Consider the following 57,671-nt stretch of genomic DNA (forward strand, 5'->3'; position numbering starts at 1 on the left):
GGATGTATTTTATTGGGGGATGAAATAGACTAAGTTAAAAATGTAAACTTAGTCTATTAAAAATTTTATTTATGCGACAAAAATAAACCTTCGTCGGTTTTGCTTACTTTTAAAACACTTTTACCAGTTAGGCCTTTAAGGGTAGTATCCCACTTTTTATTGCTCCAATCTGTAAGTTTAGCCTTAACATCTGTTAATAAAACTTGTTCATCTTCTTTTACCAAGGCAAATAATTCAGTTTCTTCCGGAGATAATTCAATCTTCTTTTTCTCAGGGCGCATTTGCGGGAAGAATAATACTTCTTGAATGGTGCTTTGGTTGGTCATTAACATTACAATTCTGTCGATACCGAAACCTAAACCTGATGTTGGCGGCATACCATATTCCAAAGCACGAACAAAATCTTCATCCATTGCCATTGCCTCATCATCACCACGATCTGCAAGTGTCAATTGATCTTCAAAACGTTCTTTCTGATCGATAGGATCGTTTAATTCTGAATAAGCATTTCCGATTTCTTTACCATTGACAAAGATTTCAAAACGCTCTACTAAACCAGGAGCCGAACGATGTTTTTTAGCCAGCGGTGTCATTTCGATAGGATAATCGGTAATAAAAGTAGGTTGAATGAGATTCGCTTCTACTTTTTCACTGAAAATCTCGTCTACCAATTTACCACGGCCCATGGTAGAATCGGTTTGAATTCCCAAAGTTGCACAGGTTTGAAGCAACGCTTCTTCATCCATTGCAGAAACGTCAATTCCTGTATATTTCTGAATTGACTCGTACATGGTTAATTTCTCATACGGTCCTTCGAAATTGATATCGTTATCGCCCACTTTAACCACCGCTGAGCCGTTGGTTGCAATCGCTACTTTCTCCAAACATTCTTCAACCATAGCCATCATCCAGATATAATCTTTATAGGCTACATATATTTCCATTGAAGTAAATTCGGGGTTATGGGTACGGTCCATTCCTTCATTACGGAACATTTTACCGAATTCATAAACGCCATCGAAACCAGCAACAATTAATCTTTTTAGGTACAACTCATTTGCAATACGCAAATAAAGCGGCATATCTAGAGTATTATGATGCGTAGCAAAAGGACGAGCGGCTGCACCTCCGTGAATTGGTTGAAGAATAGGCGTTTCTACTTCCATCCAACCTTGCTCATCAAAATAGTTGCGCATCGAGTTAATTACCTTACTCCGTTTGATGAAAATTTGTTTGTAATCTGGATTAACGGTTAAATCCACGTAGCGCATTCTATAACGCAATTCCGGATTTGTAAATCCATCGTAAACATTGCCCTCATCATCTCGTTTAACGATAGGAAGGGGGCGAAGCGATTTCGCTAATACTTTAAATTCGGTAACGTGGATAGAAATTTCACCAGTTTGAGTAGTGAAAACATAGCCTTTAATTCCAATGAAATCGCCAATATCCAAAAGTTTTTTGAATACCGTATTGTATAATGTTTTGTCTTCGCCTGGGCAAAGTTCGTCTCTTTTTAAATAAACCTGAATACGGGCAGTAGAATCTTGAATTTCGGCAAAAGAAGCAGCGCCCATGATGTTACGCCCCATAATACGACCAGCCAAGCTAACCGTCTTATAAGCAGTTTTATCCTTTTCGTAGTTCTTCAATATATCAGCAGCACTTACATTTACATCATAAGATTCTGCAGGATAAGGCTCGATGCCTAACGCTCGTAATTGTTTTAGCGACTCACGTCGTAATATTTCTTGTTCTGATAATCCTATACTCATTTCAGGTATTTTTTGCAAAAGTAAGAATTTTGCAAGATGTTTAATAATAGTATTTGTCTCTCCTCAAGCAGAAAAGAATTATACTTTTTTATTGATCCTGTCGAAGTTGCTTTTAATTGAAATGGTAAAGAAATATTACGTTGCCGGTATACGCTGTTTTCGTTTGGCCTTTAATGTCAAGATTGGCTTCGATTACCACTTTTGTAATGCCTCTCAAATCAGATATTGCAATTAGTTTCGCCCTTAATTGAACTTCATCATTTACTAAAACAGGTTTGTTAAACTTAAATTTTTCAATTCCATAGTTCACTTCCATTTTAACATTTTGAATATCAGCGATTTGTTTCCATAAATAAGGAATAAGAGATAAGGTTAAATAGCCATGCGCAATAGTAGAACCGAATGGTCCTTCATCTTTAGCTTTCCGCTCGTCGCAATGAATCCACTGAAAATCCAAAGTTGCCTCAGCAAATTTTGTGATTTGTTGCTGATCTATTTTGTGCCACTGAGAGCTACCAATTTCTTTTCCTAAAAAAGATTCGTACTCTTTAAAACTATTTATTATAACCATATTCACTTCCGTCGCGTTTAAAAGAGTGATGCGGATTACATTACTCTGACAGTTGAAAGGTAGGTAATTTTTATATGATAAAAGAAATTAGATCAATCTAACGCTTTCAATCGATCACAATTAGGGTAATTAAGGAAAGTAAGTTGTAACAAGTAATTCTTTATAATTCTGCCTCAATCCCTTCTTCATACATTGCGTCGATCGCATCACTATATTTCTTTTCTACAATTCTTCGTTTAACTTTCATTGTAGGAGTAATTTCTCCCTCATCAATACTGAATGGATTGCGTTTAATTTTGAAATTCTTGATGCGTTCGAATTTGGCAAGTTCGTTCGAGATTTTCTTGATGTCTTGCTCCATCCAATCAATTATTTCCTGTTCGCGTATAAATGGATCGGCATCTTCGAAATAAGATGATTTTAGTTTAAATGTTTCTTCTAATGTTTCTCTATTTGGAATGATGATAGCGGTAATAAATTCTCGTTTATCTCCTATTAAAAATAACTGATCGATCTTCGGACTTTTCAGATAGATATTTTCTACAGGGGTTGGGTAAACGTTTTTGCCATACGCATTAACGATCATATTTTTGAGGCGATCTGTAATTTGTAAGTTGCCTTTATAAAAGCGACCGATATCACCCGTGTGGAACCACATTTCCCGATCAATTGCTTCAGCCGTTTCTGCGGGCTTATTGAAATATCCTTTCATCACGCAGTGGCCGCGAACAATTACTTCACCCTCAGCACACTCAAACTCTTCATTAAATGTATCATGGGTTTGGATGTTAATAATTTCTTTGCTTTCTACATCCTGAATGCCTACTTCAATACCTGGAATTACACGACCCACAGTGCCGTAAACCTGGCGATGGTATTCGGTAACAGACATTACCGGCGAAGTTTCGGTTAAGCCAAATCCTTCCAAAATTTTAATGCCTAAATCGCCAAAAAATTCACCTACATTTTTCGGTAGGGCAGCACCTCCTGAAATCATAAACTTCAATCTGCCACCCGTTTTCTCTTTGATTTTACTGAAAACTAATTTCTCGGCAATGGCCTTTTTGGTTGATAGAATGAATCCAGGATTTTCACCTGCCTCTTTTTTTACACGATACTTTTTACCGGTTTCTAGCGCCCAGGTAAAAATTTTAGCTTTAGTACCTCCGCCAGCTGTGCCAGATTTAATTGCTTTATCATGTATGCGCTCTAACAATCTAGGTACGCAACTCATTACTGTCGGCCTAACTTCGCCCATATTTTTCGCCAGGAGTTCTAAGCTTTGAGCAAAAGCAATTTTACAGCCTTGAGTGCAGCAGACGTGATAGGTGGCTGTGCGCTCAAACACATGCGACAGAGGTAAAAATGAAAGGAAAGTTTCAGTTTGATCGATTACCGGAATTTGTTGCAGACATACCTCCACATTTTTAACAAAATTATGGTGCGTAAGCATTACCCCTTTTGGCGTTCCTGTAGTACCAGAGGTATAAATCAAAGACGAAACATCTTCTGGTAGCACTAAACTTCTGCATTGATTTATTTCTGCTTTTTCTGCTGCTGTAATTTGATGCTTTAAGGCTAAGATATCAGAAAAAGATATAATTTCTACATCAACATCTAATGGCACTTTTACTTTCTCAAAATCTTTAAAAGCAGGGATAATATATTTTAGGTCTTTACAGTTTGAAGCAACTTTAAGTACTTTTCTATAGAGAAAATTATTTCCAACTAATATTCCTTTAATGCCAGAATCATTAATGATGTAGGCCACTTCTTGTTCTGATAGCGTTGGGTAAATAGAAACATTAATTACGCCAATTTGCTGAATGCCTTGATCATAATAGACATATTCGGGCGAGTTTTCAATCATTAATCCTAACCGATCGCCTTTCTTTATTCCTTTTTCTAAAAAGAAAGCGGAAACAGCGTCAGCTCTTTTTAAAGTATCTTCAAATGATATCTCCACCCATTCAGCACCTTGTTTATGTATTAAAAAAGTTTCTTCGGGTTTGTGAATGTTTTTTACAACATTTCTTAAAAGGGTAGGGATGGTTGAAAATTCGTTAATTAATGGCATCGCTCGTTATTTGGTAGTCAATATAATTAACAATAATAATGCTTTTTGGTTTAAAAAAGCAAATTGATGTACGCTCGCTGATATTGATTTGAATATGTTGTTCCGCAGATCAAAAAAATCTCTGAATTAAAAATTAGTTATTTCCTTAAAATCTAAGCTCAGAAATCATTTTTAATCTGCGAGATCTGCGTTACAGCGGGAGAAAATGTAAGTGACTTGCAAGCTTGATTTAAATGATGTTGATAAAGATTTATATCCCGCAGATTAAAAAGATTTACGCGGATTATAGTACTATCATCATTGCTTTAAAGAAACGAAGCAATCTCATTCTAGTCTTAAAAACAAGATTGCTTCATTAGCAATATTAAGTGCTTTAAACGCAAAAAGGTCTCAAAAAATCGAGACCTTTAAATATTATTTGTGATAAATTTTAAACGGAGAAACTCTCGCCACAACCACAACTGCGACTGGCATTTGGATTGATAAAGTTGAAACCTTTTCCATTCAATCCATCTGTAAAATCTAACTCCGTACCCGCCAGGTAAAGGAAAGATTTCATATCTAATGCGATTTTAATTCCTCTGTCTTCAAAAAACTGATCGCCTTTTTGTTCTTCGTTATCAAAATCCAGGTTATACGATAAGCCAGAACAACCGCCACCTTTTACGGAAACACGTAAGAAATAGTCAGAACCCATCTCTGAATCCTGCATTAAATGCGTGATTTTTTCTTTTGCTTTATCTGTTATAGTAATCATTTCTTTTAGCAGTTAGTATTTAGTATAAAGTAGCTAGATCAAATTCATGATCAACCTACTTTTAAATAACATTGTAGAAAGACAAATAGCGTACCAATCTAAGTACTCAATACTTTCTACTATATACTCTTCTAGTGATGTGATTTTTCCAGTACAATTGCCTCTAAACCATTTTTAACGCGGTAATCGTTAATGGCAGATTTAATTGCATCTTCTGCCAACACCGAGCAGTGAATTTTTACTGGAGGTAAAGCCAATTCTTCAACAATATCCATGTTATCGATAGACAAAGCCTCATCAATTGTCTTGCCTTTTAACCATTCTGTAGCTAAAGACGAAGATGCGATAGCCGAACCACAACCAAATGTTTTAAATTTAGCATCGGTGATTACGTTATCTTCTCCAACCTCAATTTGTAAACGCATAACGTCACCACACTCAGGTGCGCCAACCAAACCAGTTCCTACAAATTTGCTGTCTTTATTTAATGTACCTACGTTACGTGGGTTATTGTAATGGTCAATTACTTTTTCTGAATATGCCATGATTTATATTTCTTTTAATCCCTTGCGGGATGGTTTTAATTTTTGTTATACGTTTCGAGTTGCATGTTACAGGTCAGGTGTTATAAACAAGTTACTTATGCTCCCAGACTTAAAACTTAAAACTCTTAACACATTAATTTGCTTCGCAAATTAATGTTCTGCCCACTCAATTTTACTCAAGTCAATTCCTTCTTTAAACATTTCCCAAAGTGGAGAAAGTTCTCTTAAGTGATTCACTGCTTTTTGAGTAACCGCAATCGCCTGGTCAATTTCTTCTTCTGTAGTAAATCTTCCTAAGCCATAACGGATAGAAGAGTGTGCTAAATCATCAGATAAACCTAAGCTCTTTAATACATAAGATGGCTCTAAAGATGCCGAAGTACAAGCTGAACCCGAAGATACCGCTAAATCGCTCATAGCCATCATTAAACCTTCACCTTCCACATATTTAAAAGAAATGTTTGCTACATGTGGTAAACGGTGTTGTGTATTACCATTAACATAACTTTCTTCCATTTGGTTTAAAGTCGATTCTAATTTATCACGTAAACCAGATAAACGAGTTGCTTCGCTTTCCATCTCTAAACGACAAAGTTCGCATGCTTTACCCAAACCAACAATACCCGGAACGTTCAATGTACCTGAACGCATGCCACGCTCGTGGCCACCGCCATCCATTTGTGAAGTAACCTTAACTCTTGGGTTTTTTCGGCGAACGTAAAGTGCACCAACGCCTTTCGGTCCGTACATTTTATGTGCTGAAAACGCCATTAAGTCGATTCCGTCTGCATTAACATCAACTGGAATTTTACCAACTGCCTGCGTAGCATCAGTCATAAATAAAGCACCATGTTTGTGTGCAATTGCCGAAATTTCTTTAACAGGTTGGATTACGCCAATTTCGTTGTTACCGTACATAATCGATACTAAGATCGTTTCAGGAGTCATTGCAGCTTCTAATTCAGCCAAGTCAATTAAACCATCATCTTTAACGCCTAAGTATGTTACTCTTGCACCGTTTTTCTCCAGGTGTTTGCAAGTATCTAAAACGGCTTTGTGCTCTGTAACCGCAGTAATAATGTGGTTACCTTTATCTTTATACATTTCGAACACACCTTTTATCGCCAAGTTATCAGCTTCGGTTGCGCCCGATGTAAAAATTACTTCTTTTTCAGTACAGCCGATTAATTTGGCTACCTGCTCACGAGCATAATCTACTCCCTCTTCAGCCACCCATCCAAAAGCGTGATTACGGCTTGCGGCATTTCCAAATTTCTCAGTAAAGTAAGGTAGCATCGCTTCCAACACTCTAGGGTCTAAAGGTGTTGTTGCGTTATTATCTAAATATATCGGCTGTTTCATCTCTATTCTGTTAATTATGATCACAAAGATACAAAAAAACTTTTCGAACAATTATAATTAATAGCTATGACCTTATAGATAAAACACGCATTTTTACATTCACCCAACCTTTTTAAACGATGAACAAGATAGAACATATCGGTATTGCCGTAAACAACCTCAATAAATCAGTTCCACTTTACGAACTCTTATTAAATACCTCCTGTTATAAAACGGAAATTGTTGCATCAGAACACGTTAACACTGCATTTCTAAAAGCAGGTGAAAATAAAGTTGAACTTTTAGAAGCAACTTCCGACGATAGCGCAATAGCGAAATTTTTGCAGAAAAAAGGAGAGGGGATTCACCATATTGCCTTTGCGGTTGATGACATTATCGAAGAAATGGAGCGACTAAAAGCCAATGGTTTTACACTGCTTAACGACGTCCCAAAAAAGGGCGCCGATAATAAAATGGTATGTTTCGTACATCCAAAAGATACTAATGGAGTTTTAATAGAACTTTGCCAGGAAATTAAATGGGTTTAGAAAGATAGCTGATGTTAATTGAAAATAGGAAATGGATAAGGTTGAAGAATGCCTACGAAGTTGTTTTATTTGAAAATGAATGGTTCTGATTTTATCGCTTACGGCAGCCCTGCTAACCACTATAGTCCCGATGAAGAATCGGGAGCTACCGCTTTTATCAGGTTTAATTAACGTCATGCAGTAATTCTAACCCAACAAATAACCAAACTAAGCCTAAAATCTTTCAATCCCAAAAATCTTGTTCCATGTCGCTAATTAAAATTATCAATAAAGATTTTGATCTTCCTGATGAACTTTCCGAAAGCCAACTTCGGGAAACATTGGTGAATGCATTTGCTTACTTAGTAGATAATGACTTTCCTAAACTCGTTCAAATTTTATATAAAGCAGATGTTGATCAGTACAAGTTGAAAGAATTGTTAGAAAATGTCGAGGGAAAAAGTTCAGCAGAGGTAATTGCAGATGCCTATATCGCCAGGCAAATGGCAAAAATTGAAACCTGGAAAAAATATAGTAAGTAGTTGCCGACAAATTTATTATCGTCTAATTATTTGTATTTTAATACCTTTAAGTAATGAGTTGCCGTTTCCTGATCATCTTACTGTTTCCTGTTTTCGTTTTTGCTCAAAGAAATTCGAATTCCGAACTTGAGAAGAACGATCAGGATTTCGTTTTAAAAGCATTTAACAATGCTGATAATTACATGAATTCGGATCATTATGATTCGGCACAGTTATGGTTAAATAAAATTTATTTAAAAGTTAGCTATCGCAAACCATCTCTTTTTTCTTATTTCTTAACTTCCCGGCAAGCAGAAGTATACTATTACAATAATCTGCATGAACTAGGCTTGCAAGAAGCTTTTAAGAGCGAAAACATCGCATCGATATTAAAAGACAGCATCCTTATGGCCGATGCTTGCAACTTTATCGGCTTGTTTTATATGAATAACAATAAGCTAAACAATGCAGTTAAATATTTTAAACGGGCACTAAATTTTGCTCATCAACCTCCATATCCATCAAAGTATATCGATCTATCGAAACCTCACCATGTTTATGGCAATTTGGCCGAGGCATTTGAAAAGCTTAAAAAGCTGGATAGTGCAGTTTATTACAGTCGAGAATCACTCAAAGAGGCAAAAGAAATAAGTGCTAAACGAGGTATCGCCACAGCCTATCTAAATTTAGGTAGTGCTTTCATTCAAAAGAATTCCAATGATAGTGCAAGTAAATACTTTGATTTAACACGTATTGCAGCAATGAATGGGCAAGATTTCGATGTCGAGTTGAATAGTTACAGTGGTTTAGCGAGTTGTGCAGCGAGAACGAATGAAAAAATAATAGCCTTCAATCATTTGAAAACAGGATTCTCTTTGCTCAAAAGATATCCTCAATTAAATGATTTTTATGCGCTTATGTTTTTAGAGACTGCAATTAAAGTTTACAAACAATATAATAGTCAGGCAGATTTAATTAATACCCTCGAACTTAAAAATCAAATACAAACGGCTACTTACGCCCGAAATAACACACAAATACAAACTCTTTTATTAACAGGGTTAAAAAATGAAAAACTCATTTTCAATTTAGAACTAGCTAAAGTCGAAAATAAGCAGAGTTTGGCCAATACCAGAGTTTATGTATTGTTGTTAACCTTACTTTCTATCATTATTGCCTTTATTGCTTATCGGTACTATGCAATGCAGCGTTTGCGCCTGGCAAATTTGAGAAGCAAAATCAGTCAAGATTTACACGATGAAGTGGGTGCTACCTTAAGTGGAATAGCCATGTACAGCTACATTACAAAAGAACAGATTAAAAACGAGGAGCATGTCGCCGTTAACAATTCTCTCGATATTATTAAAGACAATGCAGGCGAAATGGTCTCAAAACTTAACGATATTGTTTGGGCTGTTAATCCACATGATGATAACCTTCGTTCGCTTTTAGAAAGACTAAAAGATTTCGCCGCTCAATTGGTGGCGGTAAAAGAAATTGAGCTAAATTTTAATATTCCAGAATCGCTTGGCGTTTTAAAGTTATCAATGGAACAAAGAAAGAATATCTATTTAATATGTAAAGAAGGTATCAACAATGCCGTGAAATATAGCGTCTGTAAGCATATTATAGTGGAAGTTTATCATCAAAATAAAATGATTAATATTCAATTAAAAGATGATGGGAATGGTTTTTTACCTGATGAAGCTCGGAAAGGAAATGGACTAACAAATATGAGAAATAGAGCAAAAGAAATCAATGCTGTTCTAAATATCTATAGTCATATTGGGTTGGGTACAGAGATTAATTTAAGTTGCAAAATCACCTAATGGGGGATACGTTTATAATATATAACTGCTCATATTTATGCCTGAACCTGAAGTTGTGGAAATCAAGATAGCGATATTCGAAGACAATAAACTCATTCGTGAGGCATTACAGACTATTATAAACGGGACGCCAGGCTTTATTTGCACGGGCACATTCCCTAACGCAAACCAAATTGAAGCGGATATACGCTTTAGTCGGCCAGATGTGGTACTAATGGATATTGAAATGCCTGGAAAGACAGGCATTGAAGCCACTAAAATAATCACAGCACAATTTCCAGAAGTAAAAGTGCTAATTCAAACTGTTTTTAATGATAATGATAAGATATTCAATGCACTTTGCGCTGGGGCTTCAGGCTACATTTTAAAAACTGATTCACCTTCAAAGCAGCTTCAGGCTATTGAGGAGGTCTATAATGGTGGCGCTTCCATGTCTTCAGCAATTGCCCAAAAGGTGATGCAATTTTTTGTGCGTAAGAACGTCATTCTGGTGCAGCCACAAGAAACCGACTTTGATTTAAGTGCCCGTGAAAAGGAAATTCTCTTATTGATGACGGAAGGAAATCACTACCGTAGCATCGCTGATAAAGCTTTTATCAGTTATGAAACAGTTCGAACCCATGTTAAACATATCTATAAAAAATTGCATGTAGCTTCAAGATCCGAAGCGATTTTAAAGGCTAAACAACAGGGATTGTTTTAGTAAAATCACTCATTGGGGTATTTCCAGGCGATAATTTATGCTTCAATTTTGATTAACAAATCAGAATTAAACATAAATTAAGAAAACATGAAAACAATTACGAAAAGCCTAAAGTGGTTATTAATTATTTTTCTTATCACAGCCGTTGTGGCCTGTAAAAAGAAAGAGCGTGATGATGCAGTTGAAACTATCAACAAGGAAGAAATGAAGCGTAAAATTGCAGACATTATTCCAGTGCAGTACCAGGATACCCTCACCAAACTGGGTATTTCACTTAATCAGGAAACGACACCACCGATGCTTGAAGGAGCTTATGCGTTTAAGCCTCTTCGGCTATTGAAAAGTAACCGTACACAAGATGTCGCCAATATGTCGTTTGTTGATGGCTCAGTTAAATTTTTCGCACAAGACAGCGAGAATAACATCAAGCTAATTGGCAAATCTTTATTAAATAGTGCAGATACAAGTTTGGTTACGGCAATAAGTGGCAATGGAAACAATTTTACAGTTTACGGAAAGGTTAAATCTGTTCGTGGTAGCGATTCTGCTATATTTGGAATAATTATCTCTGGTGAGAAAGATGGAACACAACTCAGAAATATTCGCTATGGCTTAATTAATATTGATAACTCAAAAGGGGGAACAACATTTATTAAACAAGGTGAGGCGAGGGTAGTTTTTGATACAGATCAAGTTTCGCCATCGATTTCGGTGTTTTAAAATATTTCTTGAAGTCTCTTGTAAATCAAAAATAAAATTAGGATATTTGCATCCTCTAAAATAGAGGTTAGAAAAGACTAATAGAAATTATCATAAGCGTTGTTGCCAGCAAATTGCAAGAATGTTCTTGATGCTTTCACACAAATAACTTAAAATAATATTCAAATGAAAAAAGATTTGCACCCTACAAGCTACAGACCAGTTGTTTTCAAAGATATGTCTAACGAATATGCTTTCTTAACAAAATCTTGTGTAGATACTAAAGAAACTATTAAATGGGAAGATGGTAATGAGTATCCTCTTTATAAATTAGAGATCTCTCATACTTCACACCCTTTTTATACTGGTAAAATGAAATTGGTTGATACTGCAGGACGTATCGATAAATTCAAAAACCGTTACGCTAAGAAATAATTTTAGCTGTAAAAAGCATTTTTTAAAGTCCCTTTGCCAAAAGCATCGGGACTTTTTTTATTTTTGTTGCTTATGACAATCAATTTATTTGATGATGCTTGCTGGGCGTCTCTCCGTCCGCTTACGTTTACCAGGCCCGTTGCTGATTTGCGAATTGGTATTTTAACAATTGCAGAAAAATGGGCGAAATACTTAAATGCCGACTTCGGTTTCCAAACTCAAGAATATCTTTCTATAAAATATGCAGTCAAGAAAAACGCTAGTCTTTTTATAAACGGCTCAATTTGTCCTGATCAAAATTTGCTCGATGCAATTTCAGGACTTAAAGAAGGAGAATTGCTCGTAGCCAAAGGTGTTATTATTGCTTTCAACTGCAATGAAGAACTGACTTATAAGCAAGCTGAACAGCAATTAAAGCCCATAAATTATGAGTTTGAGTTCGTTAAAATAACTTATCCGGAGAATATTTTCGCAAATAATCCAGCTGAAATTAGAAAAGATTTCGAATTATTAACCAAAGGACGTACTTCTGCAAAAATCAGCAATACGAATCAATTGTTGGGCGATGATATCTTTTTTGAAGAAGGTGCGAAAGCCGAATGCAGCGTTTTAAATACTGGCTACGGACCAATTTATGTTGGGAAAAATGCTGAGATTTGGGAAGGCAGTTTAATACGGGGATCTTTTGCGCTTTGCGAAAATTCATCAATTAAAATGGGGGCGAAGATTTATTCAGGTACTACCATTGGGCCAAATAGCCGTGCAGGTGGCGAAATTAATAATTCGGTAATTTGGGGCAATTCTGCGAAAGGACATGATGGATATTTGGGCAACTCGGTACTTGGTGAATGGGTTAACATTGGTGCCGATACCAATAACTCGAATTTGAAGAACAATTATGCCGAAGTAAAGCTTTACGATTACGAAACTAAAAAAATGCGTAATACCAATTTACAGTTCTGTGGCTTAATTATGGCCGATCATGCTAAATCGGGCATTAACACGATGTTTAATACAGGCAGTATTGTAGGCGTAAGCGCAAATATTTTTGGTGGTGGCTTGCCTCCAAATCATATTCCAGATTTTAGCTGGGGCGGTGCAGATGGCTTTTTGGATTACAAACTGAATAAAATGTTCGAAACAACGGAGAAAGTATTCGCAAGAAAAAATATTATTTTCGACGATACAGAAAAAGATATCCTAACAAAGGTTTTTGAATTAACAGCTCCTCACAGATACTTTTAATATTTAACCATGATTTCAATAGAAATCATGAAATTAACAAAATAAAACACAATGAGAAAACAAATAGTAGCCGGTAACTGGAAAATGAATTTAGATTATAATGAAGGTATTTCGTTATTCAGTGAGATTGTAAATATGATTAAGGATGAACGTAAGGGTAATCAATTAGCTGTTATTTGTGCTCCTTTTATTCATTTAAATAGTTTGGCCAAGTTGGGTGGAAATGATGTTAAAATAGGAGCTCAAAACATTCACGATAAAGAAAGCGGCGCTTACACAGGCGAAATTTCTGCAAAGATGATCAAATCTGTTGGCGTGGAGTATGTAATTTTAGGTCACTCAGAGCGCAGACAATATCAGGCTGAAAGTGATGAGCTCTTGGCTGCAAAAACCAAAACTGCTTTGGCTCATGGATTAACACCAATTTTCTGCATCGGCGAAACATTAGACGAACGTGAAAACGGAAGCTATTATGAAGTATTGAAGAAGCAATTAGTTGAAGGTGTTTTCAGTTTAAGCAATACTAATTTTTCCAAAATCGTAATTGCTTACGAACCAGTTTGGGCGATTGGTACAGGTTTAACCGCTTCGCCAGAACAAGCACAAGATATTCACGCATTCATCCGTTCTGAAATAGAGGCTAACTATGGTTTCAATATTGCAGATGATACTACAATTCTTTACGGCGGTAGTTGTAATCCAGGCAATGCGGCAAGTTTATTCGCTCAAAAAGATATTGATGGTGGTTTAATTGGTGGCGCATCATTAAAATCTCGTGATTTCACAGATATTATTAAAGCATTAAATAGCTAAATGCAATACGTAAAAGCAATATTTAAATTCGAAAATATCGAAGACTTTCAGCAGGATCTACTCATCAGTGATCTTGCTGATTTAGGTTTCGATACATTTGAGGATAGTGAGAATGGGTTCACTGCTTTTGTAATGAAAGATAATTTCAGTGAGCAGGCATTGAAAGATTTGCTTGCTCATTATACCGATGATTTTGCAACAAATTATACTTTGGAAGATGTTGCCGATGAAAACTGGAATGCCGAGTGGGAAAAGAATTTCAATCCGTTGATTATTGATGATGTATGTTACGTGAGAGCAACTTTTCATGAGCCGCAACCATCTTATCCTTATGAGATTGTGATCGATCCGAAAATGTCTTTCGGAACAGGTCACCATCAAACTACATCAATGATGATGCAGTATATTCTAGCCGCAGATTTAAAAGATAAAACTGTTTTAGATATGGGTTGTGGAACCGCAATCCTCGCAATTCTTGCCGCTAAACTTGGTGCAAAGAATTTGGTAGCGATAGATTATGATAACGTATGTTACGAAAGTGCCATCGAAAATGCGGCGTTAAATAACATCTCCAATCTAAAAGCGCTTTGTGGAAGTAAAGAAGCTATTCCAAACGAAGAATATGATGTGATTTTTGCCAACATCAACAGGAATATTTTGCTTGATCAAATTCATCGTTATGCAGAGGTGCTAAAGTCAGGTGGAAAAATCTTTTTCAGTGGTTTTTATTTAGATCCCGATTTAGGAATGATCACTGCCGAGTGTGCTAAATATGGTATTCAATACCTCGATCACAAACAAAATGGTGATTGGGTTGCTGCCCAGTTTGAGAAAAAATAAATGGAGCAAAGAGCAAGGATAAAAGAGCAAAGAATAAAATAACAAAGCTAAAATGGTTAACATTAGGCTACTAAACCTTTAATCATTGCTCTTTTATCTTTAATCGAAAAAAAATATGCGTATACATTTTATTGCAATTGGCGGAAGTGCAATGCACAACCTGGCCATTACACTTCATAAAAAAGGTTATCAAATTTCAGGTTCTGATGATGTGATTTTTGAACCAGCAAAATCTCGTTTGGAAAAATATGGTTTATTGCCGGCACAAATGGGATGGGATGAAAATCGTATTTCTACTGATCTTGAAGCCGTTATTTTGGGTATGCATGCTCGTATTGACAATCCTGAGCTAATTAAAGCGCAAGAACTGGGTATTAAAATTTATTCTTATCCAGAATACGTTTATGAGCAAAGTAAAAACAAATTGCGTGTAGTAATTGGCGGCAGTCATGGTAAAACTACCATCACAAGTATGATTTTACATGTGCTCAATCATTACAATCGTGATTTTGATTATTTGGTTGGGGCACAACTCGCTGGTTTCGAAACCATGGTAAAAATTACAGATGCGGCACCAGTTATGATTATCGAAGGCGATGAGTATTTATCGTCACCGATTGATAGAAGGCCAAAATTTCATCTTTACAAAGCAAATGTAGCAGTGATCAGTGGCATCGCCTGGGATCATATCAATGTTTTTCCTACTTATGCAGATTATACTTTGCAGTTCGATAAGTTTATCGATACCATAGAGGAAAATGGGACACTGATATATTGTGAAGCAGACCAAGATTTAAATGAAATTGCTTTAAAATCAAAAGCAAAGATTCACAAGGTAGGTTATGCAATTCCTGAACACGACATTAAAAATGGTATAACCTACTTATTGCCAGAGAGAACTGCTTTAAAAATATTTGGCGACCATAACCTAATGAATTTAAATGCAGCTAAATTAGTTTGTGAGCAGTTAGATATAAGTCAAAAAGATTTTGATACTGCAATTGCCTCATTTACCGGCGCTGCAAAGCGTCTAGAAGTAATCTCAGCTGATGACTCTACCAACGTTTATAAGGATTTTGCCCATTCTCCATCTAAACTGAAAGCTACGATTGAGGCTGTTAAAGCACAGTTTACAGATCGAAAGCTGATCGCTTGTATCGAATTGCACACTTTTAGCAGCTTGAATAAGGATTTTTTAAAGGAATACGCTGGCGCAATGGACAAAGCTGATGAAGCAATCGTATTTATCGATCTTAAAAGTTTTGAGCAAAAAAGAATGGAGCCATTTTCAGAAGAAGATGTTCAACAGGCTTTTGCTAATCCGAAGCTAAAATTCTTTAACGATGCAGCTCAATTGAAAGCCTATTTGTTAAGCTTGAACTATAAGAATGCAAATCTTTTAATGATGAGTTCTGGAAACTATGCAGGCTTTGATTTGCCTGAATTAGCTGCGGCTTTACCAAAATAATAATTAATCTTTAAATGAAGGTTCTAGGAGATCGTATTAGGCAGAGTAGGGTAGCACTAGGTTTAAATCAAGCTGAAGCTGCGAAGATGCTTAATATTTCTACACCCGCATTTTGTAAAATAGAAACCGGACAAACAGATTTGAATATCTCACGTTTATTGCAAATTTCTAAAGTATTTGAGGTATCAATAATTAAATTAATAACCGGAGAAAAGGAGTCATCAAATTCATCGGAAGATTTAATTGAACTTAAAGAACAACTTCTGGAAAAAGATGAAGAGATCAATAAACTTAGAAAGAAGGTTATTGATCTTTATGATAAATTGGGAATTTAATCACGTCATTGCGAGGCACGAAGCAATCCTACAACGATCGCTATATAATTCAACCCTAAGCATTAAGGTTGCTTCGTGCCTCGCATTGACGATTGCTTTATTACTTGCGCAGTATTCTCTTATCTTCCTAAAACACTTTCCTCATCGTTAAATGCTTCTTACCAAATGTAGCGCCAGTAGCTTTATGTATGGCAATCATTTGCTCGTTAAAATCGCCAACCCAACTCAATTCCAGTTCTTTGTATTGATTTTTTGGCAACACATATTCACCTAGCCTGATAAAGAGAACCGATTCTAAGCCATGTTTCTGGAATTTTGGTTTTGTACCCATTACAATTGCTCTCATACGTGTAACACCCACCCATCGGCGATAAGCAAATTTAAGCTTCTCTAATAAACCAAGCTTTCCATTAAAACCTTTAATCATCTGGTTAGCATCAGGAATTAAAACCACAAATGAAGCAGGCTCACCATTAAAATAAGCAAATTGAATCAAATGCTCATCCATAATGGGTTCCATACTTTTAAAGCTTTCTTCGAGAGTTTCCTTTTTTATCGGAACGAAGTTTTCGAAATCCTGCCAGCCATCATTGTAAATTTCCATCAAATCCGCAATGTATTTTTCAGCGTTTGCTTTGCTAAAATATTCGAAAGTGTAGCCAGGCTTGTTCCTTACCCAATTGGCTATCTTGGTAAATCGCTCTGGAAAAGGAATGGTTAAATTGATATGGTTGGTTAACTGTTCATATTCGGTTACGAATCCGTAAGCATCAAAAAAATTCTGGTAGTATGGAAAATTGTAATTCATTCCAAATGATGGAGGAGTGAAACCTTCCACTAACAAACCCCAAAATGAATCATTTTCGCCAAAGTTGATGGGGCCATCCATTGCTTTCATTCCATTTTCGATAAGCCATTCCTTTGCGGTATCAAAGAGTAAAAAAGCAGCATTTTCATCTTCAATGCATTCAAAAAAGCCCATTCCGCCGGTTGGTTGATCGTAATTAAATGCTTTTTTTTCGTTAATAAAAGCAGCAACCCGACCAATTAAATTTCCCGCATCATCTTTTAAAACCCAACGGTTACATTTTCCATGACTGAAAAAATTATTCTTCTCTGGGTTAAAAACATTTTCAACTTCACTATCTAAAGGACAAATGAAGTTTTTATCGTTTTTATACAGGATTTTTGGAACCGTTAAGAAGTCTTTTTTTAGTGATGAATTGCTTACTGATATAATTTGCATGGGCAGATTTTAAAATTAAAAAGCACCCAGCCTAATGGCAGGATGCTTTTTCAAATATATAGTTTTTTAATGATTAGTAATCGTCATCATCATCGTCGAAGTTGTCGAAATTATCAAGGTCATCCAATGGCAAATCAAAATCGTCTTCATCTTCATCTTGAGGGTTTTTTCTCGTGGTTTGAATATCGTCATCTTCAAGATCATCGTCTTCATCTACCTGTTTTTTGGTAGTCGGCTTAGTAGGGAGTTTCTTTGGCGCTTTCATATCACAAAAATAAAAATTGCTTTTCTACTTTAAAAATACAAAAAAACTTTTTCTAATAACAACCTGAAAACAAATAAATTAATTTCTGCTATTCTGCATTTTCACCTACCGTATTTTCCTCCTTCGTAATATCTTTTAGCTGTGGAAGCTGGTTTAAATTGTTTAAACCAAAATAATCCATAAAAATATTGCTAGTGCTGTAAAGAATAGGTCTGCCTGGAGTTTCGGCTTTACCATCAATACTTATAAGTTCTTTTTCCAGCAATCGCTGAACAGAATAATCAGAATTTACACCTCTAATTTGTTCAATTTCTAATTTAGTAATCGGCTGGCGGTATGCGATAATGGCTAAGGTTTCCATAGCAGCCTGACTCAGCTTTTTCTTTGAGCGATGCAATTGAAGTTGATTTACCGTTTCATGGTAATCCTTTTTTGTTAGAAACTGATATCCGTTATTCAGGTTTACCAATTCGATTGCGAAATCATCATGTTTATACTTTTCTTGAATAAGATCTAAGCTTTCAAAAATTTGTGTTTCAATAAACTCTGCTTCGAAAACCGCATTTAAAGCTAAGATGATTTCTTGAACGCTAATGCTTTGAACAGAAGAGAATATGAGCGCTTCTATGTGCCTGGTAATATTGGTTTGGAACATATACAAAAATATAATTTTTGGACATAAAAAAAGCGGTCTCGCTTTTTAAAAACAAGACCGCTTTCAACACACAAATGAAACCTGAATTAAGATATAGTTTTAGGTTAGGTTATTAAATATCTATATCAATTCTATAAGAACGTTTTGATAAACACTATCGTTTATTTCTAACACAAGTTTAAGGCTAAACGAGATTCGGTGTAAGTTCTATTTAGTGAGTGGTATTAATAATTGAGTAAACGGTAAAAAATCTATTTTAACGGTATAGATATAGATACGATTGTACCATTTGTGCCCTTTTGTTTAACACTGAGGTGTATAGGTTTTGCTGCAATCTGTCCTAACAAATGCAATCTTTCTTTGGTAAGCTGCATGCCTTTGCTAATGTGCGTTTCCTTTTTCTCCTTCAAAGAATTGTCAATACCAACACCATCATCAATTATTTCGATGTTTAAATACTCTGGAACATCAATTTTAATATTGATTTGTATTTCGCCACCCGTTTCTTTCGGCATAATGCCATGCCAAATTGCATTTTCTACGTAAGGCTGTAATAACATCGATGGGATTAAAGTTTCTTCCTTATCTATTTGATCATCAATTGAAAAGGAGTATTGTAACTTATCTCCGAATCTATTTTTCTCGAGCTTTAAATACAAATTCAAATATTCAAGTTCTTCTTCCAGAGAGATATAGCTTTTGGTACAAATTTCCAGGTTTTTTCTTATTAACCGAGCAAACCCAGTTAATACCCGATTAGCTGATGCTGTGTTCTGCGTATTAATATAATGCTGTATAGAATTCATCACATTGAATACAAAATGTGGATTCATCATTGCCTGTAAAGCCTGCTGCTCTAACATTAACACCTTGTTTTTTAGCAAAAGCTGCTCTTGTTCCTTATCCTTTTGTTTTCTGGTGATGTACACCGCAACTTTGTAAAAAATGTAGGCCACCAAAAGGATTAAGATGGATAAAAACCATAAGCTTTGCCAAAAATGTTTGGTAATGGTAAATGAAATTTTTGCGGATGGTCCCCAATTTCCGTTTTGGCTTTTGGCCGAAACTTCGAAATTATATTCTCCGGATTGAAGCGATGAAAAATCTAAACGGCGGGTTCTGGTTTCTACCCAGGCAGAATTTTCACTTAGCCGATAACGATAAGTAATGTCACTGGTGGTAAAATCTACTGCGCTAAAAGTGAATAGGATGGTATTATTTCCTGTTTCGAAGGTGAAGTTTTTTTGATTTACGGGCAATCTATCCTTGTCTTTGATGATAGAGGTTACATAAACCTTCGGTAAATTTCTGCTGATGTTTTTATTGTTGTACTTAAAAAGAATCAGCCCTTTATTGGTAGCGAAATAGGCCGTGCTGTCATCAATAAATAAACTGTTGATATCATCACTTAATAAATCTTTTCCATAATCGAAATTGGCAACGCTAAGTTTTTGCGGATAATTGGCAATTTTATTAACGCCCTTGTTGGTGAGCACCCATATCTCGTTATTTTTAACGAATATTTTAGTACAGATATTATTGGTTAAGCCATCTTTTTGAGTGATCTGTTTTACAATTTGGTCATTTTTGTAAAAAAGCAATCCATATCCGTCTGTAGCCAAAATCAATGTCCCATCAGCTAATTGTTGAATATCATTTATTCTTTTAGTGAGTAAGGTGTGTTTTTCAAAATGCTTAATGAGTTTTCCGTTTACAAACTGAGATAAACCATTAATATTTGAAAACCACAAATTACCTGTCCGATCGTAAAACACATGGTAAGAGCGATCTTTAAAGAAATCTTCCTTCTCTCGATATTTCAGGGAATTGAATTCAAAGTTGTTTATTCTGTCAGATAAAAAAACAACCCCAGAAGAAAGTGCCAGGGCTAAACGATTGCTCTTTTCATCAACGCTAAAATGTTTAATTACAAACATGGAATTATTAGCTTCCTTTAAATAGTTTACTTCATTTGTGGTGCTGTAGATATTTTTGAAAACACCCATTCCATAATCTGAAGAAAAATATATCGATTGATTTTTTGGGTCGAAGTTTAGTTGCTTTATGGTTTTGTATTTCTTAAAATCATCTAATCCAATTTCATTTACCTGATAGTTATCGATAGTCAAAACATCAATAACAGCATCATCCGTCCCTAGCCAAAGTCTGTTTTTACCATCTTTGGTAATGCTTTTAATGACATTACTGCTCAAACCCGATTCTGCATCAATAATCGATAAACGATTGCTTGCATTGGGTAACATATAAATTCCAACATTGGTGGCAAACCACATATTCTTGTTGCTATCTTTTATTACCTGGTTTACAGGAATATCCTGAAGATACTGAACTGTTTTTCCATTTTTATCTAACGCAAACGAACCATTCGCATTGGCAATCCAAACTTCTTTAGCTGCGCTATCATAGTAGAAATAACCAGACATGTTTTTTATCAGGTTTTGGGGAATGGAAATTAAGCTATTGATATTCCCTTTGCTCAATTCTCTTAGCCCACTTTTATCCAGATAAATTAACGACTTTGATTTAGTGTTGGTCGCTGTCATGTAAGAAAGCGGCTGAACATTAGATTTCAAGATCGAAAAAGTAGTGCCATTAAATTTCTGAACACTTAAATCGCTATACGAATAGATGTCGCCATTTTCGTCTTCGTGAATAAACGCGTTGATGAATTTATCTTTCGGATTTGGCGAAACATATTTTCTAATTCGTTTTCCATCCCAACAAACAATTAAATTTGAGTTTGTACCTAACCAAATTCTTCCTTGCTTATCCATCAAAAAAGAAACAATAACAGTGTTTAGGCTAAGTCGCTTTAATAATTGACTGTTATCCTGGTTATAAAATTTGCCGTCTTGCAGATAACTTAATTGCCCATTTAATGCAAAAAACCAAATTCTTCCAAATTGATCTTCTTTCATTTGAAGGATTTGCGTGTCGGGCAAACCATCTTCAATGGTAAAATTTTGAAAGTTTGTACCATCGAAACGGCTGATTCCATTATCGGTTGCTATCCAGATAAAGCCCTTTTGATCTTGCAAAATATAATAACAATTGTTGCTAGCTAAACCATTTTTAGAGGTATAATGTGGCAGATAGGTCATTTGTGCCACAGCATTTGATTCTTTGATCAACAAGAAAATCAGAAGTAAAAAGGTAATTGAAAAACCTTTCCTAAAGATAAGAAATAAAGCCTTTGAGACTAGATTAGATGCTATTTTAGTTGATTTAGTGATCACTTCCAGCTTTTGTAAATGATTTTATCTTATCAAAAAAATCGCTCGCCCTTCTTCTGGAGATATTAATACTTTCGCCATTTTTTAAAAAAACCTGCAAACCATTTTTCGAATTGTATTCTTTTAAGTGATTTAAATTGATAATGTTCGATTTATGGACCCTAACAAATTGTTCGGTTGGTAACAATTCTTCGAATTCTCTCAATACCTTCGAAACAGTAATTTTTTCTTGATTGCTTAAATGAACGATAGAATAATTGCTATCGGCCTCAATGTAAATAATATCATCTACATCTATCATTTTAAAGCCCTGCCCATAAGGGAGGGTAAGTTTTCTAATGTCCGATCTGGAAGTTAAGGTAGAAGCCAGATTATTAATTCGTTCATCATTTTCATTTCGATTTTTAAAAAGCTTAATGTGTTGCGATACCTTATCAACGGCAGTCTTAAGTTCGTCGATATCTATAGGCTTTAACAAATAATCAAGGGCATTCGCCTTAATAGCTTTTAAAGCATACTGATCGTATGCGGTAGTAAAAATAACAGCAGCATTTTGCTTTTGTGCAGCGGGTATTAAATCGAAACCGTTGCCACCTGGCATGGCGATATCGAGAAAAATGAGATCGATATTATGACTTGCCAAAATATCCTGTGCTTCGGCTACAGATCTGGCTATCCCGGTAATTTCTACCTCGGCACAATTTTGCTGAAGCAAAAAAAACAGTGAAGAACGTGCAAACTCCTCATCATCAACAATAATGGCTTTTAGTACTGTCATAATTATAGGTTTGTGAATGTATCAAAATCGATCAATAAAAAAAAATGTAAAAACAAAAAACCGAGGATAGAATTGTCACGTATGTATCATCAACGAATTTAAAAAACCCTAAACATAGTCACTATGAAAAACAATGAACTAGAAACAAAAAGTGAACTTCAAGAGGAAAGTTTATTAAAAAGCACTGTTGGTAGGAGAGGTTTCCTTCAATATGCTGGTGCAAGTGCAGCAGCCTTAGCTTTAGTAGCTGCTGGCTGTAGAAAAGACCGTAACTACACCGATCCTGTAGCAGGTGTAACCCTTGATTTTAAAGATGATTTTGGTGTATTAAATTATGCTTACGCTTTAGAGCAATTAGAGGCTGCGTTTTACATCCAGGTTGCTAACTCAAATCCATCAGGTTTTACTGCAGCACAGAAAGCATATTTTCAAGATGTACAATTCCATGAAATTGCACACAGAGAATTCTTTAAAAAAGCATTAAGTACAGCGGCAATTGGTAGTTTAGAAGTAAACTTCTCAGCAGTAGATTTTACAAGTGGTGCTAGCGTTTTAGCTACAGCAAAAACATTTGAAGATTTAGGCGTAGCAGCATATAACGGTGCTGGAGTAAGATTAAAAGATACTGGTTTCTTGGTAATCGCTGGTCAGATTGTTTCGGTTGAAGCTCGCCACGCGGCATACGTAAGAGATCAGATTTCTAACGGTACGTTTGCTGATTTAGGTACATTAACCGCATTCGGCGCTGTAGATGCAAACGGATTAGATGGAGCATTAACTCCAGATAAAGTATTGCCATTAGCTGCTCCATTCATTAAAACAAAAATTAACGTTATCAACCTATAATCTTAAACTCAGAAATCATGAATATCATAAATATATTAGACGAAATTGAAAAAGTTGATGGAGAGATCTATGAAAGATTAAATCCACGTAGAGCAGCAATGAAGAGTTTCTTCAACGTTGGAAAGAAAATTTCTTTGGCAGCTTTACCATTGGCTTTAGGTTCTATGTTTCAAAAAGCTTATGGTCAATCGAACCCAGCAAATGTTACAGAAGTATTAAACTTTGCTTTGGCTTTAGAGCATTTAGAATATAATTTTTATAACAGAGCTTTGTTAAGCACAGGGTTAATCCCAGCAGGTGCTGCAACAGGAGCAATCACTACTATTCGTGCTCATGAGTTAGCTCACGTAAACTTATTGAGAAGTGCTATTACAGGGGCTGGAGGTACGCCTATCGCCTTAACAGAAGCTAACTTTGATTTTACAGCTGGAAATACTTTCGGTGATGTTTTCACAAATTATGGAACATTCTTAAAAGTTGCCACAGCTTTCGAAGATACAGGTGTAAGAGCTTACAAAGGTCAGGCGCCGGTTTTGAAAGGTATGCCAGTGTTAACAACTGCATTACAAATTCACTCAGTAGAGGCTCGTCACGCTTCTCACTTACGCCAGATGACAGCAGCGTTTTTAAATGTTCCGTTGAAACCATGGGTAGGTTTAGGTGCTAACGGTGTCTCAAACGATACTGGTGTTCCTCAAGTAGATCCGGTTTATGCTCGTGAAAATAACACAGTTCAAGCTAACATCGAAATTACAGGTATTAATGGAACTGCTGTTACTAGAGCTGCAGCAGCAGAATCTTTCGATGAGTTTTTAACAGGTGCTGAAGTTAAAACAATTGCAAACTTGTTCCTTAGAACAGGTTCGAAATTAACCTAAGCCAAAATAGAATTTACATTATTGATTAGGTAATGTTTAGTTTAAGGTAGGGAGGCAGAACTGAGTTCTGTTTCCCTTTATTTTTGATCAGGATTCTTGAGGATTTAAGGATGATAAGATCAAAGTCTTCCTCAAATTTTAAATTGGAAAATCAGGGTTCTGTTTTTCCAATTTAAGTTAGTCCTGCTTTGCATTACAATCTTTTTGGCTGTCCTTCGCTGCGCTCAGAGTACAACAAAAAAGGATTTCCATTCCAATCAGGTTTAAAAAACTCTCGTCAGTACGCTTCCACTTAACCTGTTCAGCATGGAGCAAAATAAAAGCCTCCATTTTTATGAAAGCTTTGTTTGTCATTTAAGTAAATTTGGTATTTGATTGCATAGTTCACTATTCAATCTATAAAATCAATTTGCTTTAGTTTCCTAAAGTCTAGCTTCGCAATTACTGATCTAAAAACCATTCAATAATCTTCACATTCACTAATTTATCCTAATAAGTGATTACCTGTTCTTCCAAATGTTCTGGTAAATCGCGGTAATTATATTTTTGTCCTCGTAATTGCGGTTCAAAGCCTGCAGCCTTTATTGATTGTTGAATACCATTTGCCGTAAAACGATGCGGTGCACCAGCAGCAGAAACTACATTTTCTTCAATCATAATTGAACCAAAGTCGTTTGCGCCGGCATGTAAACAAAGTTGTGCAGTTGCTTTACCCACTGTTAACCAGCTTGCCTGAATATTTTTAACGTTTGGCAACATGATTCTGCTTAAAGCAATCATCCGGATATATTCATCGGCAGTTACATTATTGCTTATGCCACGTAAACGTTTCAATAAAGTTCCATCATCCTGGAATGGCCATGGAATGAATGCCAGAAAACCATTGGCATCAGCAGGTTTTTCACTCTGTACCTGGCGAATCCAAACCAAATGTTCAAAGCGCTCTTCAATGGTTTCGACATGTCCGAACATCATCGTTGCCGATGTGGTTATATCCAACTGATGGCAAGCCCTCATCACATCAAGCCATTCCTGGCCACCGCATTTTCCTTTAGAAATTAACCTGCGTACACGGTCGTTTAAAATTTCCGCACCAGCACCCGGCAATGAATCCATGCCAGCATCTTTTAAGGTTTGCAAAACCTCGGTATGCGAAATCCCTTCTAATTTTGCAACATGTGCAATCTCAGGCGGGCCCAATGCATGAAGTTTTAAATCAGGGTATAATTCTTTTAACTTTCTGAAAAGATCAGCGTAAAAGGCCAGGCCCAAATCGGGGTGATGCCCACCTTGCAAAAGCAGTTGATCGCCACCTAAACGGAAAGTTTCCTCAATCTTGACTTTATATGTTTCAATGTCAGTAATGTAGCTCTCCTCATGGCCAGGTCGGCGAAAGAAATTACAGAATTTACAATTAGCAATACACACATTAGTAGTATTTACATTTCGGTCTATTTGCCAGGTAACTTTACCACTCGGAACTTGAATTTTTCTTAGCTCATTTGCTACAAACATCAACGATGCAGTATCTGCATTGTGGTATAAAAAAACACCTTCCTCTTGGCTTAAAAAATCAAAATGCAAGGCCCTTTGCAGTAAATCGGCTGTATTCATAGCACAAAGATAGTCAAAAGTCCTAAGTCGAAAGTCGAAAGTCGTCAGTCTTTAGTCAAAGATTTTAAGGTCGAAATAAACTATCGTTAATCCCTTTAACATTATGTCTTCCATCTTACATTTTCCATCTTACATTTTACCCTAAAAGTATATCTTTACGATTCTAAAAAATTATATGGTAGATTTTAATCGTTTTACACTTGCTAATGGGTTAAAGGTTTTGGTTCATGAAGATCCAACAACTCCAATGGCAGTTCTAAATATTTTATATGATGTTGGCGCTCGTGATGAAAGTCCGGAAAAAACTGGTTTCGCACACTTATTTGAGCATTTGATGTTCGGCGGTTCTATCAATATTCCGAATTATGATGAGCCTTTGCAAAGAGTAGGAGGTGAAAATAATGCTTTCACCAGTAACGACATTACCAATTATTACATCACTTTGCCGGCTGAAAATATTGAAACAGCTTTTTGGCTGGAAAGCGACCGTATGTTAAGCCTGGCTTTTTCAGAAAAGAGCTTAGATACACAGCGTAACGTAGTGAGTGAGGAGTTTAAACAGCGTTATTTAAATCAGCCTTATGGCGATGTTTGGTTAAAACTTCGTCCACTGGCTTATAAAAAACATTCGTACCGTTGGGCAACGATTGGAAAGGATCTTTCGCACATCGAAAATGCTACGATGGAAGACGTTAAGGCATTTTTTAAGAAACATTATACGCCACAGAACGCCATTTTAGTAGTAGGTGGAAATGTGAAAACCGAAGATGTTAAAAAACTGGCTGAAAAATGGTTTGAGCCCATCCCGGCAGGAGAAAAATACGAGCGTGATCTAGTTCAGGAAGATCCTCAAATCGAAGAAAGAACTGAAACTGTTAAAGCCAATGTGCCTTTGAATGCTATCTACATGGGTTTTAAAATGCCTGGTCGTTTAGATCCAGATTATTATGCTTTCGATTTGTTATCAGATATTATGTCTAGAGGGCAATCTTCACGATTGTACAATAGCTTATTAAAAGAGCAAAAGTTATTCAGCGATATCAATGCTTATATATCAAGCAGTCTTGATCCTGGCTTATTTGTTGTGGAAGGGAAATTGGTGGAAGGCATCACAACTGAACAGGCAGAACAGGCAATTTGGAAAGAGCTCGATCAGTTGAAGGCAGAACTGGTAACTGATAACGAACTTACTAAAGTGAAAAATAAGGTCGAATCTGTTCTTGTATTTTCAGAGATGAGTTTATTGGATAAAGCGATGAATCTTGCTTACTATGAACTGCTTGGCGATGCAGCTTTATTGAATAAAGAAGCTGGCGAATTCTTAAAAGTTACTGCTGAAGATATCCAACGTATTTCAAATAATACCTTCAAAAAAGAATCATCATCTACCTTGTACTATTTAACTGAAAATAATGCTTAACAGACAACAGGCGCCTGATTTTAAGCAGGTATCAACCATAAATATTATCCAGCCACAGCAGAAAAAGCTGCAGAATGATGTTCCCGTTTACATCGTATATTCGGGCGAGCAAGATTTAGTACGTATTGAATTCATATTTAACAATGTGAATTGGAATGTGGAAAAACCATTGCAGGCTATTGCTGTAAGTGCAATGTTGAATAACGGAACCAGCAAACTTTCATCAAAAGAAATAGCCGAACAAATTGATTTTTATGGCGCATTTTTCCAAACCGAATATGCTCAGGATCAATCTACGGTAACACTTTATACCTTAAACAAGCACTTGGCTTCGGTTCTTCCAATCGTTAAAGATGTATTGAGTGATAGTCAATTTCCACAAAAGGAACTTGACATTTATATTCAAAACCAAAAGCAAAAAATGCAGGTAAACTTGCAGAAGAACGATATTTTATCTCGGAAGGAATTTGCTCATGCCTTATTTGGAGACACTGCTTATGGTGTCGATATCCAGGCAAAACATTACGACGAGCTGAAAAGGGATGATCTGGTTGAATACTTTAAAGCGGCATATACGCCAAATAATTGTACGATAGTGGTATCAGGAAAGTTTGATGAAGCGAGTTTCGACTTGCTGAACCAACAATTTGGAAATAACTGGGATAAAAGTGATTCAATTACGAATAAATTAACATTTGCAAACTCAATTAATCAATCGGTTTACCGGGAAAGACCTGAAGCTATACAGTCGGCCATTCGGATTGGTAAAATAGCAGTTAACCGTACGCATGAAGATTTCCCTGGGTTGCAGATTTTAAACACAGTTTTGGGTGGGTATTTTGGTTCTCGTTTAATGAACAACATTAGGGAAGATAAGGGTTATACCTATGGCATCGGATCAGGAATATCATCTTTACAGGATGCCGGGTACTTTTTCATCGCGACAGAAGTTGGCGCTGAGGTTTGTGCAGATGCATTGGTGGAAATTTATAAAGAGATAGATTTGCTAAAAAATGAGTTAATTGGCGAAGAGGAACTCGATTTAGTGAAAAACTATATGCTGGGCTCCATGCTGGGTAGTTTAGAGAATATTTTTTCTCATGCTGATAAGTTTAAGAATATCTACTTTTTCGGTTTAGATTACGATTATTATGATCGCTACATCGCGAAAGTAAAAAGTATAACTGCCGAAGAAATAAAAGATTTAGCCAACAAATATTTGAACACCAGCGAGTTTACAGAGGTAGTAATCGGGAAGAAATAGTTATTAAAAAAGGAAGTCAGGCTTGTTACCTGACTTTCTTTTTTTATCGATATTGACAAAGGTAGGCGGTTTGAACAAGTGTTTTAACAGAAAATGACGAGTTGGCCGGAACAGTGAAATGCGAACCTTTCTCAAAAGTTTTCCATTCCATTTCGTGGGGTAAATGTACAGTTAATGTTCCCTCAATAACATACATTACTTCTAACTGTGCGGTTCCAAATGTATATTCACCAGCGTTGATTACTCCAACGGTTAATTTTCCTTCTCCGGTTTCATAACCTAAAGATTTTACATTTCCTTCAAAATAGGTGTTTTCTGTTATCATATCTGGGGCTTTAGAATAATATGCAATTATAACAAAGCAATTGAACAAACTGTAAATCTCCAAAAAAATTTCATTTGTCACCCCAGCTCAATATTTACCAATTTCTATATTTGCCCTTTGATTTTCCTGGCTTTTTTGTATCTTTGCCTGGCAAATAATAAATCGTAATTTATTTGCTATGCAACTCGACTCCACAAAATTTATTGCTACAGGTTTGACTTATGACGACGTACTTTTGGTACCCGCATATTCAGAAATTCTGCCTCGTGATGTTAATACAGCCACTTTCTTAACCAAAAAAATTAAGCTTAACGTTCCATTGATTTCTGCAGCCATGGATACGGTCACAGAAGCTGAGCTTGCCATTGCCATTGCGCAAAATGGGGGGATTGGTATGTTGCACAAAAACATGACGATCGACAGACAAGCGGAAGAGGTGAGAAAAGTTAAAAGATCGGAAAGCGGAATGATTCAGGATCCGGTTACCTTATTGGAAACTGCGGTAGTTGCTGATGCTTTCAAGATCATGAAAGAACATAAAATTGGTGGCATTCCGGTAGTAAGTAGCGATAATAAACTAGTAGGCATTATTACCAATCGCGATTTACGCTTTCAAAAAGACATGGCAAGACCAATTGCCGAGGTAATGACCAAAGAAAATCTAATTACTGCTCCGGAAGGAACAAATTTAGTTCAAGCGGAAGAAATTCTTCAAAATTACAAGATTGAAAAATTACCTGTTGTTTCGAAAGATGGCTACTTAAGTGGATTAATTACTTTTAAAGATATTTCTAAAGTTAAGAACTATCCTGCTGCTTGTAAAGATGATCGCGGCCGCTTACGTGTTGGTGCTGCAGTTGGCGTAACAGCCGATACCTTACAACGTGTTGATGCATTGGTTCACGCAGGCGTTGATGTGATCACAATTGATACGGCTCACGGCCACTCTAAAGGTGTAGTGGATAAATTAAAAGAAGTTAAAGCAAAATATCCAGATTTACAGGTGATCGTTGGTAACATTGCAACGGGTGCTGCCGCTAAATTCTTAGCTGATGCTGGTGCTGATGCTGTTAAAGTTGGTATTGGTCCGGGTTCTATTTGTACCACCAGAATTATTGCCGGTGTTGGTGTTCCGCAATTATACGCGGTTTATGAATGTGCTAAAGCATTAAAAGGTACAGGTGTTCCGGTTATCGCTGATGGAGGTATTAAACACACAGGTGATATTGCCAAAGCCATTGCGTCTGGCGCAAGTACGGTAATGGCGGGTTCTTTATTCGCGGGAGTAGAAGAATCGCCAGGTGAAACCATTATTTATGAAGGACGTAAGTTTAAATCTTACCGTGGAATGGGTTCTATCGAAGCAATGGAACAAGGTTCGAAAGATCGTTATTTCCAGGATGTAGAAGATGATATTAAAAAACTCGTTCCTGAAGGAATTGTTGGTCGAGTACCATTTAAAGGAACTTTAGCCGAAGTGATGTATCAATACATCGGCGGTTTACGTGCCAGTATGGGTTACTGTGGTGCAGCAAGTATCGAAGCTTTACAAGAAGCACAATTTGTTCAAATTACGGCAGCAGGTATGCGTGAAAGTCACCCGCATGATATCACGATTACTAAGGAAGCACCGAATTATACGAGGTAATTTTTAGTTCGGAGTCTTTAGTCCGGAGTCGGAAGTCAAGAATCCACAGACATAATACAAAGCAGGGCGTCGTTTATGATAGCCCTGCTTTTTTTTGGTGCTTATATGAAAATTATTAGTCATTGCGAGGGTTAATTTTTCATAAAAACATATTTGCGTCAACAGGATTAGTTTGTTGGTTGCTTAGTTTTTTCGCACATTCCGTCATTTCGAAATGCGCCCTTCGCGATTGAGAAATCTTTCTTCGGGATGAATTTGTTAAATGAAATTGGCACAGCCATGAAAAACGGCTTCGCTTCGCGGTTAAGAAATCTTTCTTATTAAAATGCCTTTTACAATAGCTGTGCACATTTTACAAGAACGGTCGTTATTGCGAAGCCGAGCTTGTGCGAGGTGAAGCATCTTTATTAGCTAAATAGATTGCTTGTCCCGATTTTTCGGGAAAGCAATCTTAAAGCACTAAATATTAAGATTAAGTGCAGATTTTTGATAACATCGGCTTATTTGAATTTAATTTTCTAACCGAAATAATCGAAATTAATATTCCAAAACCAAGGAAGAAAAAGCTTTGATCTAATGGGCATTCAACCATTGTGAAAGTTCCAATTATTCCTGGCGTGGTACTGTTTCCCGGACAATTACCATTACCAACTAAATTTCCATTACAAACTTCGCAGGGAAGTCCCGATGTTGGAGCCCATGAACAATAATTATTTGATAATGAAACACCTGAATTTTTGTCGTAGATAGTTTTAGGAACATTCGTATATACAATATTGCGAGATTCAATTAAGCAACCAGCAGCTGATCCTTGAGCAAAGCAATAATTATTTGCAAATGCTAATATAATTATCAAAAAAAATAATAAACTAAATTTTCCCACAATTTAAATGATTTGTGGGATGCGAAAAACAATAGGATTTGACTTTCTAAATATACAAGATTTTAAACGCTTTGTGAAAAATCCTCCTGCTTAAATAAATAAACAAAATAAAATTTGGCAAATACTTTTTTTTAATATATTTGTCGACTAAATCTATAGGATTTATATATTTTAATATGAAGCAAGCAAAAAACGTCAAATGTAGTTGTTGTTATAGCCACCAAACCATCACATTCAACTATTTCCGAAAGGATAACTAAAAGATAAAATCTAACCCAAAACACATTAATACAATCATGAAACGAAGTTTACTATTCATTTTTTCTTTAATACTTTCAGCCTCTGCTGTACTCGCTCAAAATACAGTAAAAGGAATTGTAAAAGGGGGCAACGGTACTACAATACCTGGAGCTACTATCACCGTACGTGGTACTAAAATTGCCACGGTTACAGATACAAATGGTGCTTTTACGATCGATGCCAAACAACAACCTCCATTTTACATCCGGGTAAGCTATGTGGGTTACAAGCCTCAGGATTTTCAGGTTTTGCAGCTGCAGGAAACGCCAATTGAGCTGATTTTGGTTGAAGATACCCAGCTTGACGAAATCGTAGTAACCTCCAGACGGCGCTCGGAAGTTTTACAGGATGTGCCGATTCCAATTACCGTTATTGGCGGTCAGGCAGCAGAAAATGCTGGTGCTTTCAACGTCAACCGCTTAAAAGAGTTGGTTCCATCAGTTCAATTGTATGCCTCAAATGCCCGTAATACCACATTAAATATTCGTGGTTTAGGTTCAACTTTTGGCTTAACTAACGATGGTATCGACCCCGGTGTAGGCTTTTATGTTGATGGTGTTTACCATGCCCGACCAGCTGCAACCTCAACCGATTTTCTTGACATTGAACAAATTGAAGTAATCCGCGGTCCGCAGGGAACGCTCTTTGGAAAGAACACCACTGCTGGCGCTTTTAATATTACCACAACAAAACCCACACAAACCCCAACAGCTAAAGTAGAAATGAGTGTGGGTAATTATAATTTTATCCAGGCCAAAACATCAGTTTCCGGTGGTGTGGCAAAAAATCTTGCTGCAAAAATCTCCATTTCTGGAACGCAACGCGATGGTACCATTTGGAATTCCAGGGAAGAACGCCGTTACAGCGGACAAAATAACCTCGGTTTTAAAGGGCAGCTTTACTTTACGCCATCAGATCGGTTGAAAATTCTTTTAAGTGGAGATGTGAGCGTTCAGCATCCGGCAGGCTATCCATTGGTAATTGTTGGTGTTACGCCAACCGAAAGAAGTGCTTACCGTCAGTACGCCCGAATAGTTTCTGATTTGGGCTACCAACAACCTAAAATAGATCCATTTTCAAGAGAAATCAATACCAATACGCCATGGAGACATAATCAATCAATAGGTGGAATCTCCTTAAACGTAGATTATAAAATTGGCGGCGGAACCTTAACTTCCACCACAGCATGGAGATTCTGGAACTGGGATCCAACAAACGATAGAGATTTTTCTGAATTATCAGCCTTGACAAAATCACAAGGAAATTCGCGTCACGATCAGTATTCACAAGAAATTAGATATGCCGGTAACATCAGCGAAAAACTAAGTGGAGTGGTTGGCGTATTTTTATTGGGTCAAAACTTACAGGGGTTGGGCCAAACAGAAGAAGTTGGCAAAGACCAATGGAGATTTGTACAAACTGCCAGTACAGGCGCACAGGCACTCTATTCTACACCTGGATTGTTAGATGGTTTTGGAATCAGAACAAACTCCACCATCAAATCGTTAAGTGCAGCGGTTTTCGGTCAGGTGGATTGGGAAGTGCTTAAAAATCTGCATGTTTTACCAGGCCTTAGGTTTACTTATGATAAAAAAGATGTTGATTATGACAGAAACACTTACGGTGGTTTGCAAACAACTGATGCCGCTTTGTTATCGCTGAAATCAGCAGTTTACAGCAATCAGCAATTTAATACCAGTACCAATAACAACAATTTGTCTGGAAATATTACAGTTTCCTATCGTCCTACACCAAAATTAAATGTTTACGGAACTTTTTCTACCGCTTATAAACCAGTTGGGGTAAATGTGGGTGGCTTGCCAACAGCTTCCAACGGTCAGGCCGATTTGAGTTTGGCAGTTGTTAAACCTGAATATGTAGAACACTACGAACTGGGTCTGAAAACAAAGCCATTTAAAGGTGCAATTTTAAATGTAACCGCTTTCAACACCGATATAAAAGATTATCAAACCAATGTCCAATCACCGCAGTTAGGCGTAAACAGAGGATATTTAGCGAATGCTGAAAAGGTAAATGTTAAGGGTTTGGAGATTGATGGAACCTATCAGTTAGAGCGATTTTTAACTTTAAACGCTGCATTGGCGTACCTGGATGGTAAATATGTAAGTTTCACTAATGCGCCACTACCTTTAGAAGAAACCGGCCACACCGAAACTATAAATGGTGTTGCTACACAGGTTGCATTTAAAGATGCATCTGGTGGCAGGTTGCCAGGAATCTCCAAATGGAATGTTTCTGGTGGTGCAGAATTGAGTACGCCAGGTAATTTGGCTACCAAACCTGGTCGCTATTTTATTGCTGGAGATGCAAGCTACCGCTCCACTTATTCTTCAAATCCAACACCTTCAAGTGTGTTAAATGTTCAGGGATATTCATTGCTTAATGCCAGGTTAGGGTTTAGATCAGAAAAGTTTTCTGTTTTTGTGTGGAGCAGAAACATTGCCAATATAAACTATTTCGAGCAATTGCAGGCTGCGGCAGGTAACTCTGGTTTATACGCTGGGGTGCTCGGCGACCCAAGAACTTATGGCGCAACCTTTCGTTATAGCTTTTAACGTTCTCTGTTATATTTGGTTGAAGGCGTCGGCATTGTCCGGCGCTTTTTTTTGTTTTGGAGAGCAGGCTTTGGTACTATTCGGTTACGGCAATCCTGCTGTACGTTCAATCTTTTTGTGATTGCTGTCATACTGAGGTACGAAGTATCCCTGCTTGCAGCAGGCAAGTGTTTCATCGGTTGCAGATGCTTCGTGCCTCAGCATGACAGAAAATTCAGGGTTGCTGCTAACAAAAAGTATTTCACTTCCATCAGGTCTATTTTACGTTGGTCAGTGTTCCTTTTGCCAGCCAAAGTGCCTAAACCTTATAAAGCGGAAAGCCCACAGCCCCGATTTTTTTTCGGGGCGAGGACTTGAAGTGATAGAAGGGCAAACTTTAAAATAAACTTCTGCAACTGCTTTCCAAATCTTTTAAAAAATGAATGTTAACCATCTTGTGCAGAATTAAAATTTACAGAAAGCCGATAAAATCTTAACTTCGAAAAATTTTAATCCAAATGAATAAGCTTAAAGCAGTTTGCGTGTATTGTGGCTCAAACTTTAATGGCGATCCGGAATTGCGGAATGCGATAAAACAACTGGCGGATGTTTTGGTGAAACAAGACATTAAGATGGTTTACGGTGGTGGGAGCGTAGGCGTAATGGGTGTAATAGCAGATGATGTGTTACAATCAGGTGGTTCGGTTACTGGAGTTATTCCTCAATTTTTGATGGATAAAGAAGTTGGACATAAAGGCGTAACGGAAATGATTATCACCGAAAATATGCATCAGCGTAAACAAAAAATGGCTGATTTAAGTGATGGATTTATCATTTTACCAGGTGGATTTGGTACGCTTGAAGAATTTTTTGAAGTTTTAACCTGGTTACAGCTAGGCTTGCACAATAAACCCATTGGCGTTTTAAATGTAGGTGGTTTTTACGATCCATTATTTGCGCAAATGGAAATGATGGTGAAAAGCAGATTTTTAAAACCAGCAAACCGTGATTTGGTTTTTAACGAAGCAGATGCAGAAACTTTGGTTAATAAAATGGACGAGTTTTCTGCTATTCCGGATGAAGTTTGGTTTAAAGACAGAAACTTAACTTAAGAAGATTATAACATACATTAAACAATTTTGAACCGCTCTCGCTAAAACGCAGGGCTAAAATATTTTCCAATGCAGATCATTACTTCACACGCAGAGTTTGAACAACATTTAGGTAAAGAGCTTGGTGTATCATCTTGGCATACCATTACTCAGGACCAAATTAACAAGTTTGCCGATGCTACTTTAGATTATCAATGGATTCATACTGATGAGGAGAAAGCAAAAAACGAAGGTCCGTTTGGAGGTACCATTGCACATGGATATTTAACACTTTCATTAATCCCATTTCTATGGAAAGAGATTGTTGATATTCAAAATTTAAAAATGGAAATTAACTATGGCATCGAAAGTTTGAAATTTGCACAACCTGTATTGGTGAACAGTAAAATCCGGTTAAAAGCTAAATTAGCTTCAATTGTAAATTTGCGAGGAGTTACAAAAGTGCATATGGGAATAGAGATGGAAATAGAAGGGCAAAAAAAACCTGCTTTTACTGGCGAAGTTGTTTTCTTATATCATTTTATCGGTTAAAGAATATTAGTTATACAAAGGATAAGTTAGAAAGCTTATCCTTTTTTGTTTTTTATCTGCGTTCTGAGTACTAATATTTTATAGCTGTTTTATTGCTGTTAGTTCAAATTACCTTTCGACCAAAATTTTATGGCTTTGTTAGAAATAAATAAAAGCTATAAGTTATTTAATTGGCCTGTATAATTTTAAATCTAAATCCATAAATTGGTTTTTGCTGTTTTGAATATAGATATAGGATTTTTTCCTATTTGTATTAATTATTTCAATAGAGGCAATAATGTTTGGATTGTGGGAATACTCATCCTTATTGTAATTGTAGTCTAAATGTTCTGAGCTAGCATAAACTAAAAAATCGAAATCATTTTTTATTGATGGTTTTATTTTCCACTTCATGGTAGTTAAGTCCATTAATCCTTTCTGTTTCCCAATTTCTAAAATTGCATAACCAAATTCTTGAGCGTAGTATTCCCATGTTGAAGAGTTATTAAAAGTTTCATTCAATCTTTGTCCGCTTAAAAGCGACCTGAAAATATATTCATTTTCATTTGTGCTAACCCAAAACCATACATCCTTTTCATTGTTGTAACTCTGCTTTTTTGTTGGATATCCTTTTAATTTTTCAAAATTTTTAATTGCTACCCCGTGTTGATTTATCACGGAGTAATATTGGCCTGTATCCTCATTAAAATAGGTAATTGCATAATTTTCACCATTAGCTTTAAAAATATCTATAATTCGTGGTTCACTTTTTTGTTCATTGTAAAATTTCGGATTAAAGTAGGTTAAACTTCCTTTATCATCTACTTCGAAACCCGAAATTTCTGGTTTAATAAATTTTTTAAATGCTGGCTTTACTTGGTTTGGTGCCATCGCCATTGTTGGGATATAAACACTTTTTTCTAAATTTAAAATGCGGTACTCAATTCCACTACCATAAATTTTTCCATTACAGCCATCTTCACCTTTTTGCTCAAAACTATAGCTGAAATTAATATGTGGATGGAAAAAATATGCTTCATTCATTATGGGCGCAGTTAAAATTTTCTTAGTCGTTCTATGAAAATAACCCCAACGGCCTTCTTTTTTATCCATATACGGAATTAAATCTTTAGAATTGTATTTTTTTATTTTATCAACTAAAAGTGTTTGAACCTTTTCTTCGCAAGAAAAAGTTTGTGCGTTTGCATATAAGCAAAAAAGTAAAAAAGCTGAAGTAAAAAGATTTTTCATCAAATGTATATAAGTAAATTATCTAGGATGAAAATTTAGGCTTAGCCAAATAGGGAAGGCGAACTTTACTGAAAATATAGACGAAAATAGCAAAATTTATTTCATTTTAGAATAGCATTCGTAATGCTAATTCATTAATCAGATTTGATTTTCGTCTAGTTATCAGCAATTAAATGATAATAAAAAGTATTTTTTTTTTGAAATTTATAAGGTCTGTAGCTATATCCATTCTGGTATTTGTAATTATTGTATTTCGGGTAAATTTTAAAATTGCCTTACTTTTTACATCTGACTTTAGTTTCAATCTTTCTTAAATTTCTTTTTGATCAATCCACCTAGAGATTCACCTTCTAAATCTTCCAAGGTACTCAGTTCGAGTTCTAGTGCTTTTGTACTGATCTGAATTTCGATTAAAGAAATAATCAGCGATATCATGAAGAATATCAAGCTTAAAGCAAAAAGAATTTCTGCAACAATATTCCATTCGAGATAAATAAAGAACATGCAAAAAAGGCAAAGACAAAAACTTAAAACGCCAAAAGCCTGCATGTTTTTAATAAGCTTTAACCGGTAGCGCAAATTTTTGATTTGGTTTTGCAAACCGATATTTTTCTCACTTTCTTCGTATTTTGCTTTTAAACTTCTCACCAGGGCAGCCAGTGCTAAAAAGCGATTGGTATAGGCCAACATGATTAAGCTAATGGCAGGAAATAATAATGCCGGGATATTTACGGTGAGTTCCATTTATTGAGATTTATCCAAAAATATTATTTTAATTGGATATCTGTTTGTTTAACCGCAAAGGACACAAGGTTTTTCGCGAAGAACACAAGCCCAATTGCCAAAGGCCATTGTTTCCCTTTCTTAAAGGAGAGGGATTGCTACACCAGAACAATTATTACTGACTTTGATAGGGTGAGGTTTTATATTTCCCTTCGCCTATTTCTCTATTCTTTTTTTTCTGTTTGTTTGACCGCAAAGGGCACAAGTTTTCGCAAAGAACACAAGCCCAATTGCTACAGGCCATTGTTTCCCTCTCTTCAAGGAGAGGGATTGCTACACCAGAACAATTACTACTAACTTTGATAGGGTGAGGTTTTATATTTCGAGGTCAATATTTTCTTCGTACCATTCTATGCCTTCTTTGCGTACTCGGTATTTAATATTCGCCCCTATAGACTAGAAACCATTTCAGTCTTCTCTATATTTCTGAAAATAAATTTAAATTGCCACCATGGATATCGAATTCAACAAAAACGAGGATGTAAATAAACAGCTGGTTTACGAGCTTAAAACCAAACTCAAAAAGATTTATCAAGGTGGTGGCGAAAAAAACGCGGCTAAACAAAAAGAGAAAGGGAAGTTATTGGCCCGGGAGCGCATTGCTTATCTTATTGATAAAGATTCTGATTTCCTGGAAATTGGTGCCTTCACCGCTGATGGAATGTATCAAGAGCAAGGCGGTTGTCCATCTGCAGGGGTTGTTTGTGGTATTGGTTATGTGAGCGGTCGCCAATGTATGATTGTTGCTAACGATGCCACGGTGAAAGCCGGCGCCTGGTTTCCGATGACAGCTAAAAAAAATCTTCGGGCTCAGGAAATTGCCATGGAAAATCGTTTGCCTGTAATTTATTTAGTTGATAGTGCGGGTGTGTATTTGCCCATGCAAGATGAAATTTTTCCTGATAAAGAACACTTCGGCAGAATGTTCCGAAATAATGCAATGATGTCGGCCGAAGGGATTGTACAAATCTCCGCCATTATGGGCGCTTGTGTTGCCGGTGGTGCATACCTACCTATTATGAGTGATGAAGCCATGATTGTTGATAAAACAGGATCGGTATTTTTGGCCGGATCTTATTTGGTTAAATCTGCGATAGGAGAAGAAGTCGACAATGAAACCTTAGGCGGTGCGACCACACACTGCGAAATTTCTGGGGTTACGGATTACAAACATCCCAATGATCAGGCCTGTTTGGATAGTATCCGAAACATCATGAGCATGTTGGGTGCACTTCAAAATGCCGGTTTCGATAGGATTAAGCCTGCTAAACCGAAAGCCAAAGAAGAAGAGTTGTACGGGATTATTCCTGAAAACAGAGATAAACAATATGAGATAATGGATATCATCAACCGTTTGGTTGATGATTCTGAATTTGAGGAATATAAGCAGGGCTACGGACAAAGTATCGTTTGTGGTTTGGGCCGTATCGATGGTTGGGCAGTTGGAATAGTGGCCAATCAGCGCAAGGTTGTTAAATCTAAAAAGGGAGAGATGCAGTTTGGGGGCGTAATTTATTCTGACAGTGCAGATAAGGCAAGCCGCTTTATCATGAATTGTAACCAAAAGAAAATTCCATTGGTGTTTTTACAGGATGTAACCGGTTTCATGGTTGGCAGTCGATCAGAGCATGGCGGAATTATCAAAGACGGTGCTAAAATGGTAAATGCAGTGGCCAATTCAGTTGTGCCAAAATTCACTATCGTAATGGGAAATTCTTATGGAGCTGGCAATTATGCTATGTGTGGAAAAGCCTACGATCCAAGATTAATTTATGCCTGGCCGACGGCCAAAATTGCGGTAATGGGCGGTGCACAGGCGGCTAAAACGTTGTTGCAAATTCAAGAGGCTTCGTTAAAAGCAAAAGGAGAAGTGATAACGCCAGAACGAGAAGCGGAGATGTTGAAAGAAATTACTGACAAATATGATAGTCAGACTACGCCATATTATGCAGCATCCCGACTTTGGGTAGATGGGATTATCGATCCTTTAGAAACCAGGAAAGTGATATCAATGGGCATTGAAGCTGCAAATCAGTCGCCAATAACCAAGCGTTTTAATGTTGGTGTGATCCAAACATAATATTCGTATGGTATGATATTTGGTGAGGATAAAGGAAATTAATCCAACCAAATATGAAAAATCTAAGGAAGATTGCCTGGCTATTTGTGCTTACGTTTTTATGTACAATGCCTCTAATTTCGCAAGCACAGACGACCAATAAGGAAACATCGGAAACGATAAATGTTGTCGGTAGCGGTATCACCAAAACAGTTGAAGCTACAGGAAATGAAAATATCAATATTTCCGGTAGTGATATCAATGTAACCATCATTGGGGCATGTAATACCATTACGGTTACTGGTGCAGCCATCAAAGTAAGGGCGCAAAGTGTAAGAACCATTAGGGTTCAAGGTGCAGATTCGGGCGTGGCATATAAATCAAGTCCAAATAAAAATGGAAAGGCAATTTCAAGTGTAACCGGGGCTGATGCTTACGTCACTAAAATTAAATAGCAAAATTAAGATTAGGCATTTGAATGATTAAAAGTTCAAATGCTTAATTTTAATTTATGAAAACCCTTTATTTCTTTCTCTTTTTTGTGCTGCTTCAAAGCAAAATCCTGGCACAAGTTTCAAATCAAATCCACCAGGAAGCCATCGTAATTGATACCCATGGTGATATTCTCTTCAATCAAATTAAATCAGGAATTGATATTGGTAAACTCCAGTCGAAAGGGAATTTCGATCTTATCCGTGCAAAAGACGGTGGTTTGGATGTTCAGTTTTTTTCTATTTGGTGTGATGAAACCGGGGGTTATGCACTCGCTAATCAAGAGTTAGATTCTCTTTACAGTTTAATTAAAAGATATCCAGAGAAAATTCAGTTGGTTAATACCGCCACTGATTTAGAAGCATCGGTGAAGCAACAAAAAATGGCTGCGATGATTGGTGTGGAAGGCGGACACATGATTGAAAACCGTTTAGATTATATCGATAGCCTGGCCAAACGTGGAATGGCTTATTTAACCTTAACATGGAACAATAGTACGCCATGGGCAAGCTCAGCAGCCGAAGAAACTTCTGGAAAAGTGAAACCAAAAAATGCTGGCTTGAATGCTTTTGGCAAGCAAGTGGTGAAAAGACTAAATAAACTAGGGGTAATGGTTGACCTATCTCACGTTGGCGAAAAAACTTTTTATGATGCCATCGAAGCCAGTTCCAGACCTGTAATTGTTTCCCACAGTTGTGCCTACAGTTTGAATCCTGTTCCACGAAATTTGAAAGATGAACAAATTAAGGCTGTCGGAAAAAATAAAGGCGTGATCTGCATTAATTTCTACAGCGGATTTTTAGATTCTACATTTAATAAAAACCAAAAGCTATTGTTAGCAAAATACGATCAGGAATTAAAAATTCTTTCCGCTAAATATGGAAGGAGCAGTGCTATCGATACGCTAATTTCGAACCATGGGGCTGATGCCGAAGCAATCCGGCCGCCAATTGCTTTAGTGGTGAAACACATCAACCATATTGTGAAACTAATTGGAGTAGATCATGTGGGTTTAGGTGCTGATTTTGATGGGGCAGAATCCTTTCCTTCAAGGATGAATAGTGTTGCTGACTATCCTAAAATTACTGCAGAGCTGATTAAAAATGGTTATTCGGAAAGTGAAATTAAGAAAATCCTTGGTGGAAATGTGATTCGATTAATTAGGGAGAACAAGGGAAGTTAGTTGAACGAACATCTTACATATGTGGGAAATTTCGTATCTTTAAATCATATTTTAATGAAAAATATTAAGGATGAATTACGAAATATCATTGTCGGCGATGGATCAGTTAGCGAAACAAGCCAACTCAAAAAAACGCAAAATTTCCTTAGAAGATATGCGCAGACAGGCTTCAGAGCTAAAAAACAAAAGTATCTCAAAAGTGAAGAAGAAATCAGATTAATTGATTTCGCTATTAAAGAAAATCTCATCTATTCGAACGAAATTTCAGAAGATGAATTCATAAGCGCCGGAGCTGAACAAAGAGTTTATAGATATGACGACTGCAATGTCGTTAAACTGAACGACTCTGTTTTTTATGAACATTGGTTAGATTACTTCAACAGTTTACTTATTCACAATTATTTCTTTCAAGCGACAGCTTACAATTTTTTAGGTTTTAAATTAATAAATGAAAAGCTTTTCGCAGTAGTAAAGCAAGAATTTATAATTGCGAACGAACTTACAAACTTAACATCTGTTAAAAAATTTCTTTTATTCAATAATTTCGTAAATAACAGAAATCACGATTATATCAATAAAGATTTAGGAATTATTTTCGAAGATTTACACGATGAAAATGTGCTCTCGAATAATGGAATAGTATATTTTATCGATACAATTTTTTATCTCCAAGATAATTTTTATGAGGGGTGAAACATGGTATTTTCAATGTTAATAAGTAAACTATGTTGACAATGCGCATTTGCTAACGATTATTTAATGCGTTAAATTTGCATTACAATTAATGAATTTCAAACACACCATATAATGTCACAAGAAAACGAACACGTTCAGTGTTTAATTATAGGTTCTGGTCCGGCAGGATATACAGCAGCGATTTACGCAGCTAGAGCAGATTTAAAACCAATTATGTATACCGGTATGCAAGCCGGCGGTCAATTAACGCAAACCACTGATGTAGAAAACTTCCCTGGCTATCCGCAAGGAATTATGGGGCCAGAAATGATGGAAGATTTTCGCAAGCAGGCGGAGCGTTTCGGTACTGATATCCGTTTCGGTTATGTAAGTTCTGTTGATTTTTCTTCTGCTCCACACAAGGTCGTAATTGATGAAATCAAAACCATCACTGCCGATACCGTAATTATTGCTACAGGTGCAACTGCAAAATGGTTGGGTTTACCAAGCGAGCAACAATATAATGGATTTGGAGTTTCAGCTTGTGCCGTTTGCGATGGTTTCTTTTTCAAAGGCCAGGATGTTGCAATTGTAGGCGCCGGAGATACGGCTGCTGAAGAAGCTACATACTTAGCTAAACTTTGTAAAACTGTCCATTTATTGGTGCGTCGCGATGAGTTTAGAGCTTCAAAAACAATGGTGAGTCGTGTTTTAGCAACTCCAAATATCGTAGTACATTATAATACCGAAACACAAGAGATTTTGGGTAATGGTAAAAATGTAACCGCTGTAAAAGTGCTTAATAATCAAACCAGCGTAACTTCAGAAATTCCAGTTGAAGGTTTCTTCGTGGCCATTGGGCACAAACCAAATACCGATATTTTTAAAGGCCAGTTGGAAATGGACGAGACAGGTTATTTATTAACTAAACCAGGTTCTACATTAACGAATATTGAAGGTGTTTTCGCTTGTGGCGATGTTCAGGATATGTATTATCGCCAGGCAGTAACCGCTGCGGGTTCAGGCTGTATGGCTGCCCTAGATGCTGAGCGTTATCTTGCTGCTAAAGAACATCCGGTTGAGGCATAACCTCACTTGACAATATTTTAAATCTCCTCAACTTTTTGAGGAGATTTTTTTTGTCTTAAATTTCGCAAAACAAACGTTTGATTAAGAGTGTAACAAAAAAGTGAGCTATACATTCTTTTCGTAATCTATATCTTAGGTAAGATTTAATAAACTATTTTTCTAAACCAAAACCAATCATGAACAAAGCATTATCGATTTTTATTGGAGTATTAATCAGCACAAGTGCATTTGCGCAGGGCGATCCAAACCTCGGGATAATTCCTGCACCCGTATCCATTACCCGAGCGAGTGGTAATTTCATCCTCGACAAAACAACTTTATTAATTAATCAAAGTGTCGATGGCGCAAAATCGGCCGATTTATTAAATGCCTTCATTGTAAACAAAGCTGGTTTCGCATTGCGAGAAAGTAAATTGCCTCAACCAAACCAAAAAAGTATTTTGCTAACATCAGCTGGTGCAGATAAACTGCCAGCAGAAGGATATACAATCAAGGTCAGCCCAACTCAGATTGTAATTACAGGAAAAGGTGCGGGTTTATTTTACGGGGTAGAGTCTGCCATGCAAATGATACCAGAGAAAATTGGAGACAAAATAACTATTCCGGCGGTGATGATCAATGATTATCCTCGTTTTGGTTATCGTGGCGCAATGCTGGATGTTTGCCGCCACTATTTTCCAGTTTCATTTATCAAAAAATACATCGATCAGTTGGCTTACTATAAAATAAACACTTTTCACTGGCATTTAACTGATGATCAGGGATGGCGGTTGGAAATTAAAAAATATCCAAAGCTTACTCAGATCGGTTCTACCAGACCTGGTACAATCATTGGCAATTATCCTGGCAATGGCAATTATTTGACCGAAGTAAAGGGTTTTTACACACAAGATGAAGCTAAAGATATTGTAAAATATGCCGCAGAGCGGTACATCACCGTGATACCAGAAATTGAATTGCCTGGCCATGCATCAGCAGCAATAGCGGCTTATCCAGAATTAAGTACATTTCCTAACCGTGATACATTTATAAGTGATAAAACACCTTGGGCAGGAGCAAGAAAAGGAAAGTTAGTTCAGCAAACCTGGGGAGTTTTTGATGATATTTTCACTCCAACAGATAATACGTTTACCTTTTTAGAAAATGTGCTGGATGAGGTAATTGCAATTTTCCCTTCTAAATATATCCACATTGGAGGAGATGAAGCGCCGAAAACGTATTGGAAAGAATCGCCATTTTGCCAGGCTTTGATGAAAGAAAAAGGCTTGAAAGATGAACATGAATTACAAAGCTATTTCATTCAAAGGATTGAAAAACATGTAAATGGCAAAGGACGTTCGATTATTGGCTGGGATGAAATTTTAGAGGGTGGTTTAGCGCCAAATGCAACGGTTATGAGTTGGAGAGGTGAAGCAGGGGGAATTGCAGCTGCTCAACAAAATCACGATGTAATTATGACTCCAGGTTCCATGGGGCTATACATCGACCATAAACAATCAAATTCTCCTGACGAACCTGTTACCATCGGTGGTTTTGCACCTTACCAAAAAATTTATGCTTACGATCCGATTCCGAAAGTTTTAACAGCCGATCAGCGAAAATACATTAAAGGAGTGCAGGCTAACATGTGGACTGAATACATCAAAACGCCTGAGAAAGCAGAAAACCATGCTTTTCCACGTTTATTAGCGCTATCTGAAATTGCCTGGAGCCCAGTTGAACGCAAGGACTTAAAGAATTTTTCGGAGGAACGTTTACCGAAGCATTTAGCTCGTTTAGATAAAATGAATATCAACCTTTGGGTGCCAACACCAATCGGTCAAAGTGATAAACCTTTAACAGGCGGCGATTTTACAATTGATTTAAAAGTTCCGATTACTGGCGGAAAAATTTACTATTCATTAGACGGGTCAAGACCGTCAGAAAATGCATTTTTGTACACTTCGCCAATTAAAGTAACTGTTCCACAAGGCGAAAAACGGGTTTTAACAACAATAGTTGTTGCGCCGAGCGGAAAAAGAAGTGTTACTACAAAAACAATTTTAGATAATGGCGCTCCAGCTGAAAAAACTGAAGCAAAGAAATAAGAATCTGCGAATTGATAAAGGGTTAAAATTTTAAAACATATCATTATAGAAGCCTTTAAAGCAGCATCTCTCGCTATTTGCAGAGATGCTGCTTTGTTTTGATATGCTATTTAGTAAATTGCGAAATGCAGGAAAATCGCAAATTCTCAGTAATAGATAGAATTAAAAGCTTTAAATATGCTTTTAATGGATTGCGGTTATTTTTTATTAATGATCATAATGGCAGAATTCATCTATTTGCAGCGTTAATCGCTATTGGCTTATCGTTTTACCTACAGCTTTCTGCATCGGAGTGGATCGCAATTTTGGCTGTCATTACTTCGGTAATTGTAGCCGAAATAATCAATGCATCGATAGAAAAATTAGCCAATGTTGTTTCTCCAGAATATCATCCTAAAATTAAAGTTGTTAAAGATTTAGCCGCTGCCGCGGTGTTAATGGCTGCTTTGTTGGCAGTTGTTGTGGGATTAATCATCTTCCTCCCAAAATTATCGCGAATCATTGGCTAGGGTAGCAGCTCGAGATTCGGCCATTTTATCTTCAATAATTTTATCCCAACGTGCCTGCATTTTATGATTGCTTCCGTGTTCGGTTTCCTCATCATAATTGCGCTGCATGGTGTCGAAATAATTGCTTAGTTCATTCGCTAACTGAGAAATCTGAGCCTTATAATTTTTAATTGAATAGTTTCTGTTTTTTAGAACACGCTCCGCCTCCGAAAGTAAAATATATTGGATGTTCACATGTCCTTGTTCATGGTGAAGCAAGCTGGCACTCACATTCGGATCTTTAATTTTATCCCATTTTACCCATGAGCGGTCTTTATCGATGCTTATTTCATTTTTAAGGTTGATAGCCACTCGATTTCTATAGATGGTAGATTCGTAACTGTACTTCCATGTCATTGCCGTTAATGCAAAAAAGGGTGAACGCGTATCAGGCTTTCCTTTAAAATAAGTTTCCCAATCCAGCTGAACGGGCTGAGTAAAATCTTGCTTAAAACCGAAAGTAAACGGCAGTACGAGTGTAAGCAGTAAAATTGCAAGAGGTGTTTTCATCACAAAATTGGATTGAAAAAACCGTGCCTAAAATTTTATGGCATTGAAATTTGTGCACTTATTCTTTCAAATTTTTCAATTAGTAGAGATATACGCTCCTTTTCGCGTTTTATAACCGCATTTCTAAGGATTGTAGAGCAGAACAGAATCCACAGAAATGTGAAGCTAACCGCTACAATCGTCATGGTGATACTTAAGTGTGCAAGTATCTCGATGAAATAGAAAATTAGTCCAAGTGAAAGTGCTACAGTATAAAACCAATAAAGGGAATTGTATAGCTTATACCGATTTAACTGGTATACTCTTAAATCACTGAGATATTCATTTGGGTGACGGGTGTAATCGCTTTTTGAAATCAAACGATGATCCCGGTATAGAATTAAGATATATACACCTATCGCTAGCAAAGTGATGCTAATTCCGACATGTGTGGTCCACGATTCGAAATGAAAGAACACCCATAAAACAGCGATTGCAATAAATGATGCAAGCATGCCAAGGATATTTAAAGCAGACTTTAACTTCAAACCATTCACTTCTTTCTTTACTTGCTGTAACATTTCATCAGCAGAAACCTTAACTTCTACATCGTGTTTTTGCCACAACTCTTGTATTTGATCAAACGCTTGCATACTGGTTATATAGTTCTGTTAATTTTTGTTTAATACGATGAATTTTAACCCTCAAATTTCCCTCACTTATTCCTGAGATGTCGGCAATTTCGTGGTATGGAAGCTCATCAAGCACCATGGTAATAATTAAACGGTCGTTTTCTTCAAGCTTCGATATACATTTATAAAGCAGGGCTACCTGTTCATTTTTTTCTGAAAACTCTTCAATTTTGTTTTCGATAATGTTATCTGTCAACTCGTCTTTTGCCTGCCTTTTTTCCGATCTGAGATAGGTAAGGCAAGTGTTGACGGCAATTCTATAAATCCAGGTTGATATTAATGATTTGTTTCTAAACTTGTCCAGATTCTGCCAAACCTTTAAAAAGGTTTCCTGTAAAAGATCATTAGCAGCATCGGTATCGCCCGTGTAACCATAACATAAATGGAAGATCTTTTTGGAATTCGAATCGAAGATTTCTTTAAATAGCTTGTCTTTTTGTTCCATTTATGGGTTTGTAGGTGTTTTTTAGATGGAGGTTAGCGTTTTTTGTTACAGCGAAATTAGAAAATTAAATAATTTTTAAACACCCTGGCGATCAAAATTTGTTAGCCACAGTAAATATCGTAGTTTTACCAAATTAACAGAGCCACAAACTTTTTATATTCATGAAGAAAAACAAACTCACGCTGTTCATTTTTATAGCGCTGATTGCCGGAGTTGCATTAGGCTATATTCTGAACGTTAATTCGATTGATGTTTACAATCAGAAAATCCTAAACGCCGATGCGCAGGTAAAAAGCATAGAGGTAGCCATTAAAAAAGCTACCGATACAACATCTGCAACTTTTACCCAGCTTAAAGCCGAAAGAAAAGCGAATGCTCAAATTAAAAAGGAGAATGAAGATATCCGGGAAAAGAAGCTTGAGTATTTTACGCTTTTGAGTGATATTTTTCTTCGCTTGATAAAAATGATTGTGGCGCCCTTGGTTTTTACAACTTTGGTGGTTGGTGTGGCTAAAGTTGGCGATATTAAAGCCGTAGGCCGGATTGGCGGTAAAACTTTAGGGTGGTTCATGGCGATGTCGCTAATGTCTTTAGTACTTGGATTAATTCTAGTCAACCTGTTCGAACCTGGAAAACACATGCAGTTAACCTTGCCAGATCAAATGGTAAATACCGGGATCCAGAAGGCTGCGATGAGCGTAAAAGATTTTATCGCCCACGTTTTTCCTAAAAGTATTGCCGAATCTATGGCCACCAATGAGATTCTTCAAATCGTTGTATTTTCTTTGTTTTTTGGTGTAGCCACAGCTGCCATTGGCGACTTAGGCCAGGTAGTAATTAAAGCGTTCGACGCCATTGCTCATGTGATTTTGAAAATGACAGGTTATGTGATGAACTTTGCTCCATTAGCAGTTTTTGGTGCGATGACAGCCATAGTAGCCAAGCAAGGACTAAATGTGCTTAATACCTACGCAATTTTTATTGGAGAGTTTTACCTGGGTTTAGGTATTTTATGGGCAATGCTGATTTTTATCGGCTTCTTAATCCTTAAAAAACGAGTTTTCAAGCTAGTAAGCGATATGAAAGAGCCGGCAATTTTGGCTTTCAGTACAGCCAGTAGCGAGGCTGCTTACCCCAAAACCATGATGTTGCTGGAACGTTTCGGCTGCAAAGATAAGATTGTGAGTTTCGTATTGCCGTTGGGCTATTCATTCAATTTGGACGGCTCCATGATGTACATGACTTTTGCATCGCTATTTATAGCGCAAGCTTATGGCATTCATTTAGGTTTCGAACAGCAAATTTCAATGTTATTGATTTTAATGTTAACCAGTAAAGGCATTGCGGGTGTACCGAGAGCTTCATTGGTAGTAATTGCAGGAACCATCGCCAGCTTCAATATTCCTGAGGCAGGTTTAGCGCTACTGATTGGTATCGATCCGCTATTGGATATGGGCCGCTCGGCAACTAATGTTGTTGGTAACAGTATCGCAACTGCAGTAGTAAGTAAGTGGGAAGGGGAGTTGAAAGATTCGTAATTTTAAGTTCGAATCATCCAGCTGAAGTTTTTAGTTTAGTATGTATTTAATAAATGATTTTAGGATGTTTCGATGTTCACTAAATTTTTTAAACTTTGCATCGTTTTGGATTCACTCGAAATTTGATAGTCCAATAATTCAGTCATTCAAAATTCAATAATTAACTCAAGTGTCAAGTAGAGGAAAAAAAATATTCTTAGCCATTACCATCATCGTACCGATGATTATTTACTGCTATATCTATTACAAGCCCATTATTCAGAATGCACCATTTCGCAAGGCTGATTTTGTTTCCATGCAATTTAGCTACGGATTAAAAGATACCTTAGAAAATAAGTATGATTCCAAAACGGGTGTTTATCAATATGTAAACAATAGAGACTCGGTGATTACCAAGAAAGTTTTCTTAAAAAGCGACGATATTTTGTACATGCATAGAAAGGCGAATGAGATTGGTCTTTGGAATTTTCCTGATACGATTGGCCAAAAAAGTGCTAAATCGAAAGCAGTTCCACGTTACGATATCACCTTCAATTACAAAGAAAAATCGAAACATGTAGTGATATATGGCGATTTTGATGGAAACCCAAAGTTGTTGGATGCTGCCGTTCAAATGCGTAAAGTTATTCAGGAAACTTTAAACCAGGCAGAGATAAGATCTGGAAAGTAGTTTCATCACCAAAAATATTCAAAGGCTTAATTGTGAACCTAATGTGTAGGTTTTCAATTAAGTCTTTTCTTTTAGGATGATTTCGTTAAGATTTTTTCTTTTTTTTTAACGACCTTTTCCTGATAGGTGCTTTTTGAAAATGAATGTTTAGCTTTGCTTGGAAGAACGCAGTCCCGCTTTACGTTATAAGCACCGCTGAATAGCGGAGGCTTTCACTTCAATCGGGTTTATAAACAAAGGCATGTTTTCTATAGCAGCGCATTTAATAAAATTGTTGTAAAGTTTGTGGGGACGGAACAACAGTTTGAAATACCGGCCTGCGTAAAATAAACCTGATGGTAATGAAAAGCCCGAAGCGCAGCGAGGACTTGTAATAAACAGCAGGGCAGGAGTAACCTAATATATTCAGATTTTGCTTTCCAAAATCGAGTTAAAAACATAACACAATTCGATCTTAAAATCTGGTAATCCTATAAATCTTGGTTCCGAAGGATTATAGTTAAAAATATTTTCGATATGTGTTTGTGTGTTAATTGAATTTGTTCTATATTTGCACCTCGTTAAATAAAAATTAAAAAACTAATATTTAAACAATGTACGCAATAGTAAATATAGCAGGGCAGCAATTTAAAGTTGCTAAAGACCAGCACCTTTTTGTACACAGATTGCAAGGAGATGAAGGCGCTAGTATTGAATTTGATAATGTATTGTTGGTTGATAATGGTGGTGCAATCACTGTAGGAGCTCCTGCGGTTAAAGGTGCTAAAGTTTCAGCTACTATCGTATCTCATTTAAAAGGTGATAAAGTAATCGTTTTCCACAAAAAACGTAGAAAAGGTTACAAAAAGAAAAATGGTCACCGCCAGTTTTTCACAAAGATTCAGATTTCTGATATCACGTTATAATTCATTAGTTAACCAATAATTCGCTTTTAGCGAGTTAAAAAATATAAAATCATGGCACACAAAAAAGGAGCCGGTAGTTCGAAAAACGGACGTGAATCGCATAGTAAGCGTTTAGGTATTAAAATTTTCGGTGGTCAGTTAGCTATCGCTGGAAACATTTTAGTACGTCAACGTGGTACAAAACACCATCCAGATAAAAATGTTGGTTTAGGAAAAGACCATACATTATTCGCTTTGATTGATGGTACTGTAGTTTTCAGAAAGAAACAAGATAACAAATCTTATGTATCTGTTCTTCCTATCTCTGATGCTGAAATCGAAGAAGCATTAACTAAAAAACCAGCTGTTAAAAAAGAAGCTGCTGCTGTAGAAGTTCCTGCTGAAGCTGCTGCTAAAAAAGCACCTGCTAAAAAAGTTAAAAAAGACGAAGCTACTGAAGAAGCTGCTGTTGCAGAATAATTAGTATCAACTGATATTTGAAGAGTCCTGATGAAAATCAGGACTTTTTCTGTTTATGGGAAAATGGATAACTTATTATCTGCTATAAGCACCGTTCGATCAAATACATCAGCTATGAAGCAAAAGTATTAACGAAGATTAGTGCTATCATCAAAAAGAGGCAGTATTACAAATTCAGTATGCCTTATGGAATTTAATTTTGTTGTGTTGTCATGCTGCCATTGACGTTTTTATTTTCCGTCATTGCGAAATCGATTTTTCATCGATTGAAGCAATCTCATTTGATAACACACTAACAAGAATGACATTGCTTCGTACCTCGCCTGCCTGCCGCAGGCAGACAATGACGACCGTTCTTAACGTCATTTATATTAATTTTTATGAAATAAATTAACCCTCAGCTTGACTGGGCATCTTATTACATAAAAGAGCATTTCTGTCTTCTATTTGCATTACGATTCCCGTTTTCACGGGAATGACGATTTATGAAGTGTTATTTTCTCTATTTAAATATAAAATTATTTTGCAATAAGCTCTTTTTAAATGAGGCGTTATATGTATTAGTATTCTCTAGCCATTAGCTGATTAGTTAATGTGAGCAGATTGTTTTTTTGCTCAGTGCTCACATTAATTTGCTCAAAAAAGTTTAATGCCTTATCCAGGTAGTTATTCATCGTTTCTTTAGCGATATTTTGAATGTCCAAAGTATTGTAAACTGAAGTCACTGTTGCGACTTTTTCCTTGATATCGAAATCTTTATAACCCGTCCAGGTATCTAAAGACTCCTTGATGTCGCCTTCTGCCAGTTCAAATGCTTTTAGTAGTAAGAATGTCTTCTTGTTTGCTATGATATCGCCACCAACCTGCTTTCCAAACTTTTCAGGATCAGCATAAACATCCAGAATATCATCCTGTAATTGAAAAGCAATTCCGATGTTTTCTCCAAACTGGTAAATCAAATCAGCATCTTTTTCTGAAGCCCCTGCGATGATCGCACCTAACTTTAAAGCGCCACCCAACAGAACTGCCGTTTTTAACCTGATCATATTGATGTATTCTTCAATACTTACATCATCACGGCTTTCAAATTCCATATCGAGTTGCTGTCCTTCGCAAACACCTTGAGCCGTTGAGTTGAAGGTATCTAGAACATCTTTCAGGAAGATTGGATTAACCTTGGCTAGGTTTTTATTTGCCTCAACCATCATCACATCTCCACTTAAAATAGCCGTATTGGTGCTCCATTTCTCGTGTACGGTTGCTTTACCCCGGCGCAGAGGTGCATTATCCATTATGTCATCATGCACCAAAGTAAAGTTGTGAAAAACTTCAATTGCCATGGCTGCATGGATGGAGTCGTGAGCATCCTTACCAAATAGTTCGGTTGCCATTAAAACCAGAAGTGGCCTAACGCGTTTTCCGCCCAGGTTAATGATATAAGTAATCGGATCGTAAAGCTGTTTAGGCTGATCAGGAAACTTTAAATTTTTTATTGCTGTATCTAAGATTTGTTGTAGTTGTTCTGTTGTATGCATCTTTTACGTAAACACGGTGTCTTTTGGCACGAATGTCTTAAATTTTTAATCAGGAATAAGGGTGAAATCTATTTGGCGTTTAGAAAGGTCGACTTTCTTTACCCGAATCATCACTTCATCACCAAGTTGATATTTTTTCTTTTTTCTTTGGCCAACAATGCAATAATTTTTTTCATCGAGTACATAAAAATCGTCAGAAATATCACGCAAACGAATCATTCCCTCACATTTATTTTCTTCGATCTCAACATACATACCCCATTCGGTCACTCCAGAAATAATCCCTTTGTATTCAGTACCAATGTTATTTTCGAGGTATTCTGCTTGTTTGTATTTAATTGATGCTCTTTCTGCATCAGCGGCACGTTTTTCCATTGCAGAAGAATGAGCACATGCTACCTCATAAAATTCTGCATCAGCAGATTTACCCCCATCTAAATAGGTTTGGAGCAGCCTGTGTGCCATTACATCGGGGTAACGACGAATTGGCGAAGTAAAGTGGGTGTAGTATTCGAAGGCCAAGCCGTAATGACTCGTCTTTTTAGTCGAATAAATTGCTTTAGCCATTGACCGGATGGCCAGTGATGTTAATATATTCTGTTCTTTCTTGCCTTCTACATCAGCCATTAAATGGTTCAGTGATTTGGCTATTTCCTTATCTGATTTAGTATTGATTTTATAACCGAAACGGGAAGCAAATGTAGCGAAAGAAGTAAGATTTTCCATGTTTGGTGAATCATGAACCCGGTAAACGAAAGTTAGTTTCTTCTCGCCCTTTTGCTTTTTCGCCACAAATTCTGCCACCTTGCGGTTGGCCAGAAGCATATAATCTTCAATTAACTTGTGTGCATCTTTCCGCTCTTTTACATAAACTCCGATTGGTTTGCCAGATTCATCAAGCTTAAACTTTACTTCGGTACTTTCGAAACTGATGGCACCATTTTTAAATTTGCGATCACGCAAAATATAAGCGAGCTCATTAAGTTTTAGAATTTCTGTGGCGTAATCACCAGCTTTATTTTCTATTACTTCCTGCGCCTCTTCATAGCTAAAACGTCTATCAGAATGAATGATCGTTCGTCCGTACCATTCAGCTTGAATATTGGCCTGCTCATCAAGTTCAAACACTGCAGCAAAACACAATTTATCTTCATTTGGACGAAGCGAGCACACACCATTACTTAAACGTTCTGGCAACATTGGGATTACGCGATCTACCAAATATACCGATGTTGCACGACTGTAAGCTTCTTTATCTAAATCGGTTCCCTGAATAACATAATGAGAAACATCAGCAATATGAACCCCGATTTCATGGTTTCCATTCGGAAGTTTCTGATAGGAAATGGCGTCATCGAAATCTTTAGCATCTGCAGGATCGATGGTGAAAGTAAGTATATTTCTAAAATCTTTACGCTTTGCAATTTCATCCGCAGGAATTTCTTCAGGGATTGCATTAGCCTCTTTTTCTACCTGTGGTGGAAATTCTAAAGGAAAACCATACTGAGCCAAAATGGCGTTCATTTCGGTATTGTTTTCACCCTGGTTTCCTAATACATGTTTTACAATACCAATAGGATTCTTAGCGCTTTCGGGCCAATCTGATAGGGTTACCAAAACCCGTTGACCGTTTTTTGCATCCAACGTATCAGCCAATGGTACGAAAATGTCATGCATCATCTTTTTATCATCAGCAATAACAAATGCAAATCGATCGGATATTTTAATTACACCCGTAAAATCTGACTTGGCTCGTTTGAGGATTTCTACTACCTCCCCTTCATTTTTTCGTCCACTTTTCTTGGCAAAAACATAGGCTTTGACGGTATCGCCATGCAACGCATTTTTCAATTTTCTAGGAGCTACGAAGACGTCTTTCTCAAATTCATCCTCCGGAACGATATAGGCAGAACCATCAGCGGTCATATCAACAGTTCCGATTATAAAATTCTGAAGATCTTTAAGCTTGAATTTCCCTTTTTCTGGTTCAAGGAAAATACCGGCGCCTTTGCCTTCTTTTAATATTTCCAGGATGGTTTCTCGTGATTCCTGATCATTCAGATTTAATTTAGCTGAAACCTGTTTATAGTTAAGAACCTGATTGTTGTTTTTTTCAAATACATCACTAACCAATTGATTTAGAACCAATTTTATATTTGCCGATTTCTTCTTTGCCATACGCTAAAACTGAATTTACCGAAGATACAGAAAAGATATAAACGATGGTTAATGTGTGGTGTAAAATGGATGACGAATGACGTAAATAAACACGAAATTTAAGACAGTTTAGGTGGGATTAATAAGGTTACGGTATAGCCGTTATTTATCTCACATCATTACATTTTCCATCAAGAGCCGAGGCAAATGCATTAAGATAATTTTGTCTTGGCCAGACAGGCCTTCCACTTTTTCTTGATAAAAAGTGGAGCAAAAATCAAGGCTTGCCATTATTTTGGTAAAAATTCGTCAAACCACAATGAAAATAATTTGAGGCCTCCCTCTGCTTTTATGCCACCACACGGCTGAAAATTATTTTGGACACTGCAGTTTGAACGGTTTTGAAAGTGGTTTCAACGTTTTTTTCTCAAAATAATGGCTAGGCCAATGCGCTTTTGGCTGTTGCAGAGCTATTATTTAAGTACCTCAATAGCTAACGCTCAGTTGTAATACGTTTGCCCCCGCATCAAGAGCCCGGTATCGCCTCAATTAACTTTTTGGTGTAAGCTGCTTTTGGTGCATAGAAAATTTGTTCCGGAAAACCTTCTTCTTCAATTTTACCTTTATTCATTACTAAAATACGATCTGATATATGTTTCACCACCGCTAAATCATGTGAAATGAAAATGTATGTCAGACCGAATTCGCGTTGAAGGTCTCTAATTAAGTTCAGTACCTGCGCTTGTACAGAAACATCCAATGCCGAAACGGATTCATCACAAATAATGAATTTCGGTTCTAAAGCCAAAGCTCTGGCAATGACCACCCGCTGCCGCTGCCCGCCGCTAAATTCATGGGGATAACGGTTAAAATGCTCCTCTTTTAAACCTACCTTGTTCAATAGTTCCAGCACTTTTTGCTTTCTTTCTGCATCATTTTTGTATAAACGATGTACTTGCAGGGGCTCTAAAATTGATTGGCCAATGCTAAGTTTCGGGTTTAAGGAGGCATAAGGATCCTGAAAAATAATCTGAATATCTTTTCTTAATTTCCTCAATTCAGATCTGCTGATGTTTGTGATATCTTGACCGTTGAACACGATACTTCCTGATGTAGGTTGAATCAATCGTAAAATTGTTCTGCCAAGAGTTGTTTTACCACAACCAGATTCGCCGACCAAGCCTAAAGTTTCTCCGGGAAAAACCTCAAAATTAATCTGATCTACTGCTTTCACGTAATCGGTAGTTTTTCCAAATAGACCATTGTGGATCGGATACCAGGTGCAAAGTTCTTTAACCTGAAGCAAAGGTTTTTTAGCGTAAAGTGATGCTCTACGTGAGGCAATTTCTTCTTCCGTTAACTGGTTAGAGGCATTCAAGTGTGCATTTGCGTCGGCAATTTTTCCTGTTAAAAAATCGGCTACAACTGGCAGTTTCTTCAATTGCAGGCTAGGAGAGGGGCGACAAGCTAGCAAGCCTTTCGTGTAGGGATGTTGAGGATTTTCAAATATTGACTTTGCAGGCCCTTGCTCTACAATTTCGCCTTTGTACATTACAGCAACCTCATCGGCGATTTCATTTACCACACCTAAGTCATGCGAGATAAAAATCATGGCCATGTGCCGTTCTTCTTTCAGCTTTAAAAGCAGTTGCAGAATGGTTTTTTGAACCGTAACATCGAGGGCAGTGGTAGGTTCATCAGCAATTAAAAGTTTTGGGTTGCAGCTTAAAGCCATCGCAATCATCACCCGTTGTTTTTGTCCACCAGAAATTTGATGCGGATAACTATCAAATATTTTTTCTGGTCGCGGCAATTGAACCTCGTTAAAAAGGTCAATGGTTTTTTCTTTCGCAATTTGTTTATCAACCTTTTGGTGAAGTATTATGGCTTCTGCCACTTGCTCGCCACAGGTAAAAACAGGATTCAACGAAGTCATTGGTTCCTGGAAGATCATCGAAATCTGATTTCCCCTTATCTGACGGATTTCATTTGAACTTAAGTTGAGCAAACTAGTGTTTTCAAAATCAATATCGCCGGTAATTTTAGCTGAGCGTTCGTCGTGCAAACGCATAATGGAAAAAGAAGTTACGGATTTTCCCGATCCAGATTCTCCAACAATACCCAAAACAGTTCCTTTTTTAACGTTAAAACTGATTGTTTTAACTGCTTTAAACCAGGTTTTTTCTTCTTGATTGTAGAAGTCGATATTTAGATTTTCAACGTTTAGCATCAGGATACAATGGTAATGTTTTCTGCTGAAATAATATCCATTCCTTTGAATTTTAGTAACACTTGAGCAGTAGTCACTACATCTTTTTGGCAATAGGTTACAATTCTATCCAAATTTTGCTCTTCATAATAAACCTGCCTAACCTGGCTTCCATCCATGTCGTCTTTTGGCGTTGGAATATTCAAAATTGCCGCTAATAAATTTAACGAAGTAAAGTGTTTATGATCGCCAAACTTCCACATCTCCATGGTATCCAGGTGGTTAATTTCCCAGGGTTTCTTGCCAGAAATATCTAGTTGAGTTGGAATTTCTAAGCCGTTGATCAGCAGTCGTCTGCAGATATAAGGATA

54 protein-coding genes (1 of these 54 only partly in view) are annotated in these 57,671 nt (G+C 36.8%); 30 read left to right on the forward strand and 24 right to left on the reverse strand.

Going from position 1 to position 57,671, the window contains the following annotated elements; translation table 11 throughout:
- Positions 1–65 precede the first annotated feature (65 nt).
- From lysS to ACZZZC_RS10235, 6 genes are all read right to left on the reverse strand, one after another.
- Positions 66–1,775, reverse strand: a complete 1,710-nt coding sequence (lysS, locus tag ACZZZC_RS10210; protein WP_463487113.1) for a lysine--tRNA ligase — start codon at positions 1,773–1,775, stop codon at positions 66–68.
- Between the two features lie 112 nt (positions 1,776–1,887).
- Positions 1,888–2,346, reverse strand: a complete 459-nt coding sequence (locus tag ACZZZC_RS10215; protein ID WP_463486309.1) for a MaoC family dehydratase — start codon at positions 2,344–2,346, stop codon at positions 1,888–1,890.
- A 160-nt stretch (positions 2,347–2,506) separates the two neighbouring features.
- On the reverse strand, positions 2,507–4,423 hold the full coding sequence (locus ACZZZC_RS10220; protein WP_463485851.1) for an AMP-dependent synthetase/ligase: 1,917 nt from the start codon (positions 4,421–4,423) through the stop codon (positions 2,507–2,509).
- Between the two features lie 430 nt (positions 4,424–4,853).
- Positions 4,854–5,180, reverse strand: coding sequence for a HesB/IscA family protein (locus ACZZZC_RS10225; RefSeq protein WP_025142623.1), 327 nt, complete (start codon positions 5,178–5,180; stop codon positions 4,854–4,856).
- 131 nt (positions 5,181–5,311) lie between these two features.
- Positions 5,312–5,725, reverse strand: a complete 414-nt coding sequence (gene iscU, locus ACZZZC_RS10230) for a Fe-S cluster assembly scaffold IscU (protein ID WP_025142622.1) — start codon at positions 5,723–5,725, stop codon at positions 5,312–5,314.
- A gap of 150 nt (positions 5,726–5,875) precedes the next feature.
- Positions 5,876–7,087: an IscS subfamily cysteine desulfurase gene (locus ACZZZC_RS10235; RefSeq protein WP_463485852.1), complete on the reverse strand. Its 1,212-nt coding sequence runs from the start codon at positions 7,085–7,087 to the stop codon at positions 5,876–5,878.
- A gap of 119 nt (positions 7,088–7,206) precedes the next feature.
- On the opposite strand from ACZZZC_RS10235, the gene mce reads away from it, so the two are divergent.
- From mce to ACZZZC_RS10290, 11 genes are all read left to right on the forward strand, one after another.
- Positions 7,207–7,614: a methylmalonyl-CoA epimerase gene (gene mce, locus ACZZZC_RS10240; RefSeq protein ID WP_463485853.1), complete on the forward strand. Its 408-nt coding sequence runs from the start codon at positions 7,207–7,209 to the stop codon at positions 7,612–7,614.
- Positions 7,615–7,859: 245 nt separating this feature from the next.
- Positions 7,860–8,135: a hypothetical protein gene (locus tag ACZZZC_RS10245; RefSeq protein WP_463485854.1), complete on the forward strand. Its 276-nt coding sequence runs from the start codon at positions 7,860–7,862 to the stop codon at positions 8,133–8,135.
- A gap of 53 nt (positions 8,136–8,188) precedes the next feature.
- Entirely contained in the window at positions 8,189–9,943 is a 1,755-nt protein-coding gene (locus tag ACZZZC_RS10250) for a tetratricopeptide repeat-containing sensor histidine kinase (protein ID WP_463485855.1), read from the forward strand.
- A 37-nt stretch (positions 9,944–9,980) separates the two neighbouring features.
- Positions 9,981–10,646, forward strand: a complete 666-nt coding sequence (locus tag ACZZZC_RS10255; protein WP_463485856.1) for a response regulator — start codon at positions 9,981–9,983, stop codon at positions 10,644–10,646.
- Between the two features lie 87 nt (positions 10,647–10,733).
- Positions 10,734–11,366: a hypothetical protein gene (locus ACZZZC_RS10260; protein WP_463485857.1), complete on the forward strand. Its 633-nt coding sequence runs from the start codon at positions 10,734–10,736 to the stop codon at positions 11,364–11,366.
- Positions 11,367–11,531: 165 nt separating this feature from the next.
- A complete protein-coding gene (locus ACZZZC_RS10265) occupies positions 11,532–11,780 on the forward strand; it encodes a type B 50S ribosomal protein L31 (protein ID WP_025142617.1) in 249 nt (82 codons plus the stop codon).
- A 72-nt stretch (positions 11,781–11,852) separates the two neighbouring features.
- Positions 11,853–13,025 carry a putative sugar nucleotidyl transferase gene (locus ACZZZC_RS10270; RefSeq protein WP_463485858.1) on the forward strand — a complete coding sequence of 391 codons (1,173 nt, stop codon included), beginning with the start codon at positions 11,853–11,855 and terminating at the stop codon, positions 13,023–13,025.
- A gap of 51 nt (positions 13,026–13,076) precedes the next feature.
- Entirely contained in the window at positions 13,077–13,838 is a 762-nt protein-coding gene (gene tpiA / locus ACZZZC_RS10275; protein WP_463487114.1) for a triose-phosphate isomerase, read from the forward strand.
- A complete protein-coding gene (gene prmA / locus ACZZZC_RS10280; protein ID WP_463485860.1) occupies positions 13,839–14,678 on the forward strand; it encodes a 50S ribosomal protein L11 methyltransferase in 840 nt (279 codons plus the stop codon).
- A gap of 115 nt (positions 14,679–14,793) precedes the next feature.
- Positions 14,794–16,146 carry a UDP-N-acetylmuramate--L-alanine ligase gene (locus ACZZZC_RS10285; RefSeq protein WP_463485861.1) on the forward strand — a complete coding sequence of 451 codons (1,353 nt, stop codon included), beginning with the start codon at positions 14,794–14,796 and terminating at the stop codon, positions 16,144–16,146.
- 14 nt (positions 16,147–16,160) lie between these two features.
- Positions 16,161–16,481 (forward strand): helix-turn-helix domain-containing protein, encoded by a 321-nt coding sequence (locus ACZZZC_RS10290; protein ID WP_463485862.1) that lies wholly within the window; start codon positions 16,161–16,163, stop codon positions 16,479–16,481.
- 127 nt (positions 16,482–16,608) lie between these two features.
- Here the strand turns inward: ACZZZC_RS10290 and ACZZZC_RS10295 are convergent, their stop codons facing one another.
- The 5 genes from ACZZZC_RS10295 to ACZZZC_RS10315 form a co-directional block, all read right to left on the reverse strand.
- Positions 16,609–17,727 carry a GNAT family N-acetyltransferase gene (locus ACZZZC_RS10295; RefSeq protein WP_463485863.1) on the reverse strand — a complete coding sequence of 373 codons (1,119 nt, stop codon included), beginning with the start codon at positions 17,725–17,727 and terminating at the stop codon, positions 16,609–16,611.
- Positions 17,728–17,800: 73 nt separating this feature from the next.
- Positions 17,801–17,992, reverse strand: coding sequence for a hypothetical protein (locus tag ACZZZC_RS10300; RefSeq protein ID WP_463487115.1), 192 nt, complete (start codon positions 17,990–17,992; stop codon positions 17,801–17,803).
- A gap of 88 nt (positions 17,993–18,080) precedes the next feature.
- Positions 18,081–18,647, reverse strand: coding sequence for an SMC-Scp complex subunit ScpB (scpB, locus tag ACZZZC_RS10305; RefSeq protein ID WP_463485865.1), 567 nt, complete (start codon positions 18,645–18,647; stop codon positions 18,081–18,083).
- Positions 18,648–18,898: 251 nt separating this feature from the next.
- The gene (locus ACZZZC_RS10310) at positions 18,899–21,799 is read right to left on the reverse strand and encodes a sensor histidine kinase (protein ID WP_463487116.1); all 2,901 of its coding nucleotides are present in this window, start codon (positions 21,797–21,799) and stop codon (positions 18,899–18,901) included.
- Positions 21,800–21,893: 94 nt separating this feature from the next.
- Positions 21,894–22,679, reverse strand: a complete 786-nt coding sequence (locus tag ACZZZC_RS10315) for a LytR/AlgR family response regulator transcription factor (protein ID WP_463485867.1) — start codon at positions 22,677–22,679, stop codon at positions 21,894–21,896.
- Between the two features lie 123 nt (positions 22,680–22,802).
- Between ACZZZC_RS10315 and ACZZZC_RS10320 the strand changes: the two genes are divergently transcribed.
- Together ACZZZC_RS10320 and ACZZZC_RS10325 are read left to right on the forward strand one after the other, a co-directional pair.
- Positions 22,803–23,525: a ferritin-like domain-containing protein gene (locus tag ACZZZC_RS10320; RefSeq protein WP_265800293.1), complete on the forward strand. Its 723-nt coding sequence runs from the start codon at positions 22,803–22,805 to the stop codon at positions 23,523–23,525.
- Positions 23,526–23,542: 17 nt separating this feature from the next.
- Positions 23,543–24,403, forward strand: a complete 861-nt coding sequence (locus tag ACZZZC_RS10325; RefSeq protein WP_463485868.1) for a ferritin-like domain-containing protein — start codon at positions 23,543–23,545, stop codon at positions 24,401–24,403.
- Between the two features lie 177 nt (positions 24,404–24,580).
- Here ACZZZC_RS10325 and ACZZZC_RS10330 read toward each other — a convergent pair whose 3' ends face one another.
- Both ACZZZC_RS10330 and mqnC read right to left on the reverse strand, forming a co-directional pair.
- Positions 24,581–24,757, reverse strand: a complete 177-nt coding sequence (locus tag ACZZZC_RS10330) for a hypothetical protein (protein ID WP_463485869.1) — start codon at positions 24,755–24,757, stop codon at positions 24,581–24,583.
- Positions 24,758–24,892: 135 nt separating this feature from the next.
- The gene (mqnC, locus tag ACZZZC_RS10335; protein ID WP_056850285.1) at positions 24,893–26,017 is read right to left on the reverse strand and encodes a cyclic dehypoxanthinyl futalosine synthase; all 1,125 of its coding nucleotides are present in this window, start codon (positions 26,015–26,017) and stop codon (positions 24,893–24,895) included.
- A 175-nt stretch (positions 26,018–26,192) separates the two neighbouring features.
- Between mqnC and ACZZZC_RS10340 the strand changes: the two genes are divergently transcribed.
- Both ACZZZC_RS10340 and ACZZZC_RS10345 read left to right on the forward strand, forming a co-directional pair.
- Positions 26,193–27,437, forward strand: a complete 1,245-nt coding sequence (locus ACZZZC_RS10340) for a M16 family metallopeptidase (RefSeq protein WP_463485871.1) — start codon at positions 26,193–26,195, stop codon at positions 27,435–27,437.
- Positions 27,430–28,701, forward strand: a complete 1,272-nt coding sequence (locus ACZZZC_RS10345; protein ID WP_463485872.1) for a M16 family metallopeptidase — start codon at positions 27,430–27,432, stop codon at positions 28,699–28,701. The genes ACZZZC_RS10340 and ACZZZC_RS10345 overlap by 8 nt, the downstream gene beginning before the upstream one ends.
- A gap of 43 nt (positions 28,702–28,744) precedes the next feature.
- Here the strand turns inward: ACZZZC_RS10345 and ppnP are convergent, their stop codons facing one another.
- Entirely contained in the window at positions 28,745–29,026 is a 282-nt protein-coding gene (gene ppnP, locus ACZZZC_RS10350; protein ID WP_463485873.1) for a pyrimidine/purine nucleoside phosphorylase, read from the reverse strand.
- Between the two features lie 178 nt (positions 29,027–29,204).
- Here ppnP and guaB point away from each other — a divergent pair, with 178 nt between their 5' ends.
- Complete coding sequence (guaB, locus tag ACZZZC_RS10355) at positions 29,205–30,674, forward strand: IMP dehydrogenase (protein WP_056850281.1); 1,470 nt, start codon at positions 29,205–29,207, stop codon at positions 30,672–30,674.
- A gap of 472 nt (positions 30,675–31,146) precedes the next feature.
- On the opposite strand, the gene ACZZZC_RS10360 is transcribed toward guaB, so the two are convergent.
- The gene (locus ACZZZC_RS10360) at positions 31,147–31,557 is read right to left on the reverse strand and encodes a hypothetical protein (protein WP_463485875.1); all 411 of its coding nucleotides are present in this window, start codon (positions 31,555–31,557) and stop codon (positions 31,147–31,149) included.
- Between the two features lie 296 nt (positions 31,558–31,853).
- Between ACZZZC_RS10360 and ACZZZC_RS10365 the strand changes: the two genes are divergently transcribed.
- The 3 genes from ACZZZC_RS10365 to ACZZZC_RS10375 all read left to right on the forward strand — a co-directional run bounded on the left by ACZZZC_RS10365 (position 31,854) and on the right by ACZZZC_RS10375 (position 36,055).
- Entirely contained in the window at positions 31,854–34,433 is a 2,580-nt protein-coding gene (locus ACZZZC_RS10365; protein WP_463485876.1) for a TonB-dependent receptor, read from the forward strand.
- Positions 34,434–34,930: 497 nt separating this feature from the next.
- A complete protein-coding gene (locus ACZZZC_RS10370) occupies positions 34,931–35,524 on the forward strand; it encodes an LOG family protein (RefSeq protein ID WP_463485877.1) in 594 nt (197 codons plus the stop codon).
- 69 nt (positions 35,525–35,593) lie between these two features.
- Positions 35,594–36,055 carry a MaoC family dehydratase gene (locus ACZZZC_RS10375; protein ID WP_463485878.1) on the forward strand — a complete coding sequence of 154 codons (462 nt, stop codon included), beginning with the start codon at positions 35,594–35,596 and terminating at the stop codon, positions 36,053–36,055.
- 162 nt (positions 36,056–36,217) lie between these two features.
- On the opposite strand, the gene ACZZZC_RS10380 is transcribed toward ACZZZC_RS10375, so the two are convergent.
- Both ACZZZC_RS10380 and ACZZZC_RS10385 read right to left on the reverse strand, forming a co-directional pair.
- Positions 36,218–37,285, reverse strand: coding sequence for a hypothetical protein (locus ACZZZC_RS10380; protein ID WP_463485879.1), 1,068 nt, complete (start codon positions 37,283–37,285; stop codon positions 36,218–36,220).
- A 300-nt stretch (positions 37,286–37,585) separates the two neighbouring features.
- Complete coding sequence (locus ACZZZC_RS10385; RefSeq protein WP_463485880.1) at positions 37,586–38,029, reverse strand: DUF2721 domain-containing protein; 444 nt, start codon at positions 38,027–38,029, stop codon at positions 37,586–37,588.
- 490 nt (positions 38,030–38,519) lie between these two features.
- Here ACZZZC_RS10385 and ACZZZC_RS10390 point away from each other — a divergent pair, with 490 nt between their 5' ends.
- From ACZZZC_RS10390 to ACZZZC_RS10420, 7 genes are all read left to right on the forward strand, one after another.
- Complete coding sequence (locus tag ACZZZC_RS10390; RefSeq protein WP_463487117.1) at positions 38,520–40,148, forward strand: acyl-CoA carboxylase subunit beta; 1,629 nt, start codon at positions 38,520–38,522, stop codon at positions 40,146–40,148.
- Positions 40,149–40,201: 53 nt separating this feature from the next.
- A complete protein-coding gene (locus ACZZZC_RS10395) occupies positions 40,202–40,582 on the forward strand; it encodes a DUF3060 domain-containing protein (RefSeq protein WP_463485882.1) in 381 nt (126 codons plus the stop codon).
- A 56-nt stretch (positions 40,583–40,638) separates the two neighbouring features.
- Positions 40,639–41,802 (forward strand): dipeptidase, encoded by a 1,164-nt coding sequence (locus ACZZZC_RS10400; RefSeq protein WP_463485883.1) that lies wholly within the window; start codon positions 40,639–40,641, stop codon positions 41,800–41,802.
- 54 nt (positions 41,803–41,856) lie between these two features.
- Complete coding sequence (locus ACZZZC_RS10405) at positions 41,857–42,495, forward strand: putative polyvalent protein kinase domain-containing protein (protein WP_463487118.1); 639 nt, start codon at positions 41,857–41,859, stop codon at positions 42,493–42,495.
- 114 nt (positions 42,496–42,609) lie between these two features.
- Entirely contained in the window at positions 42,610–43,566 is a 957-nt protein-coding gene (gene trxB / locus ACZZZC_RS10410) for a thioredoxin-disulfide reductase (protein ID WP_265800317.1), read from the forward strand.
- Between the two features lie 176 nt (positions 43,567–43,742).
- A complete protein-coding gene (locus tag ACZZZC_RS10415) occupies positions 43,743–45,653 on the forward strand; it encodes a beta-N-acetylhexosaminidase (RefSeq protein ID WP_463485885.1) in 1,911 nt (636 codons plus the stop codon).
- A gap of 125 nt (positions 45,654–45,778) precedes the next feature.
- Positions 45,779–46,162 carry a diacylglycerol kinase family protein gene (locus ACZZZC_RS10420; RefSeq protein ID WP_463485886.1) on the forward strand — a complete coding sequence of 128 codons (384 nt, stop codon included), beginning with the start codon at positions 45,779–45,781 and terminating at the stop codon, positions 46,160–46,162.
- Here the strand turns inward: ACZZZC_RS10420 and ACZZZC_RS10425 are convergent.
- From ACZZZC_RS10425 to ACZZZC_RS10435, 3 genes are read right to left on the reverse strand one after another with little or no spacing between them, the layout of a single operon-like run.
- Positions 46,142–46,711 (reverse strand): DUF922 domain-containing protein, encoded by a 570-nt coding sequence (locus tag ACZZZC_RS10425; protein ID WP_463485887.1) that lies wholly within the window; start codon positions 46,709–46,711, stop codon positions 46,142–46,144. The two genes, ACZZZC_RS10420 and ACZZZC_RS10425, sit on opposite strands and share 21 nt — an antisense overlap.
- 35 nt (positions 46,712–46,746) lie before the next feature.
- Positions 46,747–47,343, reverse strand: coding sequence for a hypothetical protein (locus ACZZZC_RS10430; RefSeq protein WP_463485888.1), 597 nt, complete (start codon positions 47,341–47,343; stop codon positions 46,747–46,749).
- Positions 47,330–47,827, reverse strand: a complete 498-nt coding sequence (locus ACZZZC_RS10435) for an RNA polymerase sigma factor (RefSeq protein WP_029286005.1) — start codon at positions 47,825–47,827, stop codon at positions 47,330–47,332. The genes ACZZZC_RS10430 and ACZZZC_RS10435 overlap by 14 nt, the downstream gene beginning before the upstream one ends.
- A gap of 161 nt (positions 47,828–47,988) precedes the next feature.
- On the opposite strand from ACZZZC_RS10435, the gene ACZZZC_RS10440 reads away from it, so the two are divergent.
- From ACZZZC_RS10440 to rpmA, 4 genes are all read left to right on the forward strand, one after another.
- Positions 47,989–49,365, forward strand: coding sequence for a dicarboxylate/amino acid:cation symporter (locus ACZZZC_RS10440; protein ID WP_463485889.1), 1,377 nt, complete (start codon positions 47,989–47,991; stop codon positions 49,363–49,365).
- A gap of 169 nt (positions 49,366–49,534) precedes the next feature.
- Positions 49,535–50,035 carry a hypothetical protein gene (locus tag ACZZZC_RS10445; RefSeq protein WP_463485890.1) on the forward strand — a complete coding sequence of 167 codons (501 nt, stop codon included), beginning with the start codon at positions 49,535–49,537 and terminating at the stop codon, positions 50,033–50,035.
- A 593-nt stretch (positions 50,036–50,628) separates the two neighbouring features.
- On the forward strand, positions 50,629–50,940 hold the full coding sequence (gene rplU, locus ACZZZC_RS10450; RefSeq protein ID WP_010601215.1) for a 50S ribosomal protein L21: 312 nt from the start codon (positions 50,629–50,631) through the stop codon (positions 50,938–50,940).
- A 51-nt stretch (positions 50,941–50,991) separates the two neighbouring features.
- Positions 50,992–51,399, forward strand: coding sequence for a 50S ribosomal protein L27 (gene rpmA / locus ACZZZC_RS10455; protein WP_265800329.1), 408 nt, complete (start codon positions 50,992–50,994; stop codon positions 51,397–51,399).
- A gap of 560 nt (positions 51,400–51,959) precedes the next feature.
- Here rpmA and ACZZZC_RS10460 read toward each other — a convergent pair.
- The 4 genes from ACZZZC_RS10460 to ACZZZC_RS10475 form a co-directional block, all read right to left on the reverse strand.
- Positions 51,960–52,934, reverse strand: a complete 975-nt coding sequence (locus ACZZZC_RS10460) for a polyprenyl synthetase family protein (RefSeq protein ID WP_463487119.1) — start codon at positions 52,932–52,934, stop codon at positions 51,960–51,962.
- A gap of 45 nt (positions 52,935–52,979) precedes the next feature.
- Positions 52,980–55,112, reverse strand: a complete 2,133-nt coding sequence (gene rnr, locus ACZZZC_RS10465; RefSeq protein ID WP_463487120.1) for a ribonuclease R — start codon at positions 55,110–55,112, stop codon at positions 52,980–52,982.
- 505 nt (positions 55,113–55,617) lie between these two features.
- Entirely contained in the window at positions 55,618–57,321 is a 1,704-nt protein-coding gene (locus tag ACZZZC_RS10470; protein WP_463487121.1) for an ABC transporter ATP-binding protein, read from the reverse strand.
- On the reverse strand, positions 57,321–57,671 hold the 3' portion of the coding sequence (locus ACZZZC_RS10475) for a 3'-5' exonuclease (RefSeq protein WP_463487122.1). It continues 363 nt past the right edge of the window; 351 of the gene's 714 nt are visible here — the last part of the coding sequence; the start codon falls outside the window, past its right edge; it ends in the stop codon at positions 57,321–57,323. Before ACZZZC_RS10475 ends, ACZZZC_RS10470 begins: the two co-directional genes overlap by 1 nt.

It is taken from the genome of Pedobacter sp. AC212, assembly GCF_979258625.1.

Bases quoted from the DNA above. Each gene is read 5' to 3' on its own strand.
- ACZZZC_RS10415 (WP_463485885.1), top strand. From the start codon at position 43,743: ATGAACAAAGCATTATCGATTTTTATTGGAGTATTAATCAGCACAAGT.
- ppnP (WP_463485873.1), bottom strand. From the start codon at position 29,026: ATGATAACAGAAAACACCTATTTTGAAGGAAATGTAAAATCTTTAGGT.
- ACZZZC_RS10220 (WP_463485851.1), bottom strand. From the start codon at position 4,423: ATGCCATTAATTAACGAATTTTCAACCATCCCTACCCTTTTAAGAAAT.
- ACZZZC_RS10270 (WP_463485858.1), top strand. From the start codon at position 11,853: ATGACAATCAATTTATTTGATGATGCTTGCTGGGCGTCTCTCCGTCCG.
- ACZZZC_RS10295 (WP_463485863.1), bottom strand. From the start codon at position 17,727: ATGCAAATTATATCAGTAAGCAATTCATCACTAAAAAAAGACTTCTTA.
- ACZZZC_RS10255 (WP_463485856.1), top strand. From the start codon at position 9,981: ATGCCTGAACCTGAAGTTGTGGAAATCAAGATAGCGATATTCGAAGAC.
- ACZZZC_RS10250 (WP_463485855.1), top strand. From the start codon at position 8,189: ATGAGTTGCCGTTTCCTGATCATCTTACTGTTTCCTGTTTTCGTTTTT.
- ACZZZC_RS10330 (WP_463485869.1), bottom strand. From the start codon at position 24,757: ATGACAAACAAAGCTTTCATAAAAATGGAGGCTTTTATTTTGCTCCAT.
- scpB (WP_463485865.1), bottom strand. From the start codon at position 18,647: ATGTTCCAAACCAATATTACCAGGCACATAGAAGCGCTCATATTCTCT.
- mqnC (WP_056850285.1), bottom strand. From the start codon at position 26,017: ATGAATACAGCCGATTTACTGCAAAGGGCCTTGCATTTTGATTTTTTA.
- ACZZZC_RS10260 (WP_463485857.1), top strand. From the start codon at position 10,734: ATGAAAACAATTACGAAAAGCCTAAAGTGGTTATTAATTATTTTTCTT.
- mce (WP_463485853.1), top strand. From the start codon at position 7,207: ATGAACAAGATAGAACATATCGGTATTGCCGTAAACAACCTCAATAAA.
- ACZZZC_RS10245 (WP_463485854.1), top strand. From the start codon at position 7,860: ATGTCGCTAATTAAAATTATCAATAAAGATTTTGATCTTCCTGATGAA.
- ACZZZC_RS10290 (WP_463485862.1), top strand. From the start codon at position 16,161: ATGAAGGTTCTAGGAGATCGTATTAGGCAGAGTAGGGTAGCACTAGGT.
- ACZZZC_RS10265 (WP_025142617.1), top strand. From the start codon at position 11,532: ATGAAAAAAGATTTGCACCCTACAAGCTACAGACCAGTTGTTTTCAAA.
- rnr (WP_463487120.1), bottom strand. From the start codon at position 55,112: ATGGCAAAGAAGAAATCGGCAAATATAAAATTGGTTCTAAATCAATTG.
- tpiA (WP_463487114.1), top strand. From the start codon at position 13,077: ATGAGAAAACAAATAGTAGCCGGTAACTGGAAAATGAATTTAGATTAT.
- ACZZZC_RS10215 (WP_463486309.1), bottom strand. From the start codon at position 2,346: ATGGTTATAATAAATAGTTTTAAAGAGTACGAATCTTTTTTAGGAAAA.
- rplU (WP_010601215.1), top strand. From the start codon at position 50,629: ATGTACGCAATAGTAAATATAGCAGGGCAGCAATTTAAAGTTGCTAAA.
- ACZZZC_RS10430 (WP_463485888.1), bottom strand. From the start codon at position 47,343: ATGCAAGCGTTTGATCAAATACAAGAGTTGTGGCAAAAACACGATGTA.
- ACZZZC_RS10340 (WP_463485871.1), top strand. From the start codon at position 26,193: ATGGTAGATTTTAATCGTTTTACACTTGCTAATGGGTTAAAGGTTTTG.
- ACZZZC_RS10370 (WP_463485877.1), top strand. From the start codon at position 34,931: ATGAATAAGCTTAAAGCAGTTTGCGTGTATTGTGGCTCAAACTTTAAT.
- ACZZZC_RS10470 (WP_463487121.1), bottom strand. From the start codon at position 57,321: ATGCTAAACGTTGAAAATCTAAATATCGACTTCTACAATCAAGAAGAA.
- ACZZZC_RS10320 (WP_265800293.1), top strand. From the start codon at position 22,803: ATGAAAAACAATGAACTAGAAACAAAAAGTGAACTTCAAGAGGAAAGT.
- ACZZZC_RS10400 (WP_463485883.1), top strand. From the start codon at position 40,639: ATGAAAACCCTTTATTTCTTTCTCTTTTTTGTGCTGCTTCAAAGCAAA.
- ACZZZC_RS10395 (WP_463485882.1), top strand. From the start codon at position 40,202: ATGAAAAATCTAAGGAAGATTGCCTGGCTATTTGTGCTTACGTTTTTA.
- lysS (WP_463487113.1), bottom strand. From the start codon at position 1,775: ATGAGTATAGGATTATCAGAACAAGAAATATTACGACGTGAGTCGCTA.
- iscU (WP_025142622.1), bottom strand. From the start codon at position 5,725: ATGGCATATTCAGAAAAAGTAATTGACCATTACAATAACCCACGTAAC.
- ACZZZC_RS10300 (WP_463487115.1), bottom strand. From the start codon at position 17,992: ATGAAAGCGCCAAAGAAACTCCCTACTAAGCCGACTACCAAAAAACAG.
- ACZZZC_RS10315 (WP_463485867.1), bottom strand. From the start codon at position 22,679: ATGACAGTACTAAAAGCCATTATTGTTGATGATGAGGAGTTTGCACGT.
- ACZZZC_RS10460 (WP_463487119.1), bottom strand. From the start codon at position 52,934: ATGCATACAACAGAACAACTACAACAAATCTTAGATACAGCAATAAAA.
- ACZZZC_RS10325 (WP_463485868.1), top strand. From the start codon at position 23,543: ATGAATATCATAAATATATTAGACGAAATTGAAAAAGTTGATGGAGAG.
- ACZZZC_RS10285 (WP_463485861.1), top strand. From the start codon at position 14,794: ATGCGTATACATTTTATTGCAATTGGCGGAAGTGCAATGCACAACCTG.
- ACZZZC_RS10425 (WP_463485887.1), bottom strand. From the start codon at position 46,711: ATGAAAACACCTCTTGCAATTTTACTGCTTACACTCGTACTGCCGTTT.
- ACZZZC_RS10440 (WP_463485889.1), top strand. From the start codon at position 47,989: ATGAAGAAAAACAAACTCACGCTGTTCATTTTTATAGCGCTGATTGCC.
- prmA (WP_463485860.1), top strand. From the start codon at position 13,839: ATGCAATACGTAAAAGCAATATTTAAATTCGAAAATATCGAAGACTTT.
- rpmA (WP_265800329.1), top strand. From the start codon at position 50,992: ATGGCACACAAAAAAGGAGCCGGTAGTTCGAAAAACGGACGTGAATCG.
- ACZZZC_RS10345 (WP_463485872.1), top strand. From the start codon at position 27,430: ATGCTTAACAGACAACAGGCGCCTGATTTTAAGCAGGTATCAACCATA.
- ACZZZC_RS10390 (WP_463487117.1), top strand. From the start codon at position 38,520: ATGGATATCGAATTCAACAAAAACGAGGATGTAAATAAACAGCTGGTT.
- ACZZZC_RS10375 (WP_463485878.1), top strand. From the start codon at position 35,594: ATGCAGATCATTACTTCACACGCAGAGTTTGAACAACATTTAGGTAAA.
- ACZZZC_RS10235 (WP_463485852.1), bottom strand. From the start codon at position 7,087: ATGAAACAGCCGATATATTTAGATAATAACGCAACAACACCTTTAGAC.
- guaB (WP_056850281.1), top strand. From the start codon at position 29,205: ATGCAACTCGACTCCACAAAATTTATTGCTACAGGTTTGACTTATGAC.
- ACZZZC_RS10385 (WP_463485880.1), bottom strand. From the start codon at position 38,029: ATGGAACTCACCGTAAATATCCCGGCATTATTATTTCCTGCCATTAGC.
- ACZZZC_RS10405 (WP_463487118.1), top strand. From the start codon at position 41,857: ATGAAAAATATTAAGGATGAATTACGAAATATCATTGTCGGCGATGGA.
- ACZZZC_RS10225 (WP_025142623.1), bottom strand. From the start codon at position 5,180: ATGATTACTATAACAGATAAAGCAAAAGAAAAAATCACGCATTTAATG.
- ACZZZC_RS10365 (WP_463485876.1), top strand. From the start codon at position 31,854: ATGAAACGAAGTTTACTATTCATTTTTTCTTTAATACTTTCAGCCTCT.
- ACZZZC_RS10435 (WP_029286005.1), bottom strand. From the start codon at position 47,827: ATGGAACAAAAAGACAAGCTATTTAAAGAAATCTTCGATTCGAATTCC.
- ACZZZC_RS10380 (WP_463485879.1), bottom strand. From the start codon at position 37,285: ATGAAAAATCTTTTTACTTCAGCTTTTTTACTTTTTTGCTTATATGCA.
- trxB (WP_265800317.1), top strand. From the start codon at position 42,610: ATGTCACAAGAAAACGAACACGTTCAGTGTTTAATTATAGGTTCTGGT.
- ACZZZC_RS10420 (WP_463485886.1), top strand. From the start codon at position 45,779: ATGCAGGAAAATCGCAAATTCTCAGTAATAGATAGAATTAAAAGCTTT.